This window comes from Roseovarius litoreus (assembly GCF_900142765.1).
Taxonomy (GTDB): domain Bacteria; phylum Pseudomonadota; class Alphaproteobacteria; order Rhodobacterales; family Rhodobacteraceae; genus Roseovarius; species Roseovarius litoreus.
The window spans coordinates 171,209-228,879 of the sequence record NZ_FRCB01000003.1 but is presented as its reverse complement, the minus strand read 5'-3'; the positions used below and the strand labels follow the sequence as shown (position 1 = coordinate 228,879).

Sequence of the window (57,671 nt, the reverse complement as noted above, 5' to 3'; positions counted from 1 at the left end):
GGAATACGCCGAAGACCACCTTCCGGGCGCGATCAACCTGCCCTCGCTCAGTGATGACCAACGCGCGGAAGTCGGCACAATCTACGTTCAGGAAGACCGTTTCAGGGCGCGCAAGATCGGCGCGGCCCATGTCGCGCGCAATGTGGCGGGGTATCTCGAGGGGCCATTGGCGGACAAGCCGGGCAACTGGCGACCGCTGGTCTATTGCTGGCGCGGCGGTCAACGCTCGGGCGCTTTCGCCACGATCCTGCAGCAGATCGGCTGGCGGGTGCAGGTTATCGATGGCGGCTACCGTGCCTATCGCCGGCTTGTCGTCGACATGCTCTATGAACAGCCGCTTGGCCTCAGACCGTTGCTGCTTGACGGCAATACCGGCACGGCCAAGACCCGCCTTCTGGCGCTGCTCGCCGAACGGGGCTGGCAGGTGATCGATCTCGAAGGTCTGGCCAATCATCGCGGCTCGGCTTTGGGCGACATGCCGGGCGGTCAGCCGACACAAAAGCTTTTCGAGGGCCGGCTGGCCCAAGCGCTTGCCGGGCTTGATCCGCAGCGTCCGGTGGTGATCGAGGCCGAGTCCAACAAGGTCGGGCACAGGATCGTGCCGCCATCGCTCTGGCAGTCGATGCGCGCGGCGCCAAGCGTCGAGATCAGCGCGCCATCCGCCGCGCGCGCCGCCTTTCTGGCCAGCGCCTATGCCGATATCAGCGCAACGCCCGATCAGCTTTGTCATCAGCTCGACCTGCTGCGACCCATTCGCGGCCACGCCCTTGTGGATGCATGGCAGCGGCTGGCGGCTCAAGGCGCGTTCACCGATCTGGCCCATGCCCTGATCACCGAGCATTACGATCCGGCCTATGCCAAGGCCCGACAGCGCAACGACGTGTCTACAACGCATCGCGTCGCCGTGAATGATCTGGATGATGCGGCCCTGATCAGCGCCCTGCCCCGGATCGAGGCGGCGCTGATGCGCGCCGCCGACCCTGAAGCGGTCCGCCTTTGACCTAAGGCATCAGCTAAAGGCGGAACGCGTGCAACGATCGAACGGAGCACTGCATTTCGCGAAACGCTTCAGCGCAGAAGAAGCCGCGCACTGTCATCCGTGACCTCTCCGATCTCGGCCGCGTCGATGCCCGCCGCGCGCAAGGCGTCCAGACAGGGACCCGCTTTGTCGGACGGGACCGCCGCCAGCAAGCCGCCTGCGGTCTGCGGATCGAACAGCCAGTCCGGCGGCTCAGCGCCATCGATATAAGGCATCGCATGGGCCGCGTTGGCGCCTTGCAGGGACGATGCGACCCGCCGCTCCACAAGCCCCGCAACCCCGTCCAACAAGGGAATATCCGCCAGCCGGAGCATCGCCCCGCAGCCGCTGGCCTGCATGATCGCCAGCAGATGCCCCGCCAGTCCGAAGCCCGTGACATCGGTCATGGCGCGCGCATCGGCCCGCAAGATCCCGGAATCCTGCGCCAAAGGCCGCTCCATCGAGGCCATGGCGCGCGCCACGACATCCCCATCCGCCTTTGCCGCCATCGCGGCGGCCAGGATGATCCCCGTCCCCAGAGGTTTGGTCAGGATCAGCCGATCACCGGGCCGCGCCCCCCCAAGCCCGATGGGGGCATCGCGGCACAGTCCCGTGACGGTGAAGCCGATGGTCATCTCGCGGCCCTGCGTGGTATGGCCGCCGATGATCGCAGCCCCGGCATCGGCCATCACATCGGCAGCACCCGCCATGATCTCGCGCAGGGTATGGCGCTGCTGGCGGTCGGCCATGCGCGGCAGGATCACATTGACCAGCGCCGATTGCGGCTCGGCGCCCATCGCCCAGACATCGCCCAGCGCATGCACCGCGGTGATCCGCGCCATCGCCCACGGATCGGCGGTAAAGGCGCGCAGATGATCGGTGCTCAGAACCTGCGTCTGCCCGCCGATCCGCAGAACGCCCGCATCATCGCCGGGAAGGCTCAGGACATCGTCGCGCGCCACCGGCGCCAGCTCGGCGATCATGCCGCCCAAAGCGCCCGGCCCCACCTTGGCGCCGCAACCGCCACAGATCACCGGATGATCCGCCATCTCGGCGCGCACGCCATTGGCCACATCCTGCGGCACGACCGGGGCGGGCATGTCGGGCAAATCGCGGAACTTCTCCATGAAGCGCTGATCGATCCAGTCCTTCCAGCGCCACAGCCCCGGCAGGGACAGCCCCACACCGCCCCTGTCCGCCAAGGCGCGCTTGCCGCCAAGTGACACAAGCTTCAGGAAATCGGCCTGCGGGTTGAAGATGCGGCGCTGCGCCCCGGTCAGATCGGCGCGCAGGTTATGGGTGAGGATGGGGGCGGCGCGCACCGCATAGACTCCCGCCTTGGGCCGTGGCGCATGGCGGATATGGGCGCAGTCGCCCACCGCATAGATCGCGGGATCGTCCACCACGCGCAGCCATTCATCCACCTCGATGAACCCGTCCTTGAGCGGCAGGCCGCTTTGCGCAAGCCAGCCCCAGGGGCGCGCGCCCGCAGCCCCCACCACCAGACGGGCCGCGATCAGCGTGCCATCGGCCAGCCTGACCGCGTCGGGCGTGACCGCCGCGACATCCACATGCTCGCGCAGCTTGATCCCGGCTTGCCACAACGCCTCCCATAGCGCGCGGCGCGTGCCCGGTGCCGTGCCCTGCAGCGCCTTGCCCGCATCGAGCAACGTGATCTCGGGCCGCGCGGCACCGACAGCGCGCAAGCGGTGATGCATCGCCAGTGCCAGCTCGACCGCGCCCACGCCCGCACCGATCAGAGCCACGCGCGGCACCTCGCCGCTTCCCGCCACCGCCGCGACATAGCGCTCCCAGGCCTCGGCGAACGGCCCAAGCGGCTTGGCGGCGATGCCGTGCCTGTCAAAGCCCTCGATCTCCAGCGGCGCCGACGAGATGCCGATGTCGATCGACAGATGGTCATAGGCGATCGCCGGTCGCCGCGCGAGCTGCACCAGCCTTGCGGCACGGTCCAGACCAACGGCGCGATCCTGCACCAGCCGCGCGCCCGCGAACTGCGCAAGGCGCAACAGATCTATATCCAGCGCATCTCGCGGGTAATGACCGGCCACATGCCCCGGCAACATGCCCGTATAGGGCGCTTTGACATTCGGGTCGATCACGGTCAGCCGCACACCTGGCAGCGGTTTCATGCCCCAGCGCCGCAGCATCAGGGCATGGGCATGTCCTCCGCCGATCAGCACCAGATCACGGGTCACGGGAAGATCGGTGTTCATCGCAATGTCCGCCTTGTCGTTCAGAAGGTATCAGCACGACAAGAACAGGAAATGCGCGCAGATGGAATGGGACCAAATGCAGCGCATGCCGGGCGGCGGCGGTCAGGAGCCGTTGTGCCCCTTGACCATTTTCCGAAGCTGATTGGGCGACAGCTCTTCTTCGCCCAGAAACTCGTTCAGCATCGATTTGTAGGGCTGTCGACCGGGCGGGTTTTCGCGACGGCGGTTCTCGATATTGACCAGCGTCGTATCCCTTTGCGTTTCGATCAGCGGCAGGGCACTTTCGTCCTCGGTGTCGCGGGCCAGATTGAACAGCACTTTCAGGATGCCCGCCTTGGTCACCCAGCGCAGCGGATGCCGTTTTCCGACGGTTAATTCCAACGAGACATTGCGCGGGAATTTCGCCAGAGCCACCTGAAGCCGGCGGTTCAGAGGTTTTTCGATATCCTCGCGCGACAGGCTGTCCCTGCCGTTCTGGATGCACAGGAACAACCCGCCCCCACGGTAGGAGAAGAAACAATTGTCGCGCCGTATCGTCTCGGAGATGACGCCCGCGACCAGATGGATCAGTTGGCGGAACTGGTCGGGCGAGCAGACCTGATGCGCCTGATCGGCCTGCAAGATCCGGATCGAGCTGACCGAGGACTGGAACATGCCGAATCTCGGCAGTTGCATGATGTAATTCTCGAAGGCGGTATAGCTGAGCACGCGATCGATATTTCGGATGTCGATCACTTCGGCAAAGCCGTCATCCTGCGCCGTATCGCCAGAGGGCGCATCCGCACCGGACCGGGCGCTTTCGGCGCTCGCCATGGACGAGGTGCTGCTATCGGGCCCTTGGCTGCGGGCGAAGCGCTGGCTGCTCTTGATCCGCGCCCGCAATTCACCAAGCTCGAAGGGTTTGGTGATGTAGTCATTGGCCCCCGCCGCAAAGGCGCGGTCCAGATGGTCGAGCTGCGCCATCGCCGTCAGCATGATGATCGATGTATTGGCGTAACGGGGCGTGTTGCGGATCTTTTCACACAAGGTGATCCCGTCGATCTGCGGCATCTGGATGTCGAGCACGAAACAGTCGAACTGCTCTTCGCTGGTCGCGATGCAGTCCAACGCCTCCACGCCTCCCGGGCAGGCGGTAACGTTATGCCCGCAGGACGCGCTCAGGAATTGCTTGAGCAGGGCCAGAATGCTTTCGTCATCGTCTACCAGCAGAATCTTCATCCTGTCGGTCTCCCGTGTGATCCACGAATGACTGCTGACTGCAAAAAAGATACGTCCCGCAGGCTTTGGATGCGTACCGACACACTTGCGTAAAGCTAGTTGACGATGTCGTTCAAAATATGGCGTCAGAGTGACGTCTACCCGCCGAAAGAAGCGCAGAACACACGCTTACAGGCCACGCGGAGAATCGGATTTTTCCGATGTTTTGAAGGGAGATAGGCGGCAGGGGCATCGGATACGGCCATGCTCCGGCCACGAAGAATTTGGCAAAATGATGTAAAAACTGGGCACGGGCGGCGGCATCGCGCCCGCGAGATCCCGAATCCCGCGTCGCTTGCCCGCCCGGATCATCCAAGTTCCACCTTAATTTGCACAAAGATTTTCCCGATTTGTCCGGCACGGTCCATTCACCATGTGCGTATCGAGTTTCTTCAGTCCAAGACACCTGTTTCCAGAATGGCGGATACCCGGATGAAGATCCTGACCGTGGATGATGACGATTCCTTCGTCGAACTGATCGAACGATCGCTCAGCGCCAGCGACAATCACGAGATTGTCACGGCCCTTTCCGGCGCGGAAGCCATGAACATCCTCAGGAAGGATGAAACCGCCTTCGATTGCCTGCTGTTCGACATTCAGATGCCCGAGCTCGACGGGATCAGCCTGTGCCGGCATGTCCGCACCGATCCGCGCTATGCGACGACGCCCGTCATCATGCTCACCGCGATGTCACAACGCCACTATCTCGACAACGCGTTCGCGGCCGGGGCGTCGGATTATCTGAACAAGCCGTTCGACTTTCAGGATCTGCGGGAAAAGCTGCGATCGTGGCAGCGCACGGATATCGCCCATTACAAGCCCGCAGGCGGTGTCGATGCCTTTGGCCAGCCTGTCGCGCGCACGATCACGTCATCCGATATCGACCTTGCCGCGCATCTTGAATCGCTGGATCTGCCGCGTCTCGTGGAATATCTCGCCTTCGAGAATTTCGTGCTCAAACGCGCGCAGCAGACCTCGAAACGGTTCTGCGTCGGCGCTTTGAAGATCTCGAATTTCGAACGGTTGCAGGACGAGCTGTCCGGCGCCGAGCTGATCCGCGTGATCTCGGCCTATGGCAGATTGCTGTCGGTCGGCATGCGCAAGCTCGACGCGATGTTTTCCTATCGCGGCAGGGGCATCTTTCTGATCGCCTGCCCCGGCTTCGCCCGGCTTCTCAATGCACGCCTTCAGAGGGCTTTGGCCCAGGCCGCAGGCCAGCTTGATCGCGCGGATGCGGCGGCACAGGCCCGGGTGCACCACGTTCTGGGGGTGCCCTTCAGGGTCAAGACCCCCGACGATGCGATTTTCGCCCTTTACGAGGCGGTCAAAAGCGTCGAGGCGCTGAATATCGCCAAATCGCTGGACAAGGTTCCGGCCCGTCAATTGGGCAACCTCTATTTCAACGACGAGCTCGCCCATCTCGAAGCGCGCGGCTATCGCGCGCTCTTCAAGGACGATATCCGCAGTTCGGACGGCAACTGGCCGCCTGCCAAGATGCTCATGCCGAAAGGCTGAGACCGGCGGCCAGCGCGCCTTTGCGCGCAACCAAACCCCCGCAAATCTTTGGAAAAACGCGGCGCAGCCATGCCTGCCGCCAAGTCATGCGTGGCGCGATAGCCTTCAAATCAAGGACAATCTTGCCGCAAGCCAGCTAAATGTTGCGCCAGCGCAAAAAAGAACTGGCACAAATGCATCACCATGTCTCATAATAGCCACTAAAAAGCCATTATTGAGCGCAGGTTATGAAAACATTCAAAGTGCCTCCGGAAACTTCTCCGGCAGCCTCCGTATTTCCAGAGCTGTCACCGGATGGAGCGCCCTCGCGCTCGCTGACCAGCAGCCGTGACAAGAAACGCCTCAGAATTCGCGCCGAACGCAACCAGAGCACCGGTATCGCGAATGTCCGCGCCAGCAGCCTGTCCTTCGCCAATATGCACAATTACGGCGAGCTTCTGGTCAATTACCTCAGGGCGCGCAAACACGTGTTCATCGACCAGCTGGACTGGGACATCTACCAGACCGACGGTATGGAATTCGACCAGTACGACACCCCGCAATGCCGTTGGATCGTCGTGCATGAATTCGGCGAGATCCTGGCCGGTATCCGGCTTCTGCCCACCACAGCGCGCTGCGGCATCTACAGTTACATGTTGCGCGATGCGCAGCGCGGCATTCTGGACAACCTGCCGACGGATGTTTTGTTCATGCAGGCCCCGGTCGATCCCAAGGTCTGGGAAGCCGCGCGCGTGTTCATCACCGAGACCGTGCCCGCCCAACGCCGCTTCGATATCCAGCAGGTGCTTGTCAGCAAACTGATCTCGACCGCGCGGGCCGAGGGGGCGTCGCATGTGATCGGCATCGTTCCGGCGATCTGGGCGCGTTGGCTGCGGCGGCTCGACCTGCGCGCCGTGCCGATCGGCCCGCGCTTCCATATCGACGGCACGTACAGCCAGGCCATCCTGTTCAACGCCGTCAACGCGATGAATTGAGCGGCGTCGGGGATCACTCCCCGGCGACCATGCGCCCTTCGCCCAGATGCCGGTCGGCCCCGCCGGACCAGTCCTGCGCCGCGTCGTGATTGCGCTCGGGCTGACGCTTGAGATCGAATTCCAGGAAGAAGGTCGTGCCCTCGCCAAGGCGGCTCTTGTAGTGGATCGTGCCGTTGTGCCGCTCGATGATCCGCTTTGAGATATTCATGCCAAGACCGGTCCCGCCGACCTTGCGCCGATCCGACGAATCCACCTGGCTGAACCGGCCGAACACCTGTGCCTCGCAGTTTTCCGGAATCCCTGTGCCGGTATCCTGCACGCTCACGCGAACACGGTCGTTGTTCTGCTCGACCCGGACCGTGATGACGCCCCCCGCCTCCGAGAATTTCAACGCGTTCGACAACAGGTTGCCAAGCACCTGCTGGATGCGCGCCTCGTCGCCGTTGATGAACACCTCGTCTTCCGGGAATTCCTTGCGCACTTCGATCTGCTCGGCATTGGCCTGCGCCATGATCGCATCGACGCTTTCCGAGACCACCCGCGAGATATCAAGGCTCTGGAAGCGGAAGATCATCTCGCCGCTTTCGATCTTCTGCAGATCCAGCGTCTCGTTGATGAGTTCGGCGAGCCGGTTGCTGTTCTTCACCGCAATCTCGAGGATCGGCTTCAGATCGTCGGGCACCTGCGCCACGCAGCCCGAATTCATCAGGTCCAGCGAGAACTTGATCGAGGTCAGCGGCGTGCGCAACTCATGGCTCATGGTCGACAGGAATTGCGACTTGATCTCATAGGCGCGCTTGGCACGGTCATGTTCCAGCTTGATCTTCTGCAGCTGCTTGAGCCCCTTGCGGTACAGCTTGAGAAACACGAAAGAACAATCGACGATGAAATACAGAACGAAAGCGACCGTGAAGAATTCAAGCCAGTGATGCGAATCGAGCGGCGGTCTGAGCCGCACGATATCCATCACCGAAATCGTCAGGAACGTGGCCCCGTAAATCATCAGCCGCAAGATCAGCGATGGCAGGATCTGGTGGTTGTTCATCGCCGCGAAAAGCGCCGCCGCGAACAGGAAGAACAGCGGCATGAAATGGCCGCCGGAATTCTGCTGAATGGCGATCAACAACACGAACAGCGAGATCATCACCGCGCTCAGCCCGGTATTGACCATGACCCAGAGAAGAAATCTGCGCGCCGCGACCGGGTCGTTGCCCTCCCACCGCTGAACGCGTCGGGTCAGAACCAGATCCAGAACTTCGCTGAACAGCAGACCCGAATAGCACACCAGCGCAAGCGCCGGATCGAAATAGAAGGCCGACAGGATCATCGCCGCAAGAAAGCTCGCCTGACGTTGCCAGATCAGTTTCTTGGTGATGTTGACATAGTCGCGCAACTGTCGCTCGAGCGTGTCGCTCGACAGGTCATTTTCCAGGCTGACCTTGGGATCGTCCGTTGTGTTCATGTCTGCAATTACCAACTCTACAATTGCCCCGGTCTATCGGTGCTTCGCGAATTTATTTGGTCGCGATTGCGGTGAATTTTGGGCCTTTGGCGCCTCTCGCGCCGTCTTGTCTTGATGCTCGCCCGGGCGAGCCGCCGCGCCCAAGCTCAGGACCGCTGCGCTGTCCGTGCCGGGCGTTGGGTCGCCTTCCAGGCCGCCAGCACCGCCGCCAGGGCCGTCTCGGGAACCAGGGCCAGCATGCAGGCCGCGCCGTCGGTCGCGATCACCGCACGCCCTGCACCACCCAGCGCGATGACCGTGCAGGCAGGTTTTTGCCCGACCTTGGGGCAGCCCGTCCGGCCATGCTCCGGCAACAAGCGCCGCAGTGTCGCCAGCATATCGGCCGGTCCATCGCAGCCGATCTCGCCCTTCCCGCCCTCAACCCTGAGCCACGCCAGACATTGCCCGGACAGCAGCTCGAAAAATCCGTCCAGCCCGCCATCGCCGCCCAATGCGGCAAAGCTTTCGGCCAGCGCCCGCGCCGAGCAACTGGCCATGCCCCCGCCCAACCCGCTGGCGCGGCCCAGCAGATGCAGGCGCACCGGCCCGGCCGCATCGCTCGCCAGCGCATGCAGGCGCCGGGCATAGATCTGTGCGGCGCTCAACGCCCCCTCGTCGGCACCGATATCCGTCTCCTGCGTCACCAAAGAAAGCGCCATCAGCCTGCGGTTCGAAATGCTCAGCCGGGCCAGTTCTTGCCGATCGGCGATCAGCGCATAGGACCGGGGCAACACCGTCTCCTCGATCTGCCGCGCCACCAGACGGATCAGATCCTCCGGGCCATGTGCGACTTCCCGCAGGCTCGCCCGCAGATCGGCATCGGGTGCTGCCACACGCGCAAGGGTCCGGCGCAGGTGCAGGACGGTGCTGGTATCGGGCGTCGAACTGGCCGGCAAGGTGCGTCCCATCAGCTTGTTCGCTCCGCGTCATCCAGAATGCGTTTCGCGCGTGCGGTCATGGTCCCGATCTCGTCCGTCGTCTCGCCTACGGCACAGACCACATCCGCCGCGTTGCGCAGCGATCGCACGAAGACACGCACATCCGAAGGCGTCAGAACAAACAGATCGCCAACCGGTTCGGCATCTGCCGCAAGCCTGTCGGCCGCCGCGAACCCTGCCGCCGCCTGTGCGAAAATCTCGTCCAGCCGTTCGCGCGGGCATGGGGCCGCAGAGCTGGTGCGCAGCGCCAGCGAGGTCTGCAAATCCCCGAACGACACCAGCGAACAGCCCGCGATCCCGGCACGCATCTCGTCAAGTCGGTCCGAAAGGCTCATGTTTCCCCCATTGCGGTCATCCGGTCATTCATCTCCGTGGCCCGGCGGGCCGGATCGCTCGGGCCGCGCCGATCGTCTCGGATTGTCTGATGGCGCCTGCACGCGCCGCGGCATGATCGCCGGCGCGGCATCCGCAGTCAGGTCAGGGCCGGACGGGTCCTCGACCGCCGTGAGCACCACCCCGGCCCGCGCCGACGGGTCCTCGGCCTGTCCGGTCAGCCTGTCGAACGGATCATGCCCCGCAGGCGCGGACCGATATGGCCCCGTGCCCGCGGCCAGGGGCGCATTGAGCAGCAGATCGACCAGATGCTCGACAAAGGCCGCCGCACCGCTGGCATCCCAAAGGCCCGCATCCTCTTCGGCAGCCAGCGCCTCGGTCAATGAGACCGGATAGATCGCCTCGAAAAGATCACCCGCCTCTTTTTCCACCCGCTTGAGCACGCGGCTGCGGTCGCGCGCGTTGCGCAGCTTGTCCATCTGGGTGATCAACAACAGGTTGCGCCCGTTGGTGCCCCCGGCGATCTGCTCCCAGACCGCCGCCTCGGATTGCCGCCAGGCCTGTGTCGCATGAGTACACCACACGACGCTGTCCACCTCGCGGATCATCGACATCCAGACTTCTGAGGACATGTTGGGGTCGGAAATCCCCGGCATGTCGATCAGATCGCAGATCTCGAGCGTATCGGCTTCGGTCTGCAGCCGGATCACCCGTGTATCCGCCAGCGACACCTCGTCGAGCTCGGCGATATCCAGATCGCGCTCGGCCCCGTCATGGCCCACGGCCACGGCGCGATCCTCGCCATGGCTGATCCAGATCGGCGGCAGGCGGGTCGCGGTGATCCGCACCGGCAAGGGCGCGCCCCCCAGAAGCATGTTCGACAGCGTGCTCTTGCCCGCGCTGAATTCTCCCATCAGGGCAAGCCGCGGTTTGCGTGCGGCCGTCTCGGGGATCAGTTCTGCTGTGCTCATGGCCATCTCTTCCATCATGCTGCATGTCGCTCAAAGGTTTCGAGCGCGCTGTCCAGCAGCTCCCGGCGCTGCCGTTCCTCGTCCGAGGCGAAAAGCCCCTCCACCCCGCCGCCGCGATGCGCACCCGATGTCAGCTCGAACAGCACATCCTTCTGCTGGTCGAAAAACGCCGTCATCTCGCGCAGCACCCCGGCCCGGATATCGACGGTCTGCGCATCCTTCATCTGGCTCATGAAATCTTCGGTCTCGGCCAGGATCAGCCGTCTGAACCGCTTGGCAAAGGCCTTCTGCCCTCGGGCGCGGCGCCACCAGGACGCCCACCAGCTGTCGTTGAAATCAAGCGCGATGGTCTGCGCCAGCGCCACCGGCGCGGGCGCTTCGGGAACCTCGGGCACGCCCAGCTGGATTCCCTCGACCGCCGCACCGAAGCCCTGATAAAGCACCCCCGCCGCGTCACGCACCGCCGCTTCGTAATGCCGCTCGGCTGCGGCCTTCACCCTTTTGCACAGCACCGAATAGGCCGATCGCAGCAGCAGCCGCAGCCCCGTGGGGTCGTATTCCCACATATGCTCGGCGCCGCGCCGCTCGAGATGCTCGAGCAGCGAATGGGTCGCGCGGTCAAGGAATGTCTCATGCGCGCGGTCGGCCCGCTGGCGATACTCGGCAAAGATCGCCTCGAGATCGGCCTCCAGCGCGGCCATGCTGTCGCCGGCCACCTTGTCCATTGCCGCGCGCAGCTCGTGCATGCTGATCTCCGAGACCCCGCCCGCGCCCTCGATCACCACCGATCGCGCCGCCTGCCGGGATGTGCCGATGGTGATCGCCGATCTGGCGACATTGGCAAGACAGGCATTGCCGAGGGTGCCGACGATCCGCTCCGACAAGGCGCGCCACAGCGTCGGCAGGCCGGACATTTCCCAGACGATGTTGGGCGCCGATTGCCGGGCAAGAGACGCCTCCAGCCGGTGCCGCGCCCAATCCATCAGCGCCGCGGCGCTTTTGTCGTCCATCTCTTCGATCTCGCCGCTCAGTACGGCACCGGCCCAATAGGCGCTTCCGAAGATGATCTCGGCATCCGCCGGCCCGTCGTGATCCTTCAGGGTCTGACGGATGCTCTGCTCGATCTCGGGCACCTGTGCCGCCGGGTCGGGCAACTCGTCGATCCGGTTGACGAAGATCACCACATCGCGCGACTTGAGATTTGCGATCATCCGAATGAGCGCCATGTCCACCGAGGTCAGCGCCTGCCCCGCCGACAGCACGACAACACACAGCTTGCTGTCGCGCACGGCGTTGATCGTGACCATCTCGCGCATCATGAACGTGTCGTTCACGCCGGGCGTGTCGCGCAGACACATCCGGAACGGCACCGTCTGACAATTCAGGAACAATTCGGCAGATCGGGTGATATCGGCGAACCGTCCCTGATCGTCGCCGGTCTGGCCGTCATCTTCTGAATCGAAATCGTCGCCAAGGCAGATATAGCGCTCCAGCAGGTTCTTGTCGAAATAGCCGTAATCGTGCTCCTGCCCGATCAACAACTCGAAATTCCGACCAAGCCGCCTGGCTGCGGTTTCGCGTATCGTCTCGATCTGGCGGCGGATTTTCTCAAGCTCGCCAGCCGCACCGGCGCGGCCCGCCAGCTCTCCGATCCGCCCGCCCTTGGTGGTCAGACGGTCCCATTCGGCCTCGGTCATGAAGCGGAACCGCGCGCCCGTCTCGGCCCGACGGCTGGCCGGCGTGAGATGCAGCGAGGTCACAACCGAGGTCCACGGGTTCACGTCCGACGGCAAGAGATCGGCCCAACCCGCCATCGCGTTGATGAGCGAGGTCTTGCCCGACTTCACCTGCCCCAGAAGCGTGATGCACGGCTCGAAGGCGGCAAGCTGCTCCTTGAGGCGCGCGACCGCGCGTTCGGCCCCCGGCCCCGACAGCTCGGACAACCGGTCCAGCGCCTCGTCCATGTGGCTTGCGTCCTTGGCAAAACGCGCAAGCTCCTCCATGCCCGCCTTCAGATTGGTCGGGCGGGCCGGTGCTCTGATCTGCGTGGTCGTGTCGATGTCGCTTTCGAAGGTCATTCTGTTCCCGCTTTTGCTTGCGTTGCGACAAATGGCTGGGCTGCGAGATGCCGCGCCGCGTTGAAGCGCGCGCCCATATGCTCCGCTTCGGTCATCCCGCGCCCTCCGCCGCTGCGATCCGGCCGACCATTTCCTTGCGCAGCTGCAACAGCAGCGTGACCGCATCCAGCGCCGCCTCTTCGCCGCGCTCGAGCTGGAAGAGCAGCAGCATTTCCTCGCCATCCTGCAAATCGGCGCGCAACTCCCCCTCGGCGGTCCCGTCGCCCTCGCGGTCCATCAGCCCGGCAAGGGCCGCCACCGCGTCGACGCACTCATCCAGCAGCTTGTCGGTATCCACATCCGCGTCGCTGTCTGCGGCCTCGAGCATCTCGCGCGCCCGCGTCTGCAAAAGGCTCACAGCCTGCCCCAGCAGCACCTCGCCGCCCTTTGGAAGGTTGTCGGCCTGCACGGCCATCACCTCACCGCGCGCACCGCTCACACCGAGCATGTCGCGCGCCTTGGCGCCGCGCCAGCCGGTCCGCGCCGCCAACCTGTCCAGCAGCATCTGGGCCTGATCGACATCGCTCGACCGGCCCTGCTCGACCTGATGGGCAACGCAAGCCGCAAGCGCCTTGCCCCCGCTCGAGGCCCACAGCCTGTCATCCACCGCCGTCTCCGCCGTCAGCGCCGTGATGCCCTGCATGGTGGCGACCGGGTAAAGACCCAGAAACTCCTCGGCCACGATCGGATCAAGCGCCTCGATCCGGCGGGCCAGAACGCCGCGCATCATCTGCCGGTCCGCCATGGTCAGCACCAGAAGGCTGTGATCCTTGAGAGTATCCGGCACCCCGGCCCATAGCCGTTGCTCGGCCTCATCGAACCGCTCGGTGCACCACAGGATCATGTCGGCCCGCGCCACGATCTCCTGCAGTCTGGCGGCCTGCTGCGCGGGATCGGCCGGAAGGCCGATCTCCACAAGGCTCTGCCGCTCCAGCCTCGGGTCGGGCAGTTCCTGACGGGTCAGGCGCACATCCGCAGGCCAGGCCACGTCGCGCACCAGCCCGGCACTGACCGCGACCGATCCATCCTCCATCTCGAACACCGCACGGGCATCCGGGCCATAGGCCACTTCCGAGATGGCCGCCTCATCCTGCCCCCCAAGCACCGTGCGGCCCGCCAGCATGTTGACCAAAGCGGTCTTGCCGCTGCCCGGCAGGCCGGTCACGACCACCTGCACGGGTTTGCGCAGATGCGACAGAAGCCGCGACCCCCAGCGATGATAGGGTCCGGGAATATCGGCGGCTTCCAGCACGCTTTCCAGACGGTCCACGACGGGCATTGTGGCATCGGATCTGGTCACGACATCTCTCCTTGGTCCTGATAACGCATCATCCCGCCACCTCCCGCGCGCGCGACACACGCGCCAGAATGGTGACCGATCCACGCCGCCCATGGCGGGTCTCGCGCAGCAGGTCATCCGCTGCCTCGACCATTTCGGACGCGTCGTCGGTCTTGGCCATCTCGGTTTGCTTGAGCAGCTTGACCACGCAGAACGACACATTGTCCTGCTCGGGATCGTCCAGCCGCGCAATGTCGCGCAACAGCCCCTCGCCGATCTGCGCGGCACTCTGCTGCCGGGTGAAGCGCAGCAATTCCTCGATCCGGTCATCGCCCAGCGCCTGCAACCCGTCGCTCGCCGCGATCAGGATATCGCCATGCTCCAGTTGCACCGGGACGGCGCGGCAATCGATCTGCGGGATCTCGCGCCCGATCAGCACCGATGTCAGGCATTGCTGATCGGGGTGGTTCACGGCCTCCTCGCGCGCCATCATGCCACTGTCCACAAGGTAATCGATCTGCGACATGACCGAGTGGATCTCGTTCAACCGCTGCAGGCTGCCATCGCGAAACAGGTAAAGCGGCGAATCCCCGACCGAGATCCAGTAAAGCCGATCCTCCATCAGCACCGGCGCCAGAAGCGTCGCCCCCATCCCCTCGCTTCCGGGGCTCTGGCTGGAATACTGCCCGACACAGTCATTCGCACTGCGCGCCGCCGCACAAAGGATCTCGCCGATGCGCCCCTCCAGATCGACCGGATCGCCCGATTGCATCTTCAACTCGCTGAACACCTCGGTGACCACGATCTTGCTGGCCATGTCGCCCGCCGCATGCCCCCCCATGCCATCCGCCAGAACGATGAAGCCAAAACCGTTGCCCGCCGGAAAATCCGACACGATCGCATCTTCCTGACGCGTGCGACGGCCCTGATCGATGACCATCGAGGCGTCATAGACCACATCAACCGAGGGACGCATGAGCCTGCCCGCCTTGGGTCTCGTCGGCCCAGCTGAACTGCGGGCCACAGAGCGGCACGAATTTCAGCGTGGTCTCACCGATCACGATCAGATCGCCGGGCGACATTTCCTCGGTGCTCAGAACCGGCCGGCCATTGCGCCGCACCAGATTGGCCTTGCCGCCATGCCCGATATAGAAAGTCTGGCTTTCATCGTCATAGGCGACGGCGGCATGGTTCTCGCGCGAGATGCTGTTGTCGCCGAAATCCAGCCGCACCGCCTGCCCTGCGCCGCGCCCGATCTGCGCCACGCCGCCCTGCAAGGTGAAGGCCGTGCCCCGCCCCGGCCCCTTGACCACCACCAGCCAGCCCACCGGGAAACTCGCGCCGCTGCCTTGCGCGTCGTCCCGGGACCGGGCCAGCGGATCAAGCCCCGCAACCTGCCCCGGATTGAACCCCAAGAGCCGTGTCTTGACGCGCCCCGGTCGGCTCGAGCCGCGCCCCAGCGCGGGCGTCGGCACATCCACCGGGCCAGCCGGCAGCTCGGCGCTGTCGGGCGCGGCGGCGGCAGGTTCGGCAAGAGGCTCGGGGGCCAGCGCCTCGGGCTCGGGCTCGGGCTCGGGCGCGGCCTCTGGCACAGGCTGTGCCGACTGCCCCATCAGGTCCTTCACGGCGCGCAAGGACAAGGCGAAATCAGGCTCCGCCGCATCCTCTGCCTTTGCCGGCGGTTCGGGCGCTGCATCCTCGGCCAGCGTTGCGGCCATCTCATCCCCAACCTGGGCAGGCGCCCTGTCCATCCGCGCAAGCCAGGCGCTCAGATCGTCCTCGGACAGATCCGCAAGCGGGGTGTCCGCGTCGCTGCCTTCGTCCTCGGCGGCATCGGCATGGGGCATCACGCCGGTCTCGTCCCGCCCCGAATTCTCTGCCAGATCCTCCACCAGATTTACCCCCGGATCCTCCGGCACATCCTTTGGACCCTCGGCAAGCGCGCTGCCCTCGGCCTCGACTGCCTGCGCCTCTTCCGCGCGCCCGAGGATCTCGCTCAACTCCTGCACCGCAGGGGCAAAGCCATCCTCCCCGGCGATCTCCGCGGGCGTGTATTCATCCTCATCGCTGCCCTCATTCCAAAGCCGGTCCTTTGTGGGTGCCGCCTCCCAAGAATCCGCCTCCCAAGGATCGGCTTCGGGGGCTACGCGCCAGTCCTGCGCCACCGGCTCGGGCAGGATCTGCTGCGCCCCGGCCTCTGGGATGCGATGCTCGGGCTGCAATCTCAATGCGCCCGCAACCGGCTGAGCCAGATCGGCCGCAGGCCCGGTCGGGATGCGCCCTTGCCCCGCATCAGCTTCTTTGCGGGGGTGGTGGCGCTTTTCGCCAATAATATCGCGTATGAATTTCATTTTCAGATCCTTTCAGTTCTGGACCAATGCTCTGTCATCCTATGTCTCGTCCGACCGGCGGCGCCTGCGCGTGAGCGCCCCCATGACACGCCTCAAAAGCGGCGCCCTGCGCTCGCGGCCTTCGGTCTTCGCGGGTTCTTGCTCTGTATCCTCGGCCTCATGCTGGTCGCGTCTTGCACCGCTGCGCTGCGTCAGCCGGTCCTGCTCTCTCAGCCAGGCCTCGACATCCTCGATCGGCTCGCCGAACATATCGACCAGCTTCCTGTCCTTGGCCTTCTGCTCGGGGTCCGCGCTGTCCGCGCCGTCGCCCGCATCCGGCGCCGCGGTGCCATGCCGCGGCATCGCATGCAGCGCCTTGGCCTCGTGACCGGGCCTGAGATGGGTGTTGGTATCCTCGACAAGCGACGTGATCGCATCGAAGAGCGCCGGGTCCAGCTCCCTGACCTGCCATGTCGGCACCTGCCCGGTCTCGGCGTGCTCCTTGCTGACGGGCAGCAGCTCGTCGTTGTCCATCAGCTCCAGCCATTCCGCCACCGACTGGATGCGGTCCTTCTGTGGCACCGACAAGGCCCGGTCGATACAGACCAGCATGTTATGGCTCGCATCCCACGGCCCCAGCGCCAGCGGCTGATAGGGATCGTCGCAATCCGAAGCCAGCGCCGCCAGCCGCTTCTGGCTGTCGGGCGGGGCCGACCCGGTGATGAGGTGATAGAACGTCGCCGCCACCGAATAGAGATCGCTCGCCGGTGTCTGCGCGATGTCCTTGAGATAGAATTCATGCGGCGAATAGCCGTCCTTCACCGACAACACGGCCGACAGCGCCCGCGTCTTGCGGCAATAGCCCTCGCGCGCCGCACCGAAATCGATCAGCGTGAGCTTTCCCTCTTCGGTCAGCAGCAGATTGTCGGGTGAGATATCGCGGTGCAGGATGTCGAAATCATGCACATAGGCCAGCGCCTCGAGCGTGTCGCGCAGCGCGCGTTCCAGAACGTCGCGCGTCAGGCGCCCGGCGTCCTCCTCGCGGATCGTCAGAAGGTCCAGACCGTCGACGAAATCCATCGCCATATAAGCGGTGTTGTTCTCTTCGAAGACCTGATGGACATGCACGATGCCCGGATGCTCGAGCTTGGCCAGCCTCCGCGCCTCGTTGATGAAATTCTGCACCACGCTTTCGTACTGCGCGTGAAACGCCTCGCTGCGCGGGCGCACCTCGCGCCCCGCACGGCAACAAAAGGCGCTCGGGTAACATTCCTTTATGACCACCTGCCGATCCAGACTGTCGCGCGCGAGATAGGTCATCCCGAACCCGCCGCCGACAAGATGCTGCTCAACAAGATACTGCCCATGCAGCAACCTTGCCCCGCGCGGCAAGGTATCGGCGATGGTGTCCTGATCTGAAACTGTGGTCTGCTGCACGGTGCGAGAGGTCCATCCGAATTGAAGATCGTTCTGAAAACATCAGAAGCACTCGCACTCGCCTCTGACCCTGCCGGGCAATTATGGATAGAAAGTGGCCATTATCGGCCAAAGACTCGGCAATCGTCCTGAATTTGACCTCAATTGCGTGCAGTGGCGCGTTTGGGCCCATGATCGCCGACCAGCCCTGGGCCGCGCAGGCCGCATCGGGGCGCCCGGATGCGGCCCCCCGATACCGACGCAATACCGACGTTATACCGACGTGATACCGAAGGGGGGTTTCGCCTGCGGGCTGCAGCTTTCGCCGTCGCTCGACCGCGCTTTCGCGGGCCTCCCGTCTCTTCGCCGCCCGCGCGGCGCGGGCGTCTCGGCCCCTGTAATCAAAGGGCTTTTCCAAGGCTCCCCCAAGCCAGCCGTCGGGTTTGCAATCCATTAACCCCGACCTGCTATGGTCTTTGCCAGCGGCCTTTCCGCTTCTGCCCAACTGCCCTCAAGATCCATACCCCTCCAAATACCGACACTCAAACCCCATGTGAAAGCTTAGCTTACAAAAAACATAAGAATTTGTTCCTTCTCGTTAGCTAAATTCATCATTATAGTCTCCCGGGGACGTGAAATTCAGGACAAGGGGGCATGGCTCGTGGTGGCCGAGGCGCAGAATCTCAAGGTATCCGTCTGGCGAGGGACGGGCGAGACAGGGGAGTTCGAAACCTTCGACGTCCCCTCCCGCGAAAGCCAGACCGTGCTCGACGTGGTCAGCTGGATCCAGCAGCAGGCCGATCCGACCCTGACCTATCGCTTCGCCTGCCGCGTCGGCATGTGTGGAAGCTGCGCGATGATGGTCAATGGCATCCCGCGCTGGACCTGCCGGACGCATGTCAAAAAAGTTTCTGAAAACAATACCTTGCGCATCGAACCTCTGCGAAACATGCCGGTGATCAAGGACCTTGTCGCCGACATGGATCCGTTTTTCGACAAATGGGTCAGCGCCGAAGCCCTGCACCATCCCACCAGCACCCGCAACGACGCCATCACCCCCGTCGACGCCACCACCCCGGAACGTCAGGCCGCCGATGCCGGCATCGAATGCATCAATTGCGGCATCTGCTACGCGGCCTGCGATACCGTGGCGGGCAACCCCGATTACCTCGGCCCGGCCGCCCTGCAACGGGCCTGGACGCTGCTCAATGACGCCAAGGATGGCGGGCGTATCGCCATCCTCGACGCGGTCTCCGGCTCGGGCGGATGTCACAATTGCCACTCCATGGGCAGCTGCACCCGCTACTGCCCGAACGAGCTTGATCCGATGTCGGCCATCGCCGGTCTCAAGCGTGAAACCTTCCGTCATGCCCTGCGGAGAAAGCGCGATGCTTGATCTGAAACTCTATATGGCTCAACGGCTTACAGCCCTTATCATGGCGCCCTTGGTGATCGGGCATATCGCCGTGATGATCTATGCGATCCAAGGCGGGCTGAGCGCTGCGGAAATCCTTGGCCGCACCCAAGGCTCGGTCTTCTGGTTCGCATTCTACGGTCTGTTCGTGCTGGCCGTCTCGGTTCACGCGGCGATCGGCCTGCGGGTGATCGCCCATGAATGGGGCGGGCTGAAAGGCCCAGCCCTGAGCGCCCTGACATGGGCCGTGGGCCTTGGCCTTTTGATCATGGGAGCACGCGCCGTCTGGGCCGTGACATGGGCATGATGCGCCCCGCCCGCTCGCACCCGCTGTGGCTGGCCTTCGTGCTGCACAGGATCTCGGGCCTTGCCCTGGCGCTGTTCCTGCCGCTGCATTTCTGGGTTCTGGCCAAGGCCCTGACCGCGCCTGCGCAGCTTGATGCCTTCCTGCGGCTGACCGACAATCCGGCAGTGAAACTTGCGGAATTCGGCCTTGTTTTCCTGCTTGCGGTGCATTTTTTCGGCGGTCTTCGGCTGCTCGCGCTCGAGCTGCTGCCATGGCCCGCGCGTCACAAGACACTGGCCGCCGCCGCCGTGGCGCTGGCCTTCTTCGTATCCGGCACCTTTTTCCTTGAGGCGATCTGACCATGCGACCCGAGATCGACACCCATGACACCGATATCCTGATCCTCGGCACCGGGGGCGCGGGGCTTTTTGCAGCCCTCCATGCCCAGAAAGCGGCCCCCGAGGGGACTAAAATAACCATCGCCGTCAAGGGGTTGATCGGTAAATGCGGCTGCACGCGCATGGTGCAGGGCGGCTATAACGTGGCGCTTGGCGGCGGCGATACCGTCGAGCGGCATTTCATGGACACGATCCGCGGCGGCAAGTGGCTGCCCGATCAGGACATGGCCTGGCGCCTGTGCGAAACCGCCGTGACCCGCATTCAAGAGCTTGAAAACGAGATCGGCTGTTTCTTCGACCGCAACCCCGACGGCTCCCTGCACCAAAAGGCGTTCGCCGGACAGACCGCCGACCGGACCGTGCACAAGGGCGACCTGACCGGGATCGAGATCATCAGCCGCCTGATGGAGCAGGTCCTCGCCCGCCCGGTCGAAAAACTGCAGGAGCATCGCGCCATCGGCCTTATTCCCACGCGCGACGGTCGCGCGCTGGCGGGCGTTCTGATGATCGACATGCGCACGGGCCGCTTCCGTTTCGTGCGTGCCAAGACGGTTCTCATGGCGACGGGCGGCGGTCCGACCATGTACAAGTATCATACCCCTTCAGGCGACAAGACGATGGACGGGCTCGCCATGGCGCTGCGCGCGGGACTGCCGCTGCGCGACATGGAGATGGTGCAGTTTCACCCCACGGGTCTCCTGGCTGGCGATCACACCCGGATGACCGGCACCGTGCTGGAAGAAGGCCTGCGCGGCGCGGGCGGGCATCTGCTGAACGGCGCGGGCCATCGCTTCATGTTCGACTATGATCCCAAGGGCGAACGGGCCACCCGCGACGTGGTCAGCCGATGCATCTATGACGAGATGCGCCGTGGCAACACCTCGCCCAATGGCGGGGTCTATATCTCGATGGGCCATCTTGGTCCGGAATTCGTCGCCGAGAAATTCAAGGGCATGGTCAAGCGCTGCGCCGATTGCGGCTTCGATCTGGCCGGGGGCCGGGTCGAGGTGGTGCCGACCGCGCATTACTTCATGGGCGGCGTCGTAGTCGATGTGGACACGCGCACAGCGCTTGAAGGGCTTTACGTCGCCGGCGAGGACGCGGGCGGCGCGCATGGCTCGAACCGGCTTGGCGGCAATGGCGTGGCCAATTCCACCGTCTATGGCGGCATAGCGGGCGACGTTATGGGGGCCGATATCCGCTCCATGCCCGGCTTGCGCGATCCGGACCCGGATGTGCTCGAAGCCGAAATCGCACGGGCCTGCCGCCCCTTCGGCAAGACCATCGGCGCCGTCCATCCGCTGCGCCACAAACTGCAAGAGACGATGTGGGACAATGCAGGCGTGATGCGCACCGCGGACAAACTGACCAAGGCCATGGGCCAGGTCGCCGATATCGGTGCGGAGCTCATGGAAACCGGTGTCGCCAGTGACAGCCTGGCCTTCAACCTCACCTGGCATGACTGGCTGAACATGGCATCGCTCTGCGATGTCTCGAAGGTCATCGCCCAGGCAGCCCTTGCCCGCGAAAACTCGCGCGGGGCGCATTACCGCGAGGATTTCCCCGAAGAGGGCGATCTCGAGACCTCGTATTTCACCGTGGCCCGTCAGGAGGGCGACAGCGTCGCCGTGACCCGCGAGCCCGTCAAATTCACCATCGTTCGCCCCGGCGGCACCATTCTGCCCGAGGGCGAACCCGAAACATTGGTGGCCGCACAATGATCCCCATAGACCTGATTCAGAAGACCGCCGAAACCCTGATGGACAAGGCGGCCATCGAAATCCCCGAGGATTACCTCGAAGGGCTGAAGGCCGCCGCCGAAACCGAGGATGGCGATCTGTCCTCCTTTGTGTTGCAGGCCATGCTGGAGAATTACACCGCCGCCAAGGAAGACCGGCGCGCCATGTGCGGCGATACCGGCGTGCCGCGCTGGTTCGTCAAGATGGGAAACGAGGCCCGGGTCGAAGGCGGCATGTGCGCGCTGGAAACGGCCCTGCGCCGCGCCACGGCCAATGCCACCACCGGCGTCCCCCTCAGACCCAACCGCGTCCATCCCCTTTGGCGTACCGATCACAACAACAATGTCGGCATCGGCGCGCCCGAAATCGAATACGGGTTCGAACCCGCAGGCGACTGGATCGACCTGATCACGGTTCACAAGGGCGGGCTGTTCGGTACCGATTACCGGATGCTCTTTCCGTCGGACGGGATCGAGGGGATCAAGCGGTTCTATCTCGATACGCTGGTGGCCTTCGGCAAGCGGGGGCTGGCCTGTCAGCCGGCGATCATCGGCATCGGGCTTGGCGGTTCGAAAGACACCTGCATGGTGCTTGGCAAGCGCGCCGCCACCTTGCGCACCGTGGGCAGCCGCAATTCCGACCCGAAGATCGCGGCCCTCGAGGATGAATTCAAGGAGCTTGGCAATTCCATCGGCATGGGGGCCATGGGCTTTGTGGGCAAGAACATGGTGATCGATTGCAATATCGAGGTGGGCTATTGTCATACCGGCGGCATGCAGATGAGCGTGCATGCCTTCTGCCTCAGCTCGCGCCGGGCGGTGGCGCGGCTCTGGCCGGATGGCCGGGTGGAGTATCGCACCGACCCTGACTGGTTCACTGACTACCAGCGCCGCGAAACCGTGGACTGGCAACCCGACTTGCAGGAGGCCGATCATGAAACCGCGTGAGGTCCGGCTGAGCACCACCCCGACCGACGAAGAGATCGCACAGCTTCGGCTGGGGGATATCGTCTATCTCGATGGGCTGATGTACACGGCCCGCGAAGGCGTCTACATGCGCGCACTCAATGACAAGGCCAATATCCCGATGGAGTTGCCTTCGCAAAGTGCCGCGAATTTCCATTGCTCACCCGCAGCGGTGATCCGCGAGGATGGCAGTTTCGACATGGGTGCCGTCACCGCGACCGCCTCGTTCCGCTTTGCCAAATGGCTACCCGAATGGATCGCCAAGACCGGCGCCAAGCTGATTATCGGCAAGGGCGGCATGTCCTCGAAGGACTACAAGGAATATTTCGTGCCCAATGGCGCGGTCTACCTGTCCACCGTGGGCTATGGCACAGGGGCGCTGCTAGGGCGCGGCGTCGAGAATGTCGAGGCTGTCCATTGGCACGAGGAACTGGGGCTTGCGCAGGCCATGTGGGTCATCAAATGCAACCGCATGGGACCCTTCATCGTGGCGTCGGACATGGACGGCAATTGCCTCTTCGAGCGTGAGAACGCCAAGATCTCGGAAAACCTCGCCCGCGTGTATGAAGGCACCCGGCCTGCGGTGCTCAAACGGTTTGGCGAGACGGATGACCGCGACGAGGAGCTGATCGGCTGAAGGAAAAGCCGGTCAAGCGCCTGCGCTGTCCAAGGTCAACGTACGGAAGTCCGCGATCTCATCAGGCAGAGTGTCGATGCCAAGGCCGGGGCTTTCGGCAATCGGAAATGCGCCTTCAGTAACAGGGTGTTGAGCGACGAAGCTATCGCGCAACGGATTGGCGTTGGCATCGAGTTCCAGCATCCCGTCACCGCCAGCCGCCGCCAGCACATGCGCCGAGGCCAAAAGCCCGATGCCCCCACCCAGAAAATGCGGGCAATAGCGCAGCCCCGCCGCCACCGTTTGCCGGGCCACCGCCAGACAGCCAGACACGCCGCCCCATTTGGCGACATCGGGTTGCAGCACAGTGAATGCACCACTTTCAATTGCGGCTGCAAAATCCTGAAACCCCACGATATTTTCGCCCGCAGCCAGCGGGGTAGCGCAGGCTTGCGCCAGCCTTTGCCACTCACCAAGCGGACTGTCGGCGCGGATCGGCTCCTCGAGCCAGGCAAGGTGCAGGCCCTCTGACTGCCGGGCAAACTCTTCGGCCTCGTGTAAGGACCAGGCTTGATTGGCATCCGCCATCAGGGCTTCGCCCTGCTGCAGCCCTGCCACCAGCGCGCCCAAATCGTCAAGATCGCGCCGCGCATCGAAGCCCACCTTGACCTTGAACGCCTTGATGCCGCGCGCGCGGGCCGCTGCGATCTCTTCTCCCGCCGCCGAGACATGCAGGCCGCTGGCATAGACCGGCACCGAGGCGCCAGCCTCCGCAGACAGATACGCGGCCAGCGAAAGGTCCGCGCGCCGCGCGAAAAGGTCATGCATCGCCGTGTCCAGCCCGGCGATCACCTGCCGGAACGGACCCCATTCACCGCATTGCAGGGCGCGGATATGGGTCTGCCGGGTCAGGGCATCGAACAGTTGCTCCGGCGCCTCAACCTCACGGCCCAGCACCAGATCGGCGACATCCTCCATCAGCAGGCGGGCGCGATGCTCGGCTCCGGCAGCGGGCCAGTTGGCAAAGATTTCGCCCCAGCCATGCGCGCCCTCGCCATCGCTCAGACGGACGAACACAGCCGGACGATCGCGCATCACCCCGAAGGATGTCGCAACAGGCTTTTGCGTGGGCGCGCGGAACACATGCACGGTGATGCGGTCGATTTTCATAGCAATTCCCTCGCCATCAGGATGACACCTGACAGGAAACACATCGCGATAAGCAGACGCCGGAAAAGATCGTCGGGCAGACGCTTGAACACCGCAATCCCGATCTGCGCCGCGATCATGGTCGAGGGCACCGCCACCGCGATGAACAAAAGCGTCGTGGCGTCATAGGCACCCCGCAGCGCCAGGATGGCGGTGGTCACCGCAAGAATAATGACGTTGAAAGGTTGCAGCACGGCGCGGGTCTCGGCCTTGGGCCATGGCCGCATCGAGCACCACATGGTCGGCAGCGCCCCCGAGAGCGACGCAGCGCCCCCCAGAATTCCGCCCAGGAATCCGACGCCGCTATCGATCAACGGGGTAGGCCTCTCGAAGCGGGGCAAGGCACGGCGCAGGCTGAAGAACCCGCCGTAAAGCACCAGAAACCCTGCAATAATCAGCTTGAGCGTGCGCGCGTCGATCACCGCCAGCGTGATGATCCCCAAAGGAATGCCCAAAAGCCCCGGCAACAAGAAGCGCATCAGGCGCCGCGGGCGTTCCCATATCGCGGCGCGCACCACCCAAAGCCCCTGGATGCCGCTGATGACCGACAGAACGACCGTCACCGCAACAGCTTGCGGCGGCGGCATCACGCTGAGGAAAAAGCCAAGAGCAAACAAGGCGGTGCCAAAGCCTGCAAGGCCGTTGATGAATCCGCCGGCTGCAGCGCCGGCCACGACGAAAGCGATCTGGTCCGACGTCATGCGCTCGGGGTGTCCTTGTTGTCCCCGGGATGAAACTCTCCAAGGTGAACAGCCTCCAGCAAGGCCGCTTCCAGCCCGGTCATCACGCGGTGGCGCGGATTGTCCTTGCGAAAGATCAGACCCAAATGACGCGTGGGCGCATTGGGGCCAAGCGGCAGCCGCTTGATGGGCAGCGGATTGCAGGTTTTCACGCAGCTTTCCGGCACGATCGACACGCCCAGATTGGCCAGCACCATGCTGGAGATGGCTTCCAGACCCTCAAGCTCCATGGATTCCTGAACGCGAATGCCCTGCTCCTGGAGCCAGGATTCGATTTGACGCCCCACCACCGCATCGCGGTTGAAGCGGATAAAGGGGCGGGTGGTCAGCAATTCGACGGCATCGTCGCTCTCGGCATCCTGCGAGGCAAGCAGCTGCAATGGCTCTTCCGCAAGTTCGCGATACTCAAGATCGCGCGGCAAGATCACCGGGCGCGACACGATCGCCGCGTCGATCGCGCCACGTTCAATCTGCGCCAGAAGATGCGTGGTCAATCCCGGGAAAAGCCGCACATGAAGGTTCGGATAGCCCGATTTCAGCAAAGAGACTGCCAAGGGCGCCAGCCCGATCAGAGTGGTCGGCACCGCGCCAAGCGCAACCTCTCCCTCAAGACTTTCGCCGCTGATGACCGACGGCACGATATTGTCATAGGCCCGCACGACATCGCGCGCCTTGGCCGCGATCGCGCGGCCCGTCGGGGTCAGTTCCGGTGTGCGCCGCGACCGGTCGAACAGGGTGACCTGCCATTCCTCTTCCAGGGCGCGCATCTGCTGGCTGACGGCCGCATGCGTGACATGCACGACATCCGCCGCGGCACTGAATGTCCTGTTTTCATCCACCGCAATCAGGGTGCGCAGCATTCTGATCGACATCGGCCCTTTTCCGTTAGCAAAACTAACAATTTTTGTAATTGAATATTTCTTCTATTAAGCTCCCCTTAAAGATATACGAAGTCAAGGGCGCGCGGAATTCCATGCTATGATTGATGCCGTCCAAAGAAATCAGGGAGGAATATAATGAAACTCAAGACGATCTTCACAACCGGCGCGCTTATGGCCGGGCTGTCGGCCGGCGCCGCCCTTGCCGAATATCCCGAACGCCCGATCAACATGATCATTCCCTACGGCGCCGGGGGCGCTACGGATATTTCCGCGCGCACCATCGCCGAGCCTCTGGGAACGGCTGTGGGCAAGCCTTTGGTTATGGCCAATGTCACGGGCGCGGGGGGCGCCACGGGATCGGTTGCCGTGCAGAATGCCGCTCCGGATGGCTACACGATGCTTTTCGCGCGCGTCGGCTCACACTCGGTGAACCCGGCAATGAAAGCCACCCTGCCCTACACGCTCGATGATTTCCGCTTTGTGACCGTCTATGAGATCAATCCTGTCGCCTGTGCGGTGAACCCCTCGTCGGGCATCGAGAACATGGATGATCTGATCGCCAAGGTGCGTGAAGGCGGCGTGACCTACAGCTCTTCGGGTGTCGGCTCTCTGCTGCATCTGGCGGGGGCGATGGTGCTGCGCGAATTCGGCATCGAAGACCCGCTGAACCAGGCCACCCATATCCCGCTGAAGGGCGGCGGGGCTGCGGCCACGGCGGTTCTGAACGGCACGGCGACGTTCATCTGCACAAACTCCTCGGCTTTGGCGAGCTTCGTGGCCAATGAACAGCTCAAGGTCATTCTGGTGACCACGGCAGAGCCGGTGGAAGGCTTTGACGCACCCACCGCCGCAGACCTGGGCAAACCGGCGCTGCATCAGCTGGTGGGCTGGACCGGAATCGCCGGGCCTGCGGGCCTGCCGGACGACATTGCCCAGAAATGGGGCGAGTGGATGGCGACCGCGACGCAGGACGCGGATTTCCTCCAGAAGATGACGGAGCGCGGATCGGTGATCCGACTGATGGACCCGGCCGAGGCAAACGAGTTCATCGAGACTCAATACAACACGTTCCGCAAACTGGTTGACGATCTGGGCATGCGCATCGAAGGCTGATGCTCGCGCGACCGCAAAATTCTCGCGTCGGGCCCCAGGGGTCCGGCGTGATTTCTTGAGGGAGGGATCACGTGACCAATCGAAGCATGCAACTGCAATTGGGGCTGGGGGCATGTATCGCCGCCCTGTTTCTGATTTTTGTGGCCATTCCCCAATGGGTGGCCGCGCCAAGCAATATACGCAACATCTTCCTGTCGCCCCTGTTCTGGCCCTATGCCTTGGCGGGGTTCACGGCGCTAGCGGGGCTTGGACTGGTCGCGGCGGGACTGCGTGACAGCGGCGATGAGACTCCTCTCAACGAAGCCTCGGAGGATCCCGCCCGTGCGTGGGTTCGTCTTGCGGGAATGGCCGCGATCATGATCGTGATCATGTATCTGCTGCCACGTCTTGGCATGGTCTGGACCTGTATGCTGGCCTTTGCCGCAACGGCGTTCCTTGTCCGGACGCGCCATCCGATCGCAGCACTGATCTGCGCCGTTGCGGTGCCGCTGGTGCTCTATGCCTTTTTCGCCCATGTCGCAGGGGTCGCGATCCCGCAGGGCACGATCGTGAGACTTCCATGAGCTTTGTCGACAGCCTGCTTGCCGGACTTGCCCTTGTCGGCAATGTCGAATCCTTTCTCGCCCTTTTCGGCGGCGTTGTCATCGGCGTGATCGGTGGCGCGATCCCCGGAATGTCCGCCACCATGGCTGTGGCCCTGACACTGCCATTCACCTTTGCGATGCAGCCGATCACCGGCATCCTGCTTCTGCTGGGGGTCTACAAGGGTGGTATCTTCGGCGGGTCGATCCCGGCCATTCTCATCAAGACACCCGGCACACCGGCCTCGTCGGCCACCATTCTCGACGGCTACCCGATGGCCGAAAAAGGCGAAGCCGGCCGCGCCCTTGGCATGGCGCTTTGGGCCTCGTGCACGGCGGACGTGATCTCGAACATGGCGCTGATCGTCTTTGCGGGATGGCTGGCATCCTTCGCCCTGAATTTCGGCCCGCCGGAATTCTTCACCCTGATCCTGTTCTCGCTCACGATCATCGCGGGCGTGTCGGGTGACAGCCTGCTGCGCGGGGCGCTGTCGGCGCTTCTGGGGCTGCTGCTGGCGACGATCGGCCTGGATCTGGTCTATGGCACGAACCGCTTCACCTTTGGCGATCCCAACATGATGGGCGGCTTGAACTTCATCGCGGTTCTGATCGGCCTTTTCGCGATACCCGAGGTACTTGCTATGGCCTGGCATCCGACAGCGCATCTGGGCAAGACACGCTCGATCGGCAACAAATGGGTCACCTTTGCCGATTATCGCAAGAGTTTCCGTTCGATCGTTCGAGGCAGCATGATCGGGGTGTTCCTTGGGTCCATTCCGGGTATCGGGGCGGCGCCCGCAGCCTTTCTGAGCTATTCCGAGGCGCGGCGGCGTTCCAAGAACAAAGCCAATTTCGGCAAAGGCGAAATCGAGGGCGTCGCCGCCTCGGAAGCCGGGAATAACGGCGTGGCCGGTGCGACGCTGATCCCCTTGCTGGCGCTCGGCGTGCCGGGCGACGTCATCACCGCGATCATCATCGGGGCTTTCATGATCCACGGATTGCAGCCGGGGCCGATGATGTTCGTGCTGAACGTGGACATCATCTATGGGCTGTTCATGGGCCTGATCGTCAGCTCGGTCTTCCTGTTCATCGTCGGAAGCGCGGCGATCCGCGGCTTCAAATACGTGGCGGATGTGCCCAAGCGGCTTCTGATCCCGACCGTTCTGGTCCTGTGCATCTACGGTGTCTTCGCGGTCAACAACAACATTTTTGATGTCGGCGTGATGTTCGTCATGGGGTGGGTCGGCTATGCGATGATGCGCTATCATGTGCCCGCCGCACCATTCCTGATCGCCTTCATTCTGGGCCCTCTTCTGGAGGATAATTTCCGCCAGTCGATGCTGATGTCCGGCAGTGACTGGAAGGTGCTGTTCCGTGGCCCGATCACGTGGTTCTTCTGGTCGGTAACGCTGATTACCGTCGTCGCAATCGTACGTGCCGGTATCAAATCGGTGCGCGATCACTCGGCGTCGAAGATGTCGAAATCATGAGCACACCAATGCGAGGCGCGGATCTCTTGGTGCAATCGCTGGCGGATGCCGGAACCGACGTGATTTTCGCCCTGTCGGGCAATCAGATCATGCCGATTTTCGATGCCTGCCTGACCGCCGGCATCCGCATCGTGCACACAAGGCACGAGGCCGCCGCCGTTTTCATGGCCGAGGCCTATGCCCAGGTGACCGGCAAGATCGGCGTGGCGCTGGTGACGGCGGGCGGAGGGCTTGCCAATACCGCAGGCGCGCTGTTTTCGGCCAGCGAATCCGAAACCCCGGTTCTGCTTCTCTCGGGTGACAGCCCGGTTGGGCAGGATGGCCGGGGCGCGTTTCAGGAAATGGACCAGACCGCGATCACCGCGCCGCTCACCCGGCTGTCCTTGCGGCCCATGTCGGTGGACAGGCTCGAGGCGGATTTGGGGCGCGCGCTGACCGCCGCGACAGCGGATCGTCCCGGCCCGGTTCACATGGCGCTGCCAGTGGATATCCTGACGGCCGATGCGCAGCCTGTCGGCGCGTCATCCGGTGTGGCACCCCACAAGATGGCCGAGGATACCCTTGCACGGATCACAAGCGCCATCAGCAAGGCCGACCGCCCCCTGATCGTGTTGGGCCCTGCACTCAACGACACACGCGCACCGGGGCTGGCACAGGCTCTGCGTAACGCAGTTGACGCGCCGGTCGTCGCGATGGAAAGCCCTCGCGGGCTCAACGACCCGTCGCTTGGCGGGTTGCGAGAGGTATTCGGTGCAAGCGATCTGATCGTCGTCATCGGCAAGCGGGTGGATTTCACATTGGGGTTCGGAACGGGCGATGCGCAATGGATCTGCATTCAGCCCGATGCCCCTGAACTTGACCGTGCAAGACGCAATCTGGGCGACCGGCTTGTGTTGAGCGCACAGGCTGATGCGTACGGCATGGCACAAGCGCTGATCGGCGCTCCCGTTGCGCTGCCAAAGCGTCAGGCTTGGTGCGACAGCGCCTTGCAGAAACTGAGCACAGAACCAGCCGCGCCCGCGACCGACGCTGCCGGAAAGATCACCTCGGCCGGGCTCTGTGCGGCGGTGCAAGAGGCGCTTTCGAACCATCCTGACAGTATCGCGATCTGTGACGGGGGCGAGTTCGGCCAATGGGCGCAAGCCCTGCTGCGCGCCGGGCGGCGGATCATCAACGGGCCATCGGGGGCGATCGGCGCCGGCATCGCCTATGGCATCGGTGCGCGCGCGGCGCGTCCTGATGCACGGATCGTGGCGCTGATGGGCGATGGCACCGCGGGCTTCCACCTGCCGGAGTTCGAGACGGCGGCGCGGGAAGATCTGCCTTTCGTCGCCGTGATCGGCAATGACCGGCGCTGGAATGCCGAGCACCAGATCCAGCTCCGCGATTACGGGCAGGACCGGCTGACCGGCTGCGACTTGAGCGGTGCGCGGTATGATCTGGCGGCGGCAGGGCTTGGGGCGCATGGCGAGTACGTGACGCGCCTCGAAGACCTGGTCCCGGCGCTGGAGCGGGCCTTTGCCTCGGGCAAACCGGCCTGCGTGAATGTCGAGATTACAGGCCTGCCAGCGCCTGCGGCGCACTAGCCCCTGCACCTCCGCGCCGAAAGACGAAGCAGCAGGCGGCGGCGCCGCGCGCACAGCATGTGGTTTCGCTGACCGAGATATCAGGGGCAACGAGCCGACTGAAAAGCGTCTCGAGAACCGCGCGATGCCAAGGGCAGCCGGGCGTGGCCAATGGGTTGTCGGCAATGGTCAGCGACAGCCCTCCGTGCGAGCCTGTGCTCACACGGCCCGATCCCGCGAAGGTCCAGGCGTGCTGCCGGATGGCTCGCAAGAGAATGGGCCCCGCCACAACGGCAGGCAACAGGCGCAGAATAGTCTGGGCGCGGGCCGGGATGCGGTGAGCAAGGATATAAGCACCCGTCCGCGCCCCGGCATCCTGCGCCACAGCCTCGGCACGCGGAGCAGGCAAAAGGCGGGAAACCGCGCCATGCAGCGCCGCCGCGCAGCGCTGATCGACCATGTCGGCGGGGGGGTGATCCAGCAGATGCTCCAGCCCGACCGAGGCGAAGACATGCCGTGTCAGTGCCTCGCCCCCTTCGGCGCGCAGGGCCTCGGCGGTCTGCAGGATCGCGTTGGGCCCGACAACATGGTCTGCAAGCTGGTCCCCCCGCATGGCACGTTACTCCGCCGGAGTGCGTTCGATCTGGGTATCGGCCCCACCGCCACAGGCGCGCGCCTCGGCCTGCACGGCGGCGATGCGGGCCTTTTCGGCCTTGATCTGATCGCGGACGGCGACCCGGCGTTCGGTGGCCTTTTTCTTTCGATCGGCCATCGCCTCCCAATCGGCCATCTGGGCCTGAGCGATCTGGCGGCTGTCGTCGAAATGGAAATCCACCTTTTCTTTCGATTGCGGCCCCCAATATCCGACCTTGCCCAGATCGTAGAAGGTGCGCGCAAACCCGGCCTTGGCGAAGGCGCGCAGGCAGCCCAAAAGGTATTTCCGGCGGAATCCCCGGCCCCGCCAAGGGTAATGGAACAGCGCCTTGTTGATGTAGAAGCGCCGGTAATTGTGCATCACCTTGTCCAGAAGCGTGGCGCGATCCATCGCGTCGGGCTTCATGATCGGGGTGACGAAATTGTATTTCTCGAAGTCGAACACCTCGACCTTATCGCCAAGCTCTTGAAACAAAGGGGTAAAGGGCCAAGGCGTGTACATCGTCCAATTGGCCAGATCCGGGTTCCAGTCGCGCGCGAAACGATAGGTTTCCTCGAGCGTCTCTTCGGTTTCGTTGTCCAGGCCGACGATGAACTGCGCCTCGGTGAAAATGTCTGCCTCGCGCAGGAGGCGGATGGCTTCCTTGTTTTCCTCGACGCGGGTTTCCTTGTTGAACAGGTCCAGCTTCATCTGGGCGGCGGCTTCTGTGCCGAGGCTGATATGCACAAGGCCCGCGCGGCGCCACAGGCCAAGCTGATCCTTGTCGCGCTGGATGTCGGTCACGCGGGTGTTGATGCCCCATTTCACCCGATCAGGCAGGCCGCGCGCGATCAGCTCCTCGCAGAATTCGGTGAATTTGCGACGGTTGATCGTGGGTTCCTCATCAGCGAGGATGAAGAAGCCAACACCATGATTTTCAACAAGATCCTCGATTTCATCCACGACCTTCTTGGGGTCGCGGACGCGGTAGTCGCGCCAGAATTTCCATTGCGAACAGAACGAACAGGTGAACGGACAGCCGCGCGCCATGCTGGGAATGGCCAGCCGGGTGTTGAGCGGGATGTAGATGTATTTCTCCCATTCGAGGATCGACCAGTCGGGGGTCAGCCCATCGAGATTCTTGACCGTGGGAGCGGCCTGAGTAGCAATGATCTCGCCTTCGTCGGTATAGGCTATGCCCTTGATATGTTTACGATCCGTGTACCAGCGGCCATCTTCGACCGCGCGGACGAAGTCGAGAAACACCTCCTCGCCCTCGCCGCGCACGATGGCGTCGATATGGGGGGCTTCCGAGAGAACCTGCTTGAACATGAAGGTCGCATGCACGCCACCAAGGACCGTGACACAGTCGGGGGCGGCCTCTTTGGCGATCTCGAGGACGCGTTCGGCACGGTAGATCGAGGGGGTGATGGCGGTGCAACCCACTATATCCGGTTGCATCTCGGCGATGCGGGCGCGCAGCTCATCTTCTTCGACATTGTTGGTCATCGCGTCGATGAAGGTGATGTCGTCATAGCCCGCAGCCTTGAGCGGACCGGCGAGATAGGCCACCCATGCGGGGGGCCAGTTGCCGGCGATTTCGGCACCGCCGGAATGATAGTTCGGATGGATCAAGAGCAGTTTCATGGCGCCTCCTATTCAGGACAAGCGTGCCATGCTATCTGTCAACTTTGATTGACACAGATCAATGTCAGTAATTTTTAACAATCCGACCTGATATCAGGCGAATATCTGCTCGGCATGTTGATCGAGATAGATCCGCAACCAGGGCGTGAACCGGGCCGGGTCGCGCCTTGTTTTTCCAACAAGATCAGACATTTGGATCCAGTCCGTCTCCATCACCTCATCGGGATTGGGGGCCACCTGAATCCGTGCGGGCACCCGCGCGATGAAGATGTCGACCAATTCGTGCTCGATCAGCCCGCCGCCCACATCGGCACGGTATTCGACCTGATCGCGGTGCTCGAGCTTCAGCCCTTCGATGCCCAGTTCCTCGGACAGGCGGCGCTGCGCGCAGGCCTCGGGCGACTCGTCCCAATGGGGGTGGGTGCAGCAGGTGTTGGCCCATAATCCGGGGGTGTGGTATTTGCCCAGGGCGCGGCGCTGGATCAGCACCTCGTCGCCATGCATCACGAAGACGGAAACCGCCTTGTGACGCAATCCGCGGCGATGCGCTTCAAGCTTGTCGACGGGCTTGAGAACGCCATTTTCCCACGTCGGTATCGCGTCGGTATCACGTCGGTAATCTGTCGGTGCAAAATCGGTCATACACGGACTGCCGGGACGAGCCGCGTCAGATGGGCGAGGTTCTTCAAGCCGATCTTGAGATGCGCCATCGGGCGGGCGCGGACGAGTTTCTTGTTCATGTAGGCCTCGAAGGTCAGGCGCTGGACGTCGATGTCGTGGCACAGCGAGACGAACCTCTCGCGGCGCTCGTCCGATCTATAATAGGCATTCTGCATCGAGGCCAATACCCGGAACACGGTCTTGTGCTCGGACATGAAAAGTTTGCGCGCCAGCCGAAGGTCACGGGCGCGGCCCGAGGCGAGGCAGGCCGACGCGGCGGTGGCGGCGACGCGGCCGCCGACCATGGCGTAATAGATCCCCTCGCCCGAGCTGGGCGCGACGACGCCGGCGGCGTCACCTGCCAGCACCACATCGGAGCCATTGTCCCACCGGTCGAGCGGCTTGAGCGGGATCGGCGCGCCTTCCTTGCGGATGGTGGGGCAATCGGCCAGACCGCTGGCGAGACGCAGATCGGCGGTGGCTTTCTTGAGGTCCACGTCACGCACCATCGAGCCCATGCCGACACTGGCGGACTTGCCATGCGGGAACACCCAGCCGTAGAAATCGGGAGAGATACGCCCGTCATAGATCACGTCGCAGCGTGCAGGGTCGTAATCGCCCACCTTGCCCGGTGCCTCGATGATTTCGTGATAGGCGATGACATAAGGGATGCGGTCGCCGCCCGGCACTTCGGTCCGCGCAACGTTCGAGCGCGCACCATCCGCGCCGATCACCAGCTTCGTGGCGAGGCTGCGTTCATTGCCGCTGACCTTGTCGCGATAGACAACGCGCGTGCCGGCCTCATCGCGTTCGATCCGCAGATAGGTGCCGGTGGCGCGGGTTGCGCCGGCGCGAGCGGCGCGCTTGCGCAGGAATTCGTCGAAATCCTCGCGGTCGACCATGCCGACAAAGCCGTTTTCGATCGGGATATCGACCTTGCGCCCGGTGGGTGAGATCATCCGCGCGGTGGTGATCTTGGCGACGAGCTGTTCGTCCGGCAGATCGAAATCCGCGATCAGACGGGGCGGGATCGCCCCGCCGCAGGGCTTGATCCGCCCGGCGCGATCCAGAAGGGCCACCTTGTGACCCGAACGGGCCAGATCCTCGGCGGCGGTGGCGCCAGAGGGGCCTCCGCCCACGACAACGACATCATACATCTGCTATTCCCCCGGAACGATGGCAGCGGCCCGGCCGCGCCCGTGTTCAATGACCCGAAGCGCCAGCAGCGCCGCGAAGATGAAAAGTGTGGCCTCGGCCAGAAAGACGATGCCAAAGGCCTGTGCGTCGGACTGCAGGGCAACGCGCATCACATCGACCGCCGCCGCCCCCAGAAGGCCGCCAAAGCCTGCCGCGATGGCCTGCGCCGCGCCCCAAAGACCCATGCGGGTGCCTTCGCGCGCGCCACGGCCTTCGCCGGCCAGCGCCATCATCGAGCCGATGGCCGCCACCGCGAACATGCCGTTGAAAAAGCCCAGACAGACCACAGCCGGCATCAGGGCCGACGGCACGGCCGCGCCGCCCAGAAAGGTGATCAGCGCAAGGCTGCCCGCCGAGCCGAGACAGCCCGCCACGACCCAGTTGCGCAAGGAGCCAAGCCGAAAGCCGGTGGCGGCGATGCCGACGGTGAGCATGCCAAGGAAAACCCCGCCATTCTGAGCGCCACTGAGCGAGGTGGATTGCCCCGGCGTGAAGCCGAAGACCAGCCCGGAATAGGGTTCGAGGATCAGTTCCTGCATGAAATAGGCGGTCATCGACAGGAACACGAAGATGGTGAAATTGCGCGCGGCGGGCTCGGCCCAGACCTCGCGCAGGCCGTCGATGAAGCGGGTGGTGTCGGGGGGGCGGCGCTCGGCCTGCACGCGGGCCTCGATGCCGTATGAGGCAAGGATGGTCACGGTGACGGCGGCGCCGGTGACGATGCCCACGATCTTGAGCAGGAGCGCCGGGCTGTAGGGATCGAGAAAGGCGCCCACGGTGCCTGCGGTCGCGGCGATGCCGAAGATCATCATCAGCCATGTGATCGTGGCGGCGGCGGCGCGGCGATGCGGTGCCGTGGCGGTGGCCAGAAGTGCCAGAAGCGAGGTGCCCGAGGCCCCTGCCCCCAGACCGATCAGCGCATAGGCGAGGATCGAGAGCGACAGGCCCGCGGCAAAGCTGGTGTCAAAGAGCACCACGCCGTAGGAGGCGCCAAGCGCGCCAAGCGCCAGAACGATCATGCCGCCGATGATCCAGCGCGTGCGGTGCCCGCCCGCGTCGGACATGAAGCCCCAGTTGGGGCGAGTGATCTGAATGCCGTAATGCAGCGCCACCAGAAGGCCGGGCAGCACGGCGGGCAGCGCCAGCTCCACCACCATCAGGCGGTTGAGCGTCGATGTGGTCAGCACGACGATCGCGCCAAGCGCCATCTGCACCAGCCCGAGGCGGACAATGGAAAGCCAGCCGAGCGTCATTCAGAACCCTCCCATGGAGCGCAGGGCGAAGGCCGAAACCATCATGCCGCTGACATAAAGCGTGACGCCGGTGGCGTTGTACCAGGGCGCGCGGCCCTTGGGATCGGACAGCAAAACCCGCATCGCCCAAAGCTGCGCCGCGATCAGGGCGCCAACGGCCAGTGCATGCCAGGGGCTGCCCCAGGCGTAAAGCAGCGCCACGACCGCCAGTTGCGGCAGCGCCATGACCCAGCAGGCGACACGCGCGGCGCGCTCTGGCCCCAATGTGACGGGCAGAGAGTTGACGCCGGTCTGACGGTCGCCCTCGAGCGCCTTGAAATCGTTGAGTGTCATGATGCCATGCGCGCCCAGTGCATAGAGCAGCGCCAGCGTGACGATGGGCCAGGACGGCGCGCCATCCGACAGCACGGCAGCACCGGTGAACCACGGCAATCCTTCGTAGCACAGGCCCACAAGGGCCGGACCCCAGATACCGGATTTCTTCAGGCGGACAGGCTCGGCGGAATAGGCCCAGGCGGCCAGCACGCCAAAGACGGTGGCGCCAAAGCCCCACGGCCCCAAGAGCGCGCCAAGCGCCAGCGCCATGGCGCTCATGATAAGGGCGATCCAGAGGCCCCAGCGGCCGGGGATCGCCCCCGACGGGATCGGGCGGTCCGGTTCGTTGATCGCGTCCACATGCCGGTCGCACCAGTCGTTGGCGGCCTGGCTCATGCCGCAGACCACAGGCCCGGCCAGAACCATGCCGACCAGCACCAGCCAGGGCGCCTGCGACAGCGGGACACCCGAGGCGACGACGCCGCACAGATAGGCCCAGATCGGCGGGAACCACGTGATCGGCTTGATCAGGGTGAGAACGGCGCGCGGTTTGGGCAGGCGGCGGGAGGTGTGTAGGGAATACGTGACACTCATAGTGTCAATTAAACTATACAATTCGATTCCGGGAAAGGGGTTTCTTGCCTCAGTCCGCCCCGGATCGGCGTCACTCGTCGCCGGAATGCAGCAATCCGTGCTTGCGCAGCTTCACATAAAGGCTTTGACGCGACAGGCCCAGCATTTCGGCGGCGGCGACGCGGTTGTTGTTGGTCATCTGCACGGCGGTTTCGATGCACATCTTCTCGATCACGTCGGATGTGGCCGAGACCAGTTCTTTCAGCGAAGCGGTGCCAACAAGGTCCATGACGTTCTTCATGGCGTCGTCGCTGACCATCGCGGAGCTGTCCGTCGCGGCCCCCTGTTCGAGCGGGGTGACATCGCGGATAATCAGGCCCAGCCCCATGTCCCCACCGCGCTGGCGCAGGTGGGCTGCGGAAATCTCGACCGGCAGGCGGGTGCCCACGACGCTCTTGAGCTGCGCCGAATAGCTGCGCAACCGCCCGGATTTGATCGTGTTTTCAAGGATCAGCTTCATATCCACCGCCCCACGGGACAGGAATTCGGAAAGCGATTGATCCTTGATGTCGCGCAACTGTGCGGCGTCGGTCATGACCAGAAACGCCTCATTGGCCTCGCGGATGACCCCCTTGAGATCGACCAGCACGATGGCATCGGTGGTCGAGGCGAAGAGCGAGGACAGGGTGTTGGCCAATTCGGCACCGCCGGCATCGACATCTTCCAAAGTCGCCATGCGGCACAACAGCACCAGGTCGCCGGAGGCGCGGAAAAACTGCGGGCAGATGGTGATGACGCGGCCATTGCGGCGAGCGACCACCTCGACCCCTTTCATCTCGTCCGAAGAGGCGGCGGATTTCAGGGCATCCATGAATTCCGAACGGCGGCGCCCCTCGAAGGCCTGGGCAATGGCGCTGCCGGTCAGAAGATCGGCCTTGCCCCCCATCAGCTCGGCCGCGGCCGAGTTCAGATCGCCGATCCGGCCACTTTCGGGATCGACCAGCGCCATCGGCGTGTCCGATGCCTCGAGCACGACGCGAAAATAGGTCTCGGCCCCGCGCAGCTTTTGCTGGTCACGCTCGCGCGCCATCTGTTCGCGCACAAGCCGCTGCTGCACTTCGGCGAAAGGCTGCATGTCACGGCCCAGCATCAGGATCGCGCCGGTATTGGCGATGCGGTGCAGCGAGTAGCGAATGGGGAATTCCCATTTCGCGTTGTCGATATGATTGATCTCGATCGGGCGCGGCACAAGGGCCGTATCGGCGCGCATCCGTGCGACCCGGTCATGGAACTTGCTGACGGATTCCTCGGTCAGGAAGTCATCGAAGGGACGCCCCACCCAATGATCGAGACAGCCCAGAGAGGCGCTGTCGGAATTGACCGAAATGCCCGTGACGACACCCTGCACATCCACGACGACCGCGATATCGCAGGCCTGCTCGATCAGATGCTCGATATGCGTCGGATCCGGCAGAACACCAGCGCGCAGTCGTTCCGATGTCCGAGTTTGTTTGGTCACTTTTCCACCTCAAGGGCCGAAAACACCGCCGCGCCGCTTACAGGGCAATATCTGATGACAGTGTCTCGGCAACGGTCGCAAGGCCGCAACGTTCTACAGCCTCACGAACTGATTTAACTGCGAAATCCGCCCCCGTTCGTCGCGCGACATCCGCGATCTCGTCTACCGCACGGCCGCCCACGACCACCGGGGGACAGGTTTCCGTTCTTGACCGTATGTATTCCACCAACCCGGCAAGCTTTTCAACCGTTTTCCGGCTGGCAGCCGTGACCCCGATCATCGAAAATCTTCCGGTTGCAACAAGATTAACCAACTCATCCGGATTCAGGGCAATCGCCATATGCACCCACAGCCCGTGACGGCGGAACTGATCCGCGGCCACGAAGGCGCCGAGCGAATGCTGTTCGAACTCCGGGATCACGATGAGGACGGATTGCCCCAACGGGATACTGGTATCGACGCCCTTTGCGTGGCCCTTGCCTTCGGCCTCGCGCAGGAGCGCCTGCAGGCGCGCGGCGCCGATCGAGACATCGACGAAACTCGCCTCGTCATGCAGCCAGAGTTTGCCGAGATGGCGCGCCGCCTCGGGGACGAAAATCTGGTAGATGTCCTGGCTGCTCACACCGATCGAGATCAATTCCGCGATCACGCTCTGGTGGCTGGTTTCCGAGGTGGACATGAGGGCTTCGCATAGGCGCTCGACCCATTGTGCACGCGTCGTGGGCCAGTTCGTGACCCGTTCGGAGGCGATACTTCGGAGCGCCGATTCGACCAAGAAGCGGATCCCGTGCCCCTGCGGGGCCGACATTCCGGAGCGCTGTCTGCGCGGGTCTAGTTCCATGAACCCCTCCCGGCCAATATGGCCATCGCGTGTCGCGCGCATTTCCAATGCCGCCCCTTATAATAAAGCATGAGACCGCACTTTAAAAATGTCAAATAAACTTGACAGATTGCCCCCGGAAAACATCGCATATCGCTGTTCCTGATAGAGAAATTGCCGCGGGCGGAACGGGTAAACTTGCCTGAACATTGGGAAAAACCGGTATCGGGACACCTCTGACCCAGAGAATCATGCAAGATTGACAGCATACCCCGTTTCAAAGTGTAAGTTTTAGTTGACACTTTCCAGCTCTCACCTCTAGCATCGGACCATACTCATTGGCCTGCGAGGGGGAACATGGCACCGCATTCTGGTCCGGAACACGACCGCTCGGGTCTCTATACAGAGGCGCAGCGCGCGCGACGCGACGAGAGCATCTGGACACTGGTTCAGGGCATTCTTGCGCCGATGCAGTTCCTGGTCTTCCTGATCTCATTGGTGCTGGTGCTGCGCTTCCTGACCACGGGTCTGGGCTATGAGGCGGCGACATGGTCGATCCTGGTCAAGACCGGGTTCCTCTACCTGATCATGGTGACCGGGGCGATTTGGGAAAAAGTCGTTTTCGGTCAATACCTTTTCGCCCCTGCCTTCTTCTGGGAAGACGTGTTCAGCTTTGCCGTGATCGGCCTTCATACAGCCTATGTCTGGGTGCTGTTCAGCGGCTCGATGGGGCCGGATGGACAGATGGTCGTGGCCCTTGCCGCCTATGCTGCCTATGTGGTGAACGCGGGTCAATTCCTGCTCAAACTGCGGGCCGCGCGCCTGCAGGCGGAGGGTGCGGCATGACCCGTCATACCCCCCCGCCGCCCAGCACCGGATGCCGCAACGCGCCGGTTCTCAAACAGCGCGGACAGCACGAGGTGTTCTGCGGTCTGACGGGAATCATCTGGCTGCACCGCAAGATGCAGGACGCGTTCTTCCTTGTCGTGGGATCGCGCACCTGCGCGCATCTGCTGCAAAGTGCGGCCGGCGTGATGATCTTTGCCGAGCCCCGTTTCGGCACCGCCATTCTGGAAGAAACCGACCTGGCCGGGCTGGCCGATGCCCAGAACGAGCTGGAGCGCGAGGTCGACCGTCTTTTGTCGCGCCGCAGCGATATCCGACAACTGTTCCTTGTGGGAAGCTGCCCATCGGAAGTCATCAAGCTGGATCTGGCCCGCGCCGCCGAGCGGCTGACGATGAAATACGCGCCCCGCGTTCGGGTGCTGAATTATTCCGGATCGGGGATCGAGACCACCTTTACCGAAGGCGAGGATGCCTGCCTTGCCTCGATGGTGCCCACCCTGCCCGAGACCGACAAGCGGCAATTGATGCTGGTGGGCGCGCTGCCCGATGTGGTCGAGGATCAAGCGCTCGATCTGCTGGCACAGATGGGTATCGAGGATGTCACCGTGCTGCCCGCACGCCATGCCGATACCGAAGTGACCGTCGGTCCGAATACCGTTTTTGCACTAACACAGCCTTTCCTCGGCGGCACCCATGCTGCCCTGGAGAGACGCGGGGCGCGTCATCTCCCCGCGCCGTTCCCGTTCGGCGAGGAGGGCACCACTGCGTGGCTCCAGACCGTTGCGCGGGAGTTCGGCGTCGATCAGGCGCGTTTCGGCGCCGTTACGGACGCGCCCCGCGCACGAGCTCGCAAGGCCGTTGCCAAGGCAACGGAGACACTGAACGGCAAATCGGTGTTCTTCTTCCCCGACAGCCAGATGGAAATTCCGCTGGCGCGGTTCCTCACGCGCGAATGCGGGATGGAAGCGATCGAGGTGGGCACACCCTTCCTGCATCGCGCCGTTGTCGGCCCCGAGCTGGACCTGCTGGCCGAAGGCCCGCAACTGTCCGAAGGGCAGGATGTGGATCTGCAGCTCGAGCGCTGCCGCGCGGCGCAGCCGGATCTGACGGTCTGCGGGCTGGGTCTGGCCAATCCGCTGGAGGCCGAGGGCCTGACCACCAAATGGGCGATCGAGCTGGTCTTCACGCCGGTGCATTTCTACGAGCAGGCGGGTGATCTGGCGGGGCTCTTCTCGCGTCCGGTGCGCCGCCGCGAGGCCCTTAAGCTGGGGGCCACGGCATGAAGCTGAGCGTCTGGACATATGAAGGCCCGCCGCATGTCGGCGCGATGCGCGTGGCCACGGCGATGACCGGTCTTCATTACGTGCTGCATGCACCGCAGGGCGACACCTATGCCGATCTGCTGTTCACCATGATCGAGCGGCGCAACCACCGTCCGCCGGTGACCTATACCACCTTTCAGGCCCGCGATCTGGGCAGCGACACGGCGAACCTGTTCAAGACCGCCTGTCAGGACGCATATGACCGGTTCAAGCCGCAGGCGATGATCGTCGGCGCCTCGTGCACCGCAGAGCTGATCCAGGACGATCCCGGCGGCATGGCCGAAACCATGGGGCTGCCGGTGCCGGTGATCGCACTTGAGCTGCCCAGCTATCAGCGCAAGGAAAATTTCGGCGCCGACGAGACGTTTTTCCAGATCGTGCGCGCACTGGCCCGTCCGGTCGAGAAGACCGAGCGGATCACCGCCAATCTGATCGGGCCGACAGCGCTTGGCTTCCGGCATCGCGACGACATCACCGAGGTGACGGCGCTGCTGGAGGAGATGGGCATTTCGGTCAATGTCTGCGCGCCTTACGGCGCGTCTCCAGAGGACATCACCCGGCTGGGGGCGGCGCATCTCAACGTGCTGATGTATCCCGAGACCGGCGAGGCGGCCTGTCGCTGGATGGAGCGCGAACTGGGCCTGCCCTTCACGAAAACCGTGCCGATCGGCGTCGGTGCGACCCGCGATTTCATCCGCGAAGTCAGTGAATTGTCGGGCCTTCCTGCGAAACTGGATGAAGCGCGGCTGCGCCTGCCGTGGTATTCGGCCAGCGTCGATTCCACCTATCTGACCGGCAAGCGGGTCTTTGTCTTTGGGGATGGCACCCATGTGGCCGCCGCCGCCCGCATCGCGCGCGACGAGATGGGCTTCGAGGTGGTGGGCCTGGGCTGCTACAACCGCGAGATGGCCCGCCCGATCCGGGCGCTGGCCAAGGAATACGGGGTCGAGGCGCTGATCTCGGACGATTACCTGGATGTCGAGGCCCGGATCGAGGAACTGGCCCCGGAAATGATCCTGGGCACGCAGATGGAGCGCCATATCGGCAAGCGTCTGGGCATTCCCTGCGCCGTCATCTCGGCGCCGGTGCATGTGCAGGATTTCCCCGCCCGCTACAGCCCGCAGATGGGTCTGGAAGGCGCCAACGTGATTTTCGACACATGGGTGCATCCGCTGGTCATGGGGCTGGAAGAACATCTGCTGCACATGTTCCGCGAGGATTTCGAGTTTCACGACGCGGCAGGTGCGAGCCATCATGGCGGCGCGCATGTGCCGCGCGAAGCAGGGGGGCCGTCTGCCCCCCACGCCGAAATCCCGCAGGATTTCGACGCTCCCCCCGAGGATATTTCCGGCCAGAAGAAAGCGCCCGGCGAGGTCATCTGGCTGGCCGATGCGGAGCGCGAGTTGAAGAAGATCCCGTTCTTCGTGCGCGGCAAGGCGCGGCGCAATACCGAGCTCTTCGCCAGCGAACGCGGGATGCAGGAAATCGGCATCGACACGCTCTACGAGGCCAAGGCACATTATGCGCGATGACGTCTCCATGACCGGGCAGCAGCCCCGCTACAGCGTCGTGATCCTGACGCTGGACAGCCATGCGGCCGGCCCTTGCGAGCGGGCCGCGCTGCGCATGGCGGGGGATTTTCCGGGCCTGGCGATCCGCGTGCATGCCGCCGCCGAATGGGGGGAGAGCCCCGAGGCGCTGGCCGCCGCCAAGCGCGACATCGCGACGGCCGATATCGTGGTGTCGTCGCTGATCTTCCTCGAAGAGCATATCAATGCGATCCTGCCCGACCTGCTGGCGCGGCGCGATCATTGCGATGCGATGGCCGGGGTCATCGCGGATGCGCAGATCGTCAAGCTGACGCGCATGGGCACGCTGGACATGGCCGCGCCGGAAACCGCGACGCGCAAGCTTCTGAAGAAGCTGCGCGGCTCGTCGGCGCCCTCGACCGAAAGCGGCGAGCGCAAGATGAAGATGCTCAAGCGGTTGCCGCGCATCCTCAAGCTCATTCCCGGCAAGGCGCAGGATCTGCGGGCCTGGTTCCTGATCATGCAATACTGGCTGGGTGGATCGGACGACAATATCGAGGGCATGGTCCGCTTCCTGATCTCGCGCTATTGCCGGATCGCGGAGTGGCGCGGCACGCGCGCGCCCGCACCGCTGGAATACCCGGATACCGGGCTTTATCACCCCGATCTGCCCGACCGCATCACCGAGGATGCCCGCGCCCTGCCCTGCCCCGAAAACGCGACCGGCACGGTGGGCGTGCTGCTGATGCGCAGCTATGTGCTGTCGGGGGATACCGCGCATTACGACGCGGCGATCCGGGCGCTGGAGGCAAGGGGGCTGAGGGTTCTGGCGGCGTTCGCCTCGGGGCTGGACGGGCGCCCGGCGATCGAGGCTTTCTTCCGAGACGCGACAGGCGCGAAGATCGACGCGCTGGTGTCGCTGACCGGGTTCTCGCTGGTGGGCGGACCGGCCTATAACGACAATGACGCCGCTGTCGGCATCCTGAGCGCGCTCGACGTGCCTTATGTGGCCGCACATCCGCTGGAATTCCAGACGCTTGGTCAATGGGCGACCTCGGCGCAGGGGCTGGGCCCGATCGAGACCACCATGCTGATCGCGCTGCCCGAGCTGGATGGCGCGACCAACCCCACGGTCTTTGCGGGGCGGCATGGCGAGGATATCTGCACCGGCTGCGCGCATCGCTGCCAGGCCGGGCAAAGCGCCAAGGCGATGGCGCCCTGTCTGGACCGGATCGAGCGGCTGGCCACACGGGTCGAGCGGCTGGTGGCGCTGCGTCGTTCGGAAGTGGCTGAACGCCGTCTGGCCATCGTGCTGTTCGGCTTTCCGCCCAATGCGGGTGCTGCGGGCACGGCGGCCTATCTGGATGTGTTCCGCTCGCTTTACAACACGCTGCACGCGCTGGCCGATCGCGGTTATGACGTGACGCCGCCCGACAGCGTCGAGGCGCTGCGCGCCAGCGTGCTGGAAGGCAGCGCCCAGCAATACGGTCAGGAGGCCAATGTCGCGGCGCATGTGAGCGCCGACGACATCGTGGCGGGCACGCCCTGGCTGGACGAGATCGAAGCGCAATGGGGCCCGGCCCCCGGCAAGGTTCAATCCGACGGGCGCGGCGTGTTCGTTCTGGGCGCGCAAATGGGCAAGGTATTCGTCGGGCTGCAACCCGCCTTCGGCTATGAAGGCGATCCGATGCGGCTTTTGTTCGAGCGCGGCTTTGCCCCGACCCATGCGTTCAGCACCTTCTATCTGTGGCTCAAGTCCACGTTCCGCGCCGATGTGGTGCTGCATTTCGGGATGCATGGCGCGCTGGAATTCATGCCGGGCAAGCAGGCGGGCGTTGGCCCCTCGGACTGGCCGGACCGGCTGATCGGCGACATGCCGAATGTTTACCTTTACGCCTCCAACAACCCGTCCGAGGCCACATTGGCCAAGCGCCGCTCGGGCGCGGTGACGGTGACGCATCTGACCCCGCCGTTGGCAGCCTCGGGGCTGTACAAGGGGCTGGCGGAGCTGAAGGACAGCCTGACGCGCTGGCGCGGCATGACGCCCGATGCGCATGAGCGCGCCGAGCTCGAGGCGCTGATCGCCGAGCAGGCGGCGGCGGTCGATCTGAATGGCGCGGATCCGCAGGCGCTGTGGCTGCGCCTGCTCGAGACCGAGGATGCGCTGATCCCCGAGGGGCTGCATGTGCTGGGTCAGCCGATGAGCGACGCGGCCCGCGCCGATTACCTGCGCCTGATCGAAGGCACCGATGCCGAGACCCTCGCGAGAGTGGACGGCCTGCTGCAAAGCAATGGCGAGATGGCAGGGCTGCTCAAGGCGCTGGATGGCCGGTTCACCGCGCCGGTGCCGGGCGGCGATCTGATCCGTTCGCCCGATATCCTGCCGACGGGGCGCAATATCCATGCCTTCGATCCGTTCCGGATGCCCACCGAGTTTGCCTGTCGCGAGGGCGCGAAGCAGGCGCAGATCCTGCTGGACACCCACAAGAGCCTGCCGCGCAGCGTGGCGCTGGTGCTGTGGGGGTCGGACAACATCAAATCCGATGGCAGCCCGATCGCACAGGCGCTGGCGCTGATCGGCGCCAAGCCGAGATTCGACAGCTTCGGGCGACTCTGCGGCGCCGATCTGATCCCGCTGGCCGAACTGGGCCGGCCGCGCATCGATGTCATCATGACCCTGTCGGGGATTTTCCGCGACCTGCTGCCGCTCCAGACCCGGCTGCTGGCCGAGGCCGCGCTGAAAGCCGCGCTGGCCGATGAGCCGCTGGAGCAGAACTTCATCCGCGCCCATGCGCTCAGCTATGCCGAAAAGATCGGCTGTGATCTGGAAACCGCGGCCTTGCGGGTGTTTTCCAATGCCGAGGGCGCGTATGGGTCAAACGTCAACCAACTGGTCGACGGGTCGGCCTTTGGCGACGAGGACGAGCTGGCCGATGCCTATGAGACGCGCAAGAGCTTTGCCTATGGCGTCAACGGCAAGGCCCAGCAGAACACGGCGCTTCTGCAGCAGGCGCTGCGCGATGTGGATCTGGCCTATCAGAACCTTGAATCGGTCGAGCTGGGTGTGACCACGGTGGATCACTATTTCGACACGCTTGGCGGGATCTCCCGTGCGGTCAAGCGCGCACGCGGCGGGCAAGAGGCGGCGATATACATCTCGGACACCACCCGCGGCGCGGGCAAGGTGCGCACACTGGCCGATCAGGTCTCGCTCGAGACGCGGTCGCGGGCGCTGAACCCGAAATTCCACGAGGCTCTGCTCAAGCATGGCGCCGAGGGCGTGCGGCTGATCGAAAGCCATGTGACCAACACGATGGGCTGGTCGGCCACCACCGGACAGGTGGAGCCCTGGGTCTATCAGCGGATCTCGGAAACCTTCGTGCTGGACGATGCGATGCGCAAGCGTCTGACCGATCTCAATCCGGTGGCGTCCTCGCGCATGGCCAACCGCCTGCTCGAAGCCCATGACCGCGCCTATTGGTCCCCCGATGAAGCGACGCTCAGCGCCCTGCGCAATGCGGCAGACGCCATCGAGGATCGCCTTGAAGGGGTGGCCGCAGAATGACCAACGACACGCGCAACAGGACACGACATTCAGGAAGGACAGGCCAGACATGAGCCCTCGCGACGAAATTCCGACGCTCAAGGGACAGGACGGAGAAGGCTCCGTACAGGTTCACCAGGACGCTTCGACGAAGATCGAGGGCGCCAAGGTGTTCTCGGTCTATGGCAAGGGCGGCATCGGCAAATCGACCACCAGCTCGAACCTGTCGGCGGCCTTCGCCAAGATGGGCAAGCGGGTGTTGCAGATCGGCTGCGACCCCAAGCATGACAGCACCTTCACGCTGACCGGACGGCTTCAGCCCACGGTGATCGACATTCTCAAGGAGGTCGATTTCCACCCCGAAGAGCTGCGCCCCGAGGATTTCGTGGCAACCGGCTGGGGCGGGGTGAAATGCGTCGAGGCGGGCGGCCCGCCCGCCGGGACCGGATGCGGCGGCTATGTGGTGGGTCAGACCGTCAAGCTGCTCAAGCAGCATCACATGCTGGAAGACACCGATGTGGTGATCTTCGACGTGCTGGGCGATGTGGTCTGCGGCGGCTTTGCCGCCCCCCTGCAGCATGCCGACCGGGCGCTGATCGTGACGGCCAATGATTTCGACTCGATCTACGCGATGAACCGGATCATCGCGGCGGTTCAGGCCAAGTCGGCCAATTACAAGGTCCGGCTGGCGGGCTGCGTGGCGAACCGCTCGAAGGATACTGACGAGGTGGACCGCTACTGCGCCGAGATCGGCTTCAACCGGATCGCGCATATGCCCGATGTGGATGCCATCCGCCGGTCGCGTCTGAAGAAAAAGACGCTGTTCGAGATGGATGACGAGGAAGACGTCGTCAATTGCCGCAAGGAATACATCCGGCTGGCCGAGACGCTGTGGAACGGCACCGAGCCGCTGGTTCCGGCGCCGATGGAAGACCGCGACATCTTTGAACTGCTGGGGTTTGACTGATGTCCTATGACCGCACCCTCGCCTCGGTCGAGACCTATTTCGACAAGACCGCGACCCGGACATGGGAACGGCTGACCAGCGATGCGCCGGTCAGCCGCATCCGTGAAACGGTCCGGGCGGGCCGGGACAGGATGCGCGCACAGATCCTGTCGCGCCTGCCCGATGACCTGACCGGCGCACGGGTGCTGGATGCGGGCTGCGGCGCAGGGCAGATGACGGCTGAACTGGCGGCGCGCGGGGCCGATGTGGTGGCGGTGGATATCTCGCCCTCGCTGGTCGCGATCGCGCGCAAACGCCTGCCCATCGATCTGTCGGCACGGGTGAAGTTTCATTCGGGCGACATGCTGTCCGACCGGCTGGGTTCGTTCGATCACGTGGTCGCGATGGACAGCCTGATCTATTACTCGCAGGCCGATATCTCGCGCGCGCTGGCCGGGCTGGCGCTGCGCATGAGCGGCAAGATGGTGTTCACCGTGGCACCGCGCACGCCGCTTCTGATGGCGATGTGGCGCATGGGGCAGATGTTCCCCCGCGCTGATCGCTCGCCCACCATGGTGCCCCATGCCGCAGACGGGTTGAGCCGCGCGCTGGCCGAAACCGGCACGGATGCGCGCCTCTCGCCGCTCACGCGGATCACCTCGGGCTTCTACATTTCGCAAGCCATGGAGCTGTCACGATGAGCCAGCGCCGTCCCTCTCGACTGATCCATCTGACAAGCCGCATCCTGCCTTTCGCGGATGCCGCAAGCGAGGGGCTGCCGATGGCGCAGCTTCTGCGCCTGTCGCTGTTTCAGGTGTCGGTGGGGATGGCGACGGTTCTGCTTCTGGGCACGCTCAACCGCGTGATGATCGTCGAGCTTTCGGTGCCGGCGACCATCGTGGCGATGATGATCGCCCTGCCGGTGCTGATCGCGCCGTTCCGGGCGCTTCTGGGCTTCCGGTCGGACACGCATCGCAGCGCGATCGGCTGGAAGCGCATTCCGTATATCTGGTTTGGCTCGTTGTGGCAGATGGGAGGATTGGCGGTGATGCCTTTCGCCCTTCTGGTGCTGTCGGGTCAGCAGGCCGTAGGCCCGGCATGGGCGGGCGAGGTGCTGGCGGCCCTCGCATTCCTGATGACGGGCCTCGGCCTGCACATGACACAGACCGCCGGTCTGGCGCTGGCGACCGACCGCGCCGATGACGAGACCCGGCCCCGCGTGGTGGCCCTGCTTTACGTGATGTTCCTTGTGGGCATGGGCCTGTCGGCGGTCATCATCGGCTGGCTGCTCAAGGATTTCTCGCCGTTCAGGCTGATCCGTGTGGTGCAGGGTGCGGCCGTCGTGGGCATCGTTCTGAACCTGATTGCGCTCTGGAAACAGGAAAAAGTCACCCCGATGAGCCGCGCCGAACGCGAGGCCCCGCGCCCGCGCTTTGGCGACGCATGGGCCGATCTTATCGCAGGCGGACAGGCCGGGCGCCTTCTGGCGGTGGTGTTTCTGGGGACCATGGCCTTCAACATGCAGGATGTTCTGCTTGAACCTTACGGCGGCGAGATCCTGGGCCTGTCAGTGTCCTCGACCACAATGCTGACCGCCGTTTGGGCCATCGGCGCACTGATCGGCTTCACCATGGCGGGCAAGATGCTGGCACAGGGGCGCGATCCCTATCGTCTGGCCGCATTCGGCCTGCTGACCGGTGTGGCGGCGTTCTCGGTGGTGATCTTCGCCGCGCCCATGGGATCGCCGGTGATGTTCTTTGCCGGCGCGGGCCTGATCGGGCTTGGCGGCGGTTTGTTCGCGGTCTCGACCCTGACGGCCGCGATGACCATGCACACCAGCGGCACGGCCGGACACGGCCTTGCGCTTGGCGCGTGGGGCGCGGCACAGGCCACGGCCGCAGGCCTCTCGATCGCTCTGGGCGGCGGGCTGCGCGACTGGATCAATGCCGCCGCGACCTCCGGTTCTTTGGGCGAGGCGCTGAACACCCCCGCCACAGGCTACTCGTTCGTCTATCACCTCGAGATCGGCCTGCTTTTCGTCACCCTCGCCGCCCTCGGACCGCTGGTCCGTCTGGTGCGCGCGGATACCACACCCGAAACCCAAAAGGGAGCGGCCCGTATCGGCCTGGCCGACTTCCCCACATGACCTGCCGTTGCTCGGAAAGGATACCGACATGACCGAGACCTTCTTTGGACAATTCGATCTGGCCAGCTTGTCGCTCTGGCTGTTCTATTTCTTCTTCGCCGCGCTGATCTTCTACATTCAGCGCGAGAACATGCGCGAGGGCTACCCTCTGGAGGACGATGACGGCAACGTCTCGGCCAACCAGGGGCTGTTCCCGGTGCCTGACGACAAGACGTTCCGCCTGCCCCATGGCCGCGGCGACGTGACCGTTCCCTCGGGGCAAACGCCCGAGCGCAAGGATATCGCCCTGCGCAAGACCGCTTCGGGCAACGGCTTTCCCTTCGTTCCCACGGGCGATCCGATGGTCGATGGCGTCGGCCCCGCATCCTGGGCGCCGCGCCGCGACATGCCCGAGCTTGACGGCAAGGGTCACCCCAAGATCGTCCCGATGGCCGCGACCGAGCATTTCCATGTCGCCGCCGGCCGCGACCCGCGTGGTCTGCCTGTGATGGCGGGCGACGGCGAGGTGGTGGGTGCGATCAGCGACATGTGGATCGACGAGCCGGAACAGATGGTCCGCTATCTGGAAATCGACCTCGACGCCGATCATGGCGGCGGCAAGCGGCTGGTGCCCCTGCCGATGGCCCGGATCAAATCGAACCACGTCAAGATCCGCTCGATCTTCGGCAAGCATTTCGCCGGAGTTCCGCAGCATGCCTCACCGAACCAGGTGACCATGCTCGAGGAAGACAAGATCAGCGGCTACTACGCCGGCGGCACGCTCTACGCCTCCGAAGAGCGGCTTGAGCCGCAACTGGGCTGAAGCAGAAGCAAGGGAGACCGCCATGAGCCACGATCACGACGATTTCGCATCAGAGCCCGTCAAGGGACTGCCCGAACGCCCCCCCGAGGGCGAGCATATCCTATGGCAGGGCAAACCCCACTGGTGGGCGCTGACACGCGATTCACTCAACCTTTACTGGGTGGCCGTCTATTTCGTGGTTCTGGCGGTCTGGCGCTATGTCACGCTGATGGATCAGGTCAGCGCAGCCAGCGCCTTCCGGGCCTCGTTTCCGTTCATCATCCTCGGCGGGATCGTTTGTGCGATCCTGCTGATCGTGGGCTATGTACAGGCCCGCGCCACCGTCTACACCATCACCAACCGCCGGGTCGCCATGCGGATCGGTGCGGCACTGACCGTCACGCTGAACCTGCCCTTCACCCAGCTGCGCAACGCCGATCTGCGCCTGCATCGTGACGGCACCGGAACGATCGCGCTGGACCTGATGGGCAACACGCGTCTAAGCTATCTTGTCTGCTGGCCGCATGTGCGCCCCTGGGTCATTCGCCGAACACAACCCGCGCTGCGCTGTATCCCCGACGCCGAGAAGATCGCCCACCTGCTGGCCGAAGCCGCCGAGGCCCGTGTCAGCACGCCCAAGGTCGAACGCCACAGCGCCGCCGCGACCGTCGCGGCCGAATAGTCAGACGAAAGGGACACCGCCATGACCCAGATCGACACCCACGGCCAACCGCGCCGCAACCCCCACGACAAGGAGCTGATCCCGCGCGTCATGACGCGCGCCATGCTGGCCCTTGTCCTGACCGTGCTTGCACTGGTCACCATCGCCCGGGTCACCGACCGCCCGCTGATCGCGACGCCCCCCGAGGGCGAGATCGTGGTCAGCCGCGAGGTGATCCTGTCGGGCGACATGTCCGGCTCGGCCACGGTTCACAATCTCGACGGCACGCTTGTTGCCGACCTGACGCCCGCTGAGGGCGGTTTCATTTCGGGCGTCTGGCGCGTTGTTCTGCGCGAACGCACGAAGCATCGCGTGGCCCTTGACGGGCCCGTCGTCTTGATCCGGCGCGACAATGGCCGGGTCGAGATCAAGGATCCCAGCACGGGCTGGGGCGCCGATTTAATGGGATTCGGTGCAGATAACGCCAGGGCCTTCGCGCGGCTGCTGGCACAATAGGGAAAGGAGGCCAAGAATGGGATGGCTTACCAAGGAAATAGAGCACGCGCCGTGCACTGTGGAAATCAGTCATAAATTCGAGTCGCTGCACGCGCATGTGCGGTTCAACAACGGGGCCGTCATCTATCCGGGTGACGAGGTCAAGGTCCAGGGGCCCGAGATCATGGCCCCCTTCGGCGAGATCGTATCCGAGGATCGCGACGCGATCATCTTTCGCGCCTCCAAGCTGGAACAGCTCTGGACGCGGCTGACCGGCGATTTCGAAGTGATGGAGCTGTGCGAATTCTCCTTCTCCGAGGAGGTGACGCTATGAACATGCAGCCCAAGCACTCCGCCGACGCCACCACCGTCGAGGAAGGTCTCGCCATTCAGGAAGAGCAGTCCAAGTTCGACAGCAAGGCCGCCACCGATGTGGCCATGCAGAACACCCTGCTCACCCCGCGCTTCTACACCACCGATTTCGACGAGCTCGACGCGATCGATGTCAGCTCGGTCCGCGAGGACTGGGACAAGCTGATCGACCAGATGGAAAGCGACCCCAACAAGGGTCATTTCAAGAAGAACGAAGACTGGGATCACGTCGACTGGGACAACATGGAGCCCAAGCTGAAGAAGGAATTCATCGATTTCCTGATCTCCAGCTGCACCGCCGAATTCTCGGGCTGCGTGCTCTACAAGGAAATGAAGCGGCGCGGGTCCAATTCGGACATCACGCAGCTGTTCCAGCTGATGGCGCGCGACGAGGCGCGGCACGCGGGCTTCATCAATGATGCCCTTCGTGAAGCCGGTGTTGCGGTCAATCTCGGGTTTCTGACCCAGAAGAAGAAATACACCTATTTCCGGCCCAAGTTCATCTACTACGCCACCTACCTGTCGGAAAAGATCGGCTATGCCCGCTATATCACGATCTTCCGCCACCTCGAGGCGAACCCGCAGCATCGGTTCCATCCGATCTTCAAATGGTTCGAGGAGTGGTGCAACGACGAGTTCAGCCATGGCGAGGCCTTCGCCCTTTTGATGAAGACCGACCCCAAGCTGACATCGGGCGTCAATGTGTGGTGGATCAAGTTCTTCCTCACCGCGGTCTATGCCACGATGTATGTGCGCGATCATCAGCGCCCGGCCTTCCACGAGGCGCTCGGCGTCGATCCGGACTGGTATGCCCACGAGGTCTTTACCAAGACCAGCGCGCTGACCAAGCAGATCTTCCCGATCACGCTGGATATCGAAAATCCGCGCTGGCAGGCTGGGTTGGTCAAGCTGCAAAAGGCGAATGCCGATCTGGCGCGCGCCAAGCAGGACAGCGGTCTGGGTGCCATGCTGCGGCAAGTGTCGGCGCAGGCGCGGGCGGCCACGGCCTTTGCGGGGCTCTTCTTCATCCCCGCCAAGCGTCACCAGGTGCCCGCCAGCACCCGGATGGAGCCGGCCTACTGATGCGCGGCGCCTCGGCATATCACGCCATGCGGAGCGGGGGGGCAACCCTCCGCGCCGCACGCGGCGTGCCGTGCCTCGGGCGGTGTTGTGGGGGGCGCAGATGACAAGCCCTTGGATCGCCGCCCTTTTCGCGCTTTTCATCTGGTGGTTTTCCACCGGCGTGATCCTGATGGTGGTCCGTTACGCCGACCGCTCGGGTGGGCGCGCGCGGATCATCGCCACACTGGCGGGTCTGCCGATGCTGGTGGTCGGGATCTGGGGGTTCGAGGCGACTTTGCCCTCCGAAACCCTGGCCGCGGCCTATTGGGCGTTTCTGGCCGCCTTGGCGATCTGGGGCTGGATCGAACTGGCCTTCCTGACCGGCGCAATCACCGGGCCGAACCTGCGGGTCTGCCCCGACGATCTGCCTGAATGGGAACGCTTCCTGCGCGCCTGGGGCACCATCGCCTATCATGAAACCCTGCTGACGGCGGTTGTCGTCATCATGTGGCTCTATGGCTACGGGGCCGAGAACACCTTCGGCCTGTGGACCTTCACGACGCTCTATTTCGCGCGCATCTCGGCCAAGCTGAACCTCTATTTCGGCGTGCCGCGGATCAATACCGAATTCCTGCCCGAAGCGCTTGGCCATCTGGCCAGCCATTTCCGGATTTCGCGGCTGAACTGGGTCTTTCCGATCTCGATCACCGCCCTGACATTCGCCGCCGCGTGCTGGCTGGAACGGCTTTATGCCGCCACCGCGCCCGGTGATATCGCGGGCTTTGCCCTGCTGACCGCCATCACCCTGCTCGCGCTGCTGGAACACTGGCTCATGGTGTTGCCGCTGCCCGATGCGAAACTCTGGCGCTGGATGCTTCCCGCTCCCAAGCCATCACAACACAAGACAAGACCGGAGGGACCTCATGGATTTTGACGCCATGTTCAACGCGCAGCTGGATGCGCTGAAAGAAGAAGGGAACTACCGCATCTTCGCGGAGCTCGAGCGCCGCTGCGGAGCATTCCCCAAGGCGATCAGCCATGATGACGAGGCCCCCGACGAGGTGACGGTCTGGTGCTCGAACGATTATCTCGGCATGGGCCAGCACCCGATCGTGCGGCAGGCCATGAAGGATGCAATCGACCAATGCGGCACCGGCGCAGGTGGCACGCGCAACATCTCGGGCACCAATCACCTGCATGTCAAACTGGAACGCGAACTGGCCGATCTGCATGGCAAGCAGGACGCGCTGCTGTTCACCTCGGGCTACGTGTCGAACTGGGCCGCGCTCTCGACGCTCGGCAGCCGCCTGCCCGACGCGGTGATCCTCAGCGACGAGCTGAACCACGCCTCGATGATCGAAGGCATCCGCCATTCGCGCGCCAGCAAGGTCATCTGGAAGCATAACGACCCCGAGGATCTGGACCGCAAACTGTCGGCCCTGCCCGCCAACGCGCCCAAGATCGTGGCCTTCGAATCCGTCTATTCGATGGATGGTGATATCTGCCCGATGGCCGAAATCGTCGAGGTGGCCGAAAAGCACGGCGCGATGACCTATCTTGACGAGGTGCATGCCGTGGGCCTTTACGGCCCGCGCGGCGGCGGCGTCAGCGAAGAGCTGGGTCTGGCCGACCGCATCACCCTGATCGAGGGCACGCTCGGCAAGGCCTATGGCTGCATGGGCGGCTATGTGACCGGCTCGACCGCGATGTGCGATTTCATCCGCTCCTTTGCCAGCGGCTTCATCTTCACCACTGCCCTGCCCCCGGCTGTCGCGGCAGCGGCGACGGCGTCGATCGCGCATCTCAAGACATCCCAGATCGAACGTCAGCAACAGCGCGACCGCGTCGCGCGCCTGCGCGCGCAACTGGATCGCCGGGGCATTCCGCATCTGGACAATCCCAGCCATATCATCCCGGTGATGATCAAGGATCCGGTCAAATGCCGGATGCTGGCGGATATCCTGATGCGCGACTGGGGCATCTATGTGCAGCCGATCAATTACCCGACCGTGCCCAAGGGCACCGAACGGTTGCGCTTCACCCCCGGCCCCTTGCACAGCGACGCCGATATCGACCATCTGGTCGAGGCGCTGACCGTGCTCTGGAAGCAATGCGCGATTGCTCACGCCGTGGCATAATCCTGCCTTTTCCGGCAATCACACGGTTGACATCGGGCGCGTAAAGCTACCTGACTATGCCAGAGCAACCAAGGGAGGTTTCGGATGAAACTGAAATATGCAACGCTTCTGACCGCTGTGGCTCTGGCCGCGCCGGCATTCGCGGATGATCACGCCAGCGGCGACGCGGCGGCGGGCGAAAAGGCCTTCAACCAGTGCAAGGCCTGCCACATGATCACCGATGCCGACGGCAACAACATCGTCAAGGGCGGCCAGGTCGGCCCGAATCTTTACGGGATTGTCGGGCGCACCGCAGGGTCGGTCGAAGGCTTCCGCTATTCCGACCTGCTGATCGCGGCAGGCGAACAGGGTCTTGCATGGGATGAGGCCGGCTTTGTCGGCTACGTCCAGGACCCAACCAGCTGGCTCGAAGAGCATACCGGCGAAAAAGGCCGCAGCAAGATGACCTTCAAGGTCCGCAAGGAAGAAGACGCCGTCAACGTCTGGGCCTACCTTGCATCGGTTGGCCCCAAGGGCGGCTCGTAAGTCTTAAAGATTACGCCAGTTTGAAAGGCCGCGCAGGGCATCCCCCGCGCGTCCTTTTTCATTGTCCGGCAGTCGCTTGAACGGCCCCTACTTGGCCAGACTGAGCGGCACCACCCGTGCCGTGCGCTCAGACGCGGCCCGTGCCGTGGCCGCGATATCGGCGGCGGTCATCCCGGCATCGGCATACATGTCGGCCGGGCTGGCCTGATCGATGAACCGGTCCGGCAGGCAGACATTGCGCATCGCAAGCCCGCGGTCGAACGCGCCTTCGCGCGCCAGCGCGTGCATGACGATCGAGCCGAAGCCGCCCTCGGCCCCCTGCTCCACCGTGATCAGCGCGCGATGCTTTTCGGCCAGCTGCATCACCAGCTCGATATCCAGCGGCTTGGCAAAGCGCGCATCGGCCAGCGTGACGCTCAGCCCCTCGCGCTCCAGCAGATCGACTGCCTCGATGCATTCGGCCAGATGCGCGCCATAGGACAGGATCGCCACATCCGTGCCCTCGCGCAGCACCCGGCCCTTGCCGATCTTGAGAACCTGGCCGCGCTCGGGGATCGCGACGCCCATGCCCGATCCGCGCGGATAGCGGAAGGCGATGGGGCCGGCATCATGCGCGGCGGCCGTGGCCACCATATGCTTCAATTCGGCCTCGTCAGCCGCCGCCATCACGGTGAATCCCGGCAGACTGGATAGATAACCGATGTCAAAGGCGCCCGCATGGGTCGCGCCATCCGCCCCCACCAGCCCCGCGCGATCAATCGCGAAGCGCACCGGCAGGCCCTGCAGGGCCACGTCATGCACCACCTGGTCATAGCCGCGCTGCAGGAAGGTGGAATAGATCGCGCAGAACGGCTTCAACCCGCTCGCCGCCATCCCGGCGGCAAAGGTCACCGCGTGCTGCTCGGCGATGCCCACGTCGAAGACGCGCGCAGGGAACCTAGCGGCCATCACGTCCAGCCCGGTACCCGAGGGCATCGCGGCGGTGACCGCCACGATATCGGGATCGCGCGCGGCCTCTTCGGTCAGCGATTGGCCGAAAATCGAGGTATAGGACGGGGTGCCGCCCGATGACTTGTTCTGCGCACCGGTGGCCACGTCGAATTTGGCCACGCCATGATACTTGTCGGCGCTTGTCTCGGCGGGGGCATAGCCCTTGCCCTTGACCGTGCAGCAATGGATCAGGACCGGCCCGGTGGCACGGGTCCGTGCCGCGCGCAGCACCGGCAGAAGCTGGCTCATGTCATGCCCGTCGATCGGCCCGACATACTCGAAGCCCAGTTCCTCGAACAAGGTGCCGGACCCGGTCAGCCCGGTCACCAACTGGCGGGCGCGCTTGGCGCCCTCGCGCATCGGCGCAGGCATCGCCGCCTCGAAGCCTTCGGCCAGCGACGCCATGCGCGCCAGCGGCTCGTTGGCATAAAGCCGGCTGAGATAGGACGACATCGCCCCCACGGGCGGCGCGATGCTCATTTCATTGTCGTTCAGGATCACGAACAGCCGTCGCCCCTCGTGCCCGGCATTGTTCATCGCCTCATAGGCCATGCCCGCACTGATCGACCCGTCGCCGATCACCGCGATCGCATCGCCCGTGGCCTGACCCATGTCGCGCCCCACCGCAAAGCCAAGTGCGGCACTGATCGAGGTCGAGCTATGCGCTGCCCCGAACGGGTCATAGGGCGACTCGGATCTCTTGGTGAAGCCGCTCAACCCGTCTTTCTGGCGCAGCGTGCGGATGCGGTCCCGCCGTCCGGTCAGGATCTTGTGAGGGTAGCATTGATGGCCGACATCCCAGATCAGCTTGTCCAT

The 57,671-nt window shown here is 64.0% G+C and carries 51 protein-coding genes (2 of these 51 running past the window's edge); 28 read left to right on the top strand and 23 right to left on the bottom strand.

The genetic code is table 11. The features are described from left to right. Nucleotides 1-1,000 carry the 3' portion of a tRNA 2-selenouridine(34) synthase MnmH gene (mnmH, locus tag F3H35_RS07535; RefSeq protein ID WP_394852308.1) on the top strand. 77 nt of this gene lie to the left of the window's left edge, so the window shows 1,000 of its 1,077 coding nt (coding positions 78-1,077); its start codon lies off the left edge, out of view; it ends in the stop codon at nt 998-1,000. 68 nt (nt 1,001-1,068) lie between these two features. Here mnmH and selD read toward each other — a convergent pair whose 3' ends face one another. Together selD and F3H35_RS07525 are read right to left on the bottom strand one after the other, a co-directional pair. Beyond that, nucleotides 1,069-3,252 (bottom strand): selenide, water dikinase SelD, encoded by a 2,184-nt coding sequence (gene selD, locus F3H35_RS07530; protein ID WP_149779003.1) that lies wholly within the window; start codon nt 3,250-3,252, stop codon nt 1,069-1,071. 102 nt (nt 3,253-3,354) lie between these two features. After that, nucleotides 3,355-4,470 carry a response regulator gene (locus F3H35_RS07525; RefSeq protein WP_149779002.1) on the bottom strand — a complete coding sequence of 372 codons (1,116 nt, stop codon included), beginning with the start codon at nt 4,468-4,470 and terminating at the stop codon, nt 3,355-3,357. Nucleotides 4,471-4,926: 456 nt separating this feature from the next. Between F3H35_RS07525 and F3H35_RS07520 the strand changes: the two genes are divergently transcribed. Beyond that, nucleotides 4,927-6,024 (top strand): response regulator, encoded by a 1,098-nt coding sequence (locus tag F3H35_RS07520; protein ID WP_188129911.1) that lies wholly within the window; start codon nt 4,927-4,929, stop codon nt 6,022-6,024. A gap of 227 nt (nt 6,025-6,251) precedes the next feature. Beyond that, a complete protein-coding gene (locus F3H35_RS07515) occupies nt 6,252-6,998 on the top strand; it encodes an acyl-homoserine-lactone synthase (RefSeq protein WP_149779000.1) in 747 nt (248 codons plus the stop codon). 13 nt (nt 6,999-7,011) lie between these two features. Here the strand turns inward: F3H35_RS07515 and F3H35_RS07510 are convergent, their stop codons facing one another. From F3H35_RS07510 to F3H35_RS07470, 9 genes are all read right to left on the bottom strand, one after another. Beyond that, nucleotides 7,012-8,460 carry a sensor histidine kinase gene (locus tag F3H35_RS07510; protein WP_149778999.1) on the bottom strand — a complete coding sequence of 483 codons (1,449 nt, stop codon included), beginning with the start codon at nt 8,458-8,460 and terminating at the stop codon, nt 7,012-7,014. Between the two features lie 146 nt (nt 8,461-8,606). After that, nucleotides 8,607-9,407 carry a hypothetical protein gene (locus F3H35_RS07505; protein WP_149778998.1) on the bottom strand — a complete coding sequence of 267 codons (801 nt, stop codon included), beginning with the start codon at nt 9,405-9,407 and terminating at the stop codon, nt 8,607-8,609. Then, nucleotides 9,407-9,772, bottom strand: a complete 366-nt coding sequence (locus tag F3H35_RS07500) for a hypothetical protein (RefSeq protein ID WP_149778997.1) — start codon at nt 9,770-9,772, stop codon at nt 9,407-9,409. The genes F3H35_RS07505 and F3H35_RS07500 overlap by 1 nt, the downstream gene beginning before the upstream one ends. 24 nt (nt 9,773-9,796) lie before the next feature. Beyond that, the gene (locus F3H35_RS07495) at nt 9,797-10,741 is read right to left on the bottom strand and encodes a dynamin family protein (protein WP_223228344.1); all 945 of its coding nucleotides are present in this window, start codon (nt 10,739-10,741) and stop codon (nt 9,797-9,799) included. A 14-nt stretch (nt 10,742-10,755) separates the two neighbouring features. Further along, nucleotides 10,756-12,819 carry a dynamin family protein gene (locus tag F3H35_RS07490; protein WP_149778995.1) on the bottom strand — a complete coding sequence of 688 codons (2,064 nt, stop codon included), beginning with the start codon at nt 12,817-12,819 and terminating at the stop codon, nt 10,756-10,758. 91 nt (nt 12,820-12,910) lie between these two features. Beyond that, nucleotides 12,911-14,158 carry an ATP-binding protein gene (locus tag F3H35_RS07485; protein ID WP_149778994.1) on the bottom strand — a complete coding sequence of 416 codons (1,248 nt, stop codon included), beginning with the start codon at nt 14,156-14,158 and terminating at the stop codon, nt 12,911-12,913. Nucleotides 14,159-14,186: 28 nt separating this feature from the next. Beyond that, nucleotides 14,187-15,113: a PP2C family protein-serine/threonine phosphatase gene (locus F3H35_RS07480; protein ID WP_149778993.1), complete on the bottom strand. Its 927-nt coding sequence runs from the start codon at nt 15,111-15,113 to the stop codon at nt 14,187-14,189. Next, entirely contained in the window at nt 15,097-16,488 is a 1,392-nt protein-coding gene (locus F3H35_RS07475; protein WP_149778992.1) for an FHA domain-containing protein, read from the bottom strand. The genes F3H35_RS07480 and F3H35_RS07475 overlap by 17 nt, the downstream gene beginning before the upstream one ends. Before the next feature lie 39 nt (nt 16,489-16,527). After that, the gene (locus tag F3H35_RS07470) at nt 16,528-17,904 is read right to left on the bottom strand and encodes a serine/threonine protein kinase (RefSeq protein WP_149778991.1); all 1,377 of its coding nucleotides are present in this window, start codon (nt 17,902-17,904) and stop codon (nt 16,528-16,530) included. 640 nt (nt 17,905-18,544) lie between these two features. Between F3H35_RS07470 and F3H35_RS07465 the strand changes: the two genes are divergently transcribed. From F3H35_RS07465 to F3H35_RS07440, 6 genes are read left to right on the top strand one after another with little or no spacing between them, the layout of a single operon-like run. After that, on the top strand, nt 18,545-19,279 hold the full coding sequence (locus tag F3H35_RS07465; RefSeq protein ID WP_149778990.1) for a succinate dehydrogenase/fumarate reductase iron-sulfur subunit: 735 nt from the start codon (nt 18,545-18,547) through the stop codon (nt 19,277-19,279). Continuing rightward, nucleotides 19,272-19,604 carry a succinate dehydrogenase gene (locus F3H35_RS07460; RefSeq protein WP_149778989.1) on the top strand — a complete coding sequence of 111 codons (333 nt, stop codon included), beginning with the start codon at nt 19,272-19,274 and terminating at the stop codon, nt 19,602-19,604. The genes F3H35_RS07465 and F3H35_RS07460 overlap by 8 nt, the downstream gene beginning before the upstream one ends. Next, a complete protein-coding gene (gene sdhC / locus F3H35_RS07455) occupies nt 19,601-19,942 on the top strand; it encodes a succinate dehydrogenase, cytochrome b556 subunit (RefSeq protein WP_262975126.1) in 342 nt (113 codons plus the stop codon). The genes F3H35_RS07460 and sdhC overlap by 4 nt, the downstream gene beginning before the upstream one ends. 2 nt (nt 19,943-19,944) lie before the next feature. Then, complete coding sequence (locus tag F3H35_RS07450; RefSeq protein ID WP_149778987.1) at nt 19,945-21,702, top strand: L-aspartate oxidase; 1,758 nt, start codon at nt 19,945-19,947, stop codon at nt 21,700-21,702. Next, the gene (locus F3H35_RS07445) at nt 21,699-22,667 is read left to right on the top strand and encodes a fumarate hydratase (RefSeq protein WP_149778986.1); all 969 of its coding nucleotides are present in this window, start codon (nt 21,699-21,701) and stop codon (nt 22,665-22,667) included. The genes F3H35_RS07450 and F3H35_RS07445 overlap by 4 nt, the downstream gene beginning before the upstream one ends. Further along, the gene (locus tag F3H35_RS07440; RefSeq protein ID WP_188129910.1) at nt 22,654-23,322 is read left to right on the top strand and encodes a fumarate hydratase C-terminal domain-containing protein; all 669 of its coding nucleotides are present in this window, start codon (nt 22,654-22,656) and stop codon (nt 23,320-23,322) included. The genes F3H35_RS07445 and F3H35_RS07440 overlap by 14 nt, the downstream gene beginning before the upstream one ends. Nucleotides 23,323-23,334: 12 nt before the next feature. Here F3H35_RS07440 and F3H35_RS07435 read toward each other — a convergent pair whose 3' ends face one another. From F3H35_RS07435 to F3H35_RS07425, 3 genes are read right to left on the bottom strand one after another with little or no spacing between them, the layout of a single operon-like run. After that, the gene (locus tag F3H35_RS07435; RefSeq protein ID WP_149778985.1) at nt 23,335-24,471 is read right to left on the bottom strand and encodes a mandelate racemase/muconate lactonizing enzyme family protein; all 1,137 of its coding nucleotides are present in this window, start codon (nt 24,469-24,471) and stop codon (nt 23,335-23,337) included. Continuing rightward, on the bottom strand, nt 24,468-25,211 hold the full coding sequence (locus F3H35_RS07430) for a sulfite exporter TauE/SafE family protein (RefSeq protein WP_149778984.1): 744 nt from the start codon (nt 25,209-25,211) through the stop codon (nt 24,468-24,470). Before F3H35_RS07430 ends, F3H35_RS07435 begins: the two co-directional genes overlap by 4 nt. Next, entirely contained in the window at nt 25,208-26,122 is a 915-nt protein-coding gene (locus F3H35_RS07425; protein WP_149778983.1) for a LysR family transcriptional regulator, read from the bottom strand. The genes F3H35_RS07430 and F3H35_RS07425 overlap by 4 nt, the downstream gene beginning before the upstream one ends. Nucleotides 26,123-26,266: 144 nt before the next feature. On the opposite strand from F3H35_RS07425, the gene F3H35_RS07420 reads away from it, so the two are divergent. The 4 genes from F3H35_RS07420 to F3H35_RS07405 all read left to right on the top strand — a co-directional run bounded on the left by F3H35_RS07420 (nt 26,267) and on the right by F3H35_RS07405 (nt 30,901). Beyond that, nucleotides 26,267-27,244 (top strand): Bug family tripartite tricarboxylate transporter substrate binding protein, encoded by a 978-nt coding sequence (locus F3H35_RS07420; protein WP_149778982.1) that lies wholly within the window; start codon nt 26,267-26,269, stop codon nt 27,242-27,244. Nucleotides 27,245-27,315: 71 nt separating this feature from the next. Next, nucleotides 27,316-27,807: a tripartite tricarboxylate transporter TctB family protein gene (locus F3H35_RS07415; RefSeq protein ID WP_149778981.1), complete on the top strand. Its 492-nt coding sequence runs from the start codon at nt 27,316-27,318 to the stop codon at nt 27,805-27,807. Continuing rightward, a complete protein-coding gene (locus F3H35_RS07410; protein ID WP_149778980.1) occupies nt 27,804-29,315 on the top strand; it encodes a tripartite tricarboxylate transporter permease in 1,512 nt (503 codons plus the stop codon). The genes F3H35_RS07415 and F3H35_RS07410 overlap by 4 nt, the downstream gene beginning before the upstream one ends. Then, nucleotides 29,312-30,901 carry a thiamine pyrophosphate-binding protein gene (locus tag F3H35_RS07405; protein WP_149778979.1) on the top strand — a complete coding sequence of 530 codons (1,590 nt, stop codon included), beginning with the start codon at nt 29,312-29,314 and terminating at the stop codon, nt 30,899-30,901. Before F3H35_RS07410 ends, F3H35_RS07405 begins: the two co-directional genes overlap by 4 nt. Here the strand turns inward: F3H35_RS07405 and bchJ are convergent. The 8 genes from bchJ to F3H35_RS07365 all read right to left on the bottom strand — a co-directional run bounded on the left by bchJ (nt 30,870) and on the right by F3H35_RS07365 (nt 39,561). Next, nucleotides 30,870-31,493, bottom strand: coding sequence for a bacteriochlorophyll 4-vinyl reductase (bchJ, locus tag F3H35_RS07400; RefSeq protein ID WP_149778978.1), 624 nt, complete (start codon nt 31,491-31,493; stop codon nt 30,870-30,872). The genes F3H35_RS07405 and bchJ overlap by 32 nt on opposite strands. A gap of 6 nt (nt 31,494-31,499) precedes the next feature. Continuing rightward, nucleotides 31,500-33,161, bottom strand: coding sequence for a magnesium-protoporphyrin IX monomethyl ester anaerobic oxidative cyclase (gene bchE / locus F3H35_RS07395; protein WP_149778977.1), 1,662 nt, complete (start codon nt 33,159-33,161; stop codon nt 31,500-31,502). A gap of 93 nt (nt 33,162-33,254) precedes the next feature. After that, nucleotides 33,255-33,803 carry an isopentenyl-diphosphate Delta-isomerase gene (gene idi / locus F3H35_RS07390; RefSeq protein ID WP_188129909.1) on the bottom strand — a complete coding sequence of 183 codons (549 nt, stop codon included), beginning with the start codon at nt 33,801-33,803 and terminating at the stop codon, nt 33,255-33,257. Further along, nucleotides 33,800-34,978 carry a geranylgeranyl diphosphate reductase gene (locus F3H35_RS07385; protein WP_149778976.1) on the bottom strand — a complete coding sequence of 393 codons (1,179 nt, stop codon included), beginning with the start codon at nt 34,976-34,978 and terminating at the stop codon, nt 33,800-33,802. The genes idi and F3H35_RS07385 overlap by 4 nt, the downstream gene beginning before the upstream one ends. Nucleotides 34,979-34,981: 3 nt before the next feature. Further along, on the bottom strand, nt 34,982-36,271 hold the full coding sequence (locus F3H35_RS07380) for a BCD family MFS transporter (protein WP_149778975.1): 1,290 nt from the start codon (nt 36,269-36,271) through the stop codon (nt 34,982-34,984). Then, entirely contained in the window at nt 36,272-37,180 is a 909-nt protein-coding gene (chlG, locus tag F3H35_RS07375; RefSeq protein WP_149778974.1) for a chlorophyll synthase ChlG, read from the bottom strand. Between the two features lie 70 nt (nt 37,181-37,250). Further along, the gene (gene ppsR / locus F3H35_RS07370; protein WP_223228343.1) at nt 37,251-38,678 is read right to left on the bottom strand and encodes a transcriptional regulator PpsR; all 1,428 of its coding nucleotides are present in this window, start codon (nt 38,676-38,678) and stop codon (nt 37,251-37,253) included. A gap of 37 nt (nt 38,679-38,715) precedes the next feature. Beyond that, nucleotides 38,716-39,561, bottom strand: coding sequence for a cobalamin B12-binding domain-containing protein (locus F3H35_RS07365; protein ID WP_149778973.1), 846 nt, complete (start codon nt 39,559-39,561; stop codon nt 38,716-38,718). A gap of 294 nt (nt 39,562-39,855) precedes the next feature. Here F3H35_RS07365 and bchF point away from each other — a divergent pair, with 294 nt between their 5' ends. The 15 genes from bchF to F3H35_RS07290 all read left to right on the top strand — a co-directional run bounded on the left by bchF (nt 39,856) and on the right by F3H35_RS07290 (nt 55,865). Further along, the gene (gene bchF / locus F3H35_RS07360) at nt 39,856-40,344 is read left to right on the top strand and encodes a 2-vinyl bacteriochlorophyllide hydratase (RefSeq protein WP_149778972.1); all 489 of its coding nucleotides are present in this window, start codon (nt 39,856-39,858) and stop codon (nt 40,342-40,344) included. Further along, nucleotides 40,341-41,627 (top strand): ferredoxin:protochlorophyllide reductase (ATP-dependent) subunit N, encoded by a 1,287-nt coding sequence (locus F3H35_RS07355; protein ID WP_149778971.1) that lies wholly within the window; start codon nt 40,341-40,343, stop codon nt 41,625-41,627. Before bchF ends, F3H35_RS07355 begins: the two co-directional genes overlap by 4 nt. Further along, complete coding sequence (gene bchB, locus F3H35_RS07350; protein ID WP_149778970.1) at nt 41,624-43,198, top strand: ferredoxin:protochlorophyllide reductase (ATP-dependent) subunit B; 1,575 nt, start codon at nt 41,624-41,626, stop codon at nt 43,196-43,198. The genes F3H35_RS07355 and bchB overlap by 4 nt, the downstream gene beginning before the upstream one ends. Then, entirely contained in the window at nt 43,188-46,760 is a 3,573-nt protein-coding gene (locus F3H35_RS07345; protein WP_149778969.1) for a magnesium chelatase subunit H, read from the top strand. Before bchB ends, F3H35_RS07345 begins: the two co-directional genes overlap by 11 nt. A 49-nt stretch (nt 46,761-46,809) precedes the next feature. After that, the gene (bchL, locus tag F3H35_RS07340; protein ID WP_007814214.1) at nt 46,810-47,706 is read left to right on the top strand and encodes a ferredoxin:protochlorophyllide reductase (ATP-dependent) iron-sulfur ATP-binding protein; all 897 of its coding nucleotides are present in this window, start codon (nt 46,810-46,812) and stop codon (nt 47,704-47,706) included. Continuing rightward, on the top strand, nt 47,706-48,386 hold the full coding sequence (gene bchM, locus F3H35_RS07335; RefSeq protein WP_149778968.1) for a magnesium protoporphyrin IX methyltransferase: 681 nt from the start codon (nt 47,706-47,708) through the stop codon (nt 48,384-48,386). The genes bchL and bchM overlap by 1 nt, the downstream gene beginning before the upstream one ends. After that, complete coding sequence (locus F3H35_RS07330; RefSeq protein ID WP_149778967.1) at nt 48,383-49,831, top strand: PucC family protein; 1,449 nt, start codon at nt 48,383-48,385, stop codon at nt 49,829-49,831. Before bchM ends, F3H35_RS07330 begins: the two co-directional genes overlap by 4 nt. A 28-nt stretch (nt 49,832-49,859) precedes the next feature. Next, a complete protein-coding gene (gene puhA, locus F3H35_RS07325) occupies nt 49,860-50,633 on the top strand; it encodes a photosynthetic reaction center subunit H (protein ID WP_149778966.1) in 774 nt (257 codons plus the stop codon). Nucleotides 50,634-50,655: 22 nt separating this feature from the next. Then, nucleotides 50,656-51,294, top strand: coding sequence for a photosynthetic complex putative assembly protein PuhB (gene puhB, locus F3H35_RS07320; RefSeq protein WP_149778965.1), 639 nt, complete (start codon nt 50,656-50,658; stop codon nt 51,292-51,294). Between the two features lie 21 nt (nt 51,295-51,315). Then, nucleotides 51,316-51,789: a photosynthetic complex assembly protein PuhC gene (puhC, locus tag F3H35_RS07315; RefSeq protein ID WP_149778964.1), complete on the top strand. Its 474-nt coding sequence runs from the start codon at nt 51,316-51,318 to the stop codon at nt 51,787-51,789. Nucleotides 51,790-51,805: 16 nt separating this feature from the next. Continuing rightward, entirely contained in the window at nt 51,806-52,102 is a 297-nt protein-coding gene (locus tag F3H35_RS07310; protein ID WP_007814225.1) for a hypothetical protein, read from the top strand. Then, complete coding sequence (acsF, locus tag F3H35_RS07305; protein ID WP_149778963.1) at nt 52,099-53,223, top strand: magnesium-protoporphyrin IX monomethyl ester (oxidative) cyclase; 1,125 nt, start codon at nt 52,099-52,101, stop codon at nt 53,221-53,223. Before F3H35_RS07310 ends, acsF begins: the two co-directional genes overlap by 4 nt. Before the next feature lie 100 nt (nt 53,224-53,323). Continuing rightward, a complete protein-coding gene (gene puhE, locus F3H35_RS07300; RefSeq protein ID WP_149778962.1) occupies nt 53,324-54,136 on the top strand; it encodes a putative photosynthetic complex assembly protein PuhE in 813 nt (270 codons plus the stop codon). Continuing rightward, nucleotides 54,126-55,340 carry a 5-aminolevulinate synthase gene (gene hemA, locus F3H35_RS07295; protein WP_149778961.1) on the top strand — a complete coding sequence of 405 codons (1,215 nt, stop codon included), beginning with the start codon at nt 54,126-54,128 and terminating at the stop codon, nt 55,338-55,340. The genes puhE and hemA overlap by 11 nt, the downstream gene beginning before the upstream one ends. An 84-nt stretch (nt 55,341-55,424) precedes the next feature. Then, the gene (locus F3H35_RS07290; protein ID WP_149778960.1) at nt 55,425-55,865 is read left to right on the top strand and encodes a c-type cytochrome; all 441 of its coding nucleotides are present in this window, start codon (nt 55,425-55,427) and stop codon (nt 55,863-55,865) included. Between the two features lie 87 nt (nt 55,866-55,952). Here F3H35_RS07290 and dxs read toward each other — a convergent pair whose 3' ends face one another. Next, on the bottom strand, nt 55,953-57,671 hold the 3' portion of the coding sequence (dxs, locus tag F3H35_RS07285) for a 1-deoxy-D-xylulose-5-phosphate synthase (protein WP_149778959.1). Its footprint extends 210 nt past the window's final position; only the last 1,719 of its 1,929 coding nucleotides appear in the window; the start codon falls outside the window, past its right edge — the gene reads right to left on this strand; the stop codon is at nt 55,953-55,955.

Coding starts and splice junctions, on each gene's coding strand:
- selD (WP_149779003.1), bottom strand. CDS start 3,252: ATGAACACCGATCTTCCCGTGACCCGTGATCTGGTGCTGATCGGCGGA.
- F3H35_RS07525 (WP_149779002.1), bottom strand. CDS start 4,470: ATGAAGATTCTGCTGGTAGACGATGACGAAAGCATTCTGGCCCTGCTC.
- F3H35_RS07520 (WP_188129911.1), top strand. CDS start 4,927: ATGGCGGATACCCGGATGAAGATCCTGACCGTGGATGATGACGATTCC.
- F3H35_RS07515 (WP_149779000.1), top strand. CDS start 6,252: ATGAAAACATTCAAAGTGCCTCCGGAAACTTCTCCGGCAGCCTCCGTA.
- F3H35_RS07510 (WP_149778999.1), bottom strand. CDS start 8,460: ATGAACACAACGGACGATCCCAAGGTCAGCCTGGAAAATGACCTGTCG.
- F3H35_RS07505 (WP_149778998.1), bottom strand. CDS start 9,407: ATGGGACGCACCTTGCCGGCCAGTTCGACGCCCGATACCAGCACCGTC.
- F3H35_RS07500 (WP_149778997.1), bottom strand. CDS start 9,772: ATGAGCCTTTCGGACCGACTTGACGAGATGCGTGCCGGGATCGCGGGC.
- F3H35_RS07495 (WP_223228344.1), bottom strand. CDS start 10,741: ATGAGCACAGCAGAACTGATCCCCGAGACGGCCGCACGCAAACCGCGG.
- F3H35_RS07490 (WP_149778995.1), bottom strand. CDS start 12,819: ATGACCTTCGAAAGCGACATCGACACGACCACGCAGATCAGAGCACCG.
- F3H35_RS07480 (WP_149778993.1), bottom strand. CDS start 15,113: ATGCGTCCCTCGGTTGATGTGGTCTATGACGCCTCGATGGTCATCGAT.
- F3H35_RS07475 (WP_149778992.1), bottom strand. CDS start 16,488: ATGAAATTCATACGCGATATTATTGGCGAAAAGCGCCACCACCCCCGC.
- F3H35_RS07460 (WP_149778989.1), top strand. CDS start 19,272: ATGCTTGATCTGAAACTCTATATGGCTCAACGGCTTACAGCCCTTATC.
- sdhC (WP_262975126.1), top strand. CDS start 19,601: ATGATGCGCCCCGCCCGCTCGCACCCGCTGTGGCTGGCCTTCGTGCTG.
- F3H35_RS07450 (WP_149778987.1), top strand. CDS start 19,945: ATGCGACCCGAGATCGACACCCATGACACCGATATCCTGATCCTCGGC.
- F3H35_RS07445 (WP_149778986.1), top strand. CDS start 21,699: ATGATCCCCATAGACCTGATTCAGAAGACCGCCGAAACCCTGATGGAC.
- F3H35_RS07440 (WP_188129910.1), top strand. CDS start 22,654: ATGAAACCGCGTGAGGTCCGGCTGAGCACCACCCCGACCGACGAAGAG.
- F3H35_RS07435 (WP_149778985.1), bottom strand. CDS start 24,471: ATGAAAATCGACCGCATCACCGTGCATGTGTTCCGCGCGCCCACGCAA.
- F3H35_RS07430 (WP_149778984.1), bottom strand. CDS start 25,211: ATGACGTCGGACCAGATCGCTTTCGTCGTGGCCGGCGCTGCAGCCGGC.
- F3H35_RS07425 (WP_149778983.1), bottom strand. CDS start 26,122: ATGTCGATCAGAATGCTGCGCACCCTGATTGCGGTGGATGAAAACAGG.
- F3H35_RS07420 (WP_149778982.1), top strand. CDS start 26,267: ATGAAACTCAAGACGATCTTCACAACCGGCGCGCTTATGGCCGGGCTG.
- F3H35_RS07410 (WP_149778980.1), top strand. CDS start 27,804: ATGAGCTTTGTCGACAGCCTGCTTGCCGGACTTGCCCTTGTCGGCAAT.
- F3H35_RS07405 (WP_149778979.1), top strand. CDS start 29,312: ATGAGCACACCAATGCGAGGCGCGGATCTCTTGGTGCAATCGCTGGCG.
- bchJ (WP_149778978.1), bottom strand. CDS start 31,493: ATGCGGGGGGACCAGCTTGCAGACCATGTTGTCGGGCCCAACGCGATC.
- bchE (WP_149778977.1), bottom strand. CDS start 33,161: ATGAAACTGCTCTTGATCCATCCGAACTATCATTCCGGCGGTGCCGAA.
- idi (WP_188129909.1), bottom strand. CDS start 33,803: ATGACCGATTTTGCACCGACAGATTACCGACGTGATACCGACGCGATA.
- F3H35_RS07385 (WP_149778976.1), bottom strand. CDS start 34,978: ATGTATGATGTCGTTGTCGTGGGCGGAGGCCCCTCTGGCGCCACCGCC.
- F3H35_RS07380 (WP_149778975.1), bottom strand. CDS start 36,271: ATGACGCTCGGCTGGCTTTCCATTGTCCGCCTCGGGCTGGTGCAGATG.
- chlG (WP_149778974.1), bottom strand. CDS start 37,180: ATGAGTGTCACGTATTCCCTACACACCTCCCGCCGCCTGCCCAAACCG.
- F3H35_RS07365 (WP_149778973.1), bottom strand. CDS start 39,561: ATGCGCGCGACACGCGATGGCCATATTGGCCGGGAGGGGTTCATGGAA.
- bchF (WP_149778972.1), top strand. CDS start 39,856: ATGGCACCGCATTCTGGTCCGGAACACGACCGCTCGGGTCTCTATACA.
- F3H35_RS07355 (WP_149778971.1), top strand. CDS start 40,341: ATGACCCGTCATACCCCCCCGCCGCCCAGCACCGGATGCCGCAACGCG.
- bchB (WP_149778970.1), top strand. CDS start 41,624: ATGAAGCTGAGCGTCTGGACATATGAAGGCCCGCCGCATGTCGGCGCG.
- F3H35_RS07345 (WP_149778969.1), top strand. CDS start 43,188: ATGCGCGATGACGTCTCCATGACCGGGCAGCAGCCCCGCTACAGCGTC.
- bchL (WP_007814214.1), top strand. CDS start 46,810: ATGAGCCCTCGCGACGAAATTCCGACGCTCAAGGGACAGGACGGAGAA.
- bchM (WP_149778968.1), top strand. CDS start 47,706: ATGTCCTATGACCGCACCCTCGCCTCGGTCGAGACCTATTTCGACAAG.
- F3H35_RS07330 (WP_149778967.1), top strand. CDS start 48,383: ATGAGCCAGCGCCGTCCCTCTCGACTGATCCATCTGACAAGCCGCATC.
- puhA (WP_149778966.1), top strand. CDS start 49,860: ATGACCGAGACCTTCTTTGGACAATTCGATCTGGCCAGCTTGTCGCTC.
- puhB (WP_149778965.1), top strand. CDS start 50,656: ATGAGCCACGATCACGACGATTTCGCATCAGAGCCCGTCAAGGGACTG.
- puhC (WP_149778964.1), top strand. CDS start 51,316: ATGACCCAGATCGACACCCACGGCCAACCGCGCCGCAACCCCCACGAC.
- F3H35_RS07310 (WP_007814225.1), top strand. CDS start 51,806: ATGGGATGGCTTACCAAGGAAATAGAGCACGCGCCGTGCACTGTGGAA.
- acsF (WP_149778963.1), top strand. CDS start 52,099: ATGAACATGCAGCCCAAGCACTCCGCCGACGCCACCACCGTCGAGGAA.
- puhE (WP_149778962.1), top strand. CDS start 53,324: ATGACAAGCCCTTGGATCGCCGCCCTTTTCGCGCTTTTCATCTGGTGG.
- hemA (WP_149778961.1), top strand. CDS start 54,126: ATGGATTTTGACGCCATGTTCAACGCGCAGCTGGATGCGCTGAAAGAA.
- F3H35_RS07290 (WP_149778960.1), top strand. CDS start 55,425: ATGAAACTGAAATATGCAACGCTTCTGACCGCTGTGGCTCTGGCCGCG.